Origin of the sequence: Metabacillus fastidiosus NBRC 101226, from assembly GCF_001591625.1 — a bacterium.
GTDB classification, from domain to species: domain Bacteria; phylum Bacillota; class Bacilli; order Bacillales; family Bacillaceae; genus Metabacillus; species Metabacillus fastidiosus.
Genome location: NZ_BCVG01000015.1, coordinates 1 through 56,243, shown reverse-complemented (window position 1 = coordinate 56,243; position 56,243 = coordinate 1). Strand labels below are relative to the sequence as shown.

Annotated in this window: 70 protein-coding genes and 2 other annotated features (1 of these 72 running past the window's edge); all 70 genes read left to right on the top strand. The window is 37.9% G+C overall.

Annotated elements, in window-relative coordinates; translation table 11 throughout:
- Positions 1-426: the 3' portion of a protein-arginine kinase activator protein McsA gene (gene mcsA / locus BFA01S_RS06350; protein ID WP_066227155.1), read on the top strand. The gene continues 129 nt to the left of window position 1, outside the view; 426 of the gene's 555 nt are visible here — the last part of the coding sequence; the start codon falls outside the window, past its left edge; it ends in the stop codon at positions 424-426.
- Positions 427-430: 4 nt separating this feature from the next.
- Positions 431-1,528, top strand: coding sequence for a protein-arginine kinase McsB (gene mcsB / locus BFA01S_RS06345; RefSeq protein ID WP_066227145.1), 1,098 nt, complete (start codon positions 431-433; stop codon positions 1,526-1,528).
- Positions 1,525-3,966 (top strand): ATP-dependent protease ATP-binding subunit ClpC, encoded by a 2,442-nt coding sequence (gene clpC, locus BFA01S_RS06340; protein ID WP_066227141.1) that lies wholly within the window; start codon positions 1,525-1,527, stop codon positions 3,964-3,966. The genes mcsB and clpC overlap by 4 nt, the downstream gene beginning before the upstream one ends.
- Before the next feature lie 149 nt (positions 3,967-4,115).
- Positions 4,116-5,489, top strand: coding sequence for a DNA repair protein RadA (gene radA, locus BFA01S_RS06335; RefSeq protein WP_066227139.1), 1,374 nt, complete (start codon positions 4,116-4,118; stop codon positions 5,487-5,489).
- Positions 5,490-5,810: 321 nt separating this feature from the next.
- Positions 5,811-6,899 (top strand): PIN/TRAM domain-containing protein, encoded by a 1,089-nt coding sequence (locus BFA01S_RS06330; protein ID WP_066227134.1) that lies wholly within the window; start codon positions 5,811-5,813, stop codon positions 6,897-6,899.
- 131 nt (positions 6,900-7,030) lie between these two features.
- A complete protein-coding gene (ispD, locus tag BFA01S_RS06325) occupies positions 7,031-7,711 on the top strand; it encodes a 2-C-methyl-D-erythritol 4-phosphate cytidylyltransferase (RefSeq protein WP_066227132.1) in 681 nt (226 codons plus the stop codon).
- 2 nt (positions 7,712-7,713) lie between these two features.
- A complete protein-coding gene (ispF, locus tag BFA01S_RS06320) occupies positions 7,714-8,190 on the top strand; it encodes a 2-C-methyl-D-erythritol 2,4-cyclodiphosphate synthase (protein WP_066227129.1) in 477 nt (158 codons plus the stop codon).
- 99 nt (positions 8,191-8,289) lie between these two features.
- Entirely contained in the window at positions 8,290-9,747 is a 1,458-nt protein-coding gene (gene gltX / locus BFA01S_RS06315; RefSeq protein WP_066227149.1) for a glutamate--tRNA ligase, read from the top strand.
- Between the two features lie 37 nt (positions 9,748-9,784).
- Positions 9,785-10,023, top strand: a binding site (T-box leader).
- A gap of 236 nt (positions 10,024-10,259) precedes the next feature.
- Positions 10,260-10,958, top strand: coding sequence for a serine O-acetyltransferase (cysE, locus tag BFA01S_RS06310; RefSeq protein WP_156483546.1), 699 nt, complete (start codon positions 10,260-10,262; stop codon positions 10,956-10,958).
- Positions 10,909-12,306 carry a cysteine--tRNA ligase gene (gene cysS, locus BFA01S_RS06305; protein WP_066227124.1) on the top strand — a complete coding sequence of 466 codons (1,398 nt, stop codon included), beginning with the start codon at positions 10,909-10,911 and terminating at the stop codon, positions 12,304-12,306. Before cysE ends, cysS begins: the two co-directional genes overlap by 50 nt.
- 3 nt (positions 12,307-12,309) lie before the next feature.
- On the top strand, positions 12,310-12,723 hold the full coding sequence (locus tag BFA01S_RS06300) for a Mini-ribonuclease 3 (RefSeq protein ID WP_066227121.1): 414 nt from the start codon (positions 12,310-12,312) through the stop codon (positions 12,721-12,723).
- A 207-nt stretch (positions 12,724-12,930) separates the two neighbouring features.
- Positions 12,931-13,674 carry a 23S rRNA (guanosine(2251)-2'-O)-methyltransferase RlmB gene (gene rlmB / locus BFA01S_RS06295; RefSeq protein WP_066227120.1) on the top strand — a complete coding sequence of 248 codons (744 nt, stop codon included), beginning with the start codon at positions 12,931-12,933 and terminating at the stop codon, positions 13,672-13,674.
- A 6-nt stretch (positions 13,675-13,680) separates the two neighbouring features.
- Positions 13,681-14,190, top strand: a complete 510-nt coding sequence (locus BFA01S_RS06290; RefSeq protein ID WP_066227119.1) for an NYN domain-containing protein — start codon at positions 13,681-13,683, stop codon at positions 14,188-14,190.
- Positions 14,191-14,257: 67 nt separating this feature from the next.
- A complete protein-coding gene (sigH, locus tag BFA01S_RS06285) occupies positions 14,258-14,914 on the top strand; it encodes an RNA polymerase sporulation sigma factor SigH (protein ID WP_066227116.1) in 657 nt (218 codons plus the stop codon).
- A gap of 143 nt (positions 14,915-15,057) precedes the next feature.
- A complete protein-coding gene (gene rpmG / locus BFA01S_RS21775) occupies positions 15,058-15,207 on the top strand; it encodes a 50S ribosomal protein L33 (protein ID WP_082799878.1) in 150 nt (49 codons plus the stop codon).
- Between the two features lie 79 nt (positions 15,208-15,286).
- Complete coding sequence (gene secE / locus BFA01S_RS06280; protein ID WP_066227114.1) at positions 15,287-15,469, top strand: preprotein translocase subunit SecE; 183 nt, start codon at positions 15,287-15,289, stop codon at positions 15,467-15,469.
- A 164-nt stretch (positions 15,470-15,633) separates the two neighbouring features.
- Entirely contained in the window at positions 15,634-16,167 is a 534-nt protein-coding gene (gene nusG / locus BFA01S_RS06275; RefSeq protein WP_066227111.1) for a transcription termination/antitermination protein NusG, read from the top strand.
- A 172-nt stretch (positions 16,168-16,339) separates the two neighbouring features.
- Positions 16,340-16,765: a 50S ribosomal protein L11 gene (rplK, locus tag BFA01S_RS06270; protein WP_066227109.1), complete on the top strand. Its 426-nt coding sequence runs from the start codon at positions 16,340-16,342 to the stop codon at positions 16,763-16,765.
- Between the two features lie 105 nt (positions 16,766-16,870).
- Positions 16,871-17,560 (top strand): 50S ribosomal protein L1, encoded by a 690-nt coding sequence (rplA, locus tag BFA01S_RS06265; protein ID WP_066227107.1) that lies wholly within the window; start codon positions 16,871-16,873, stop codon positions 17,558-17,560.
- 54 nt (positions 17,561-17,614) lie between these two features.
- Positions 17,615-17,754 (top strand) — a sequence feature (ribosomal protein L10 leader region).
- Between the two features lie 55 nt (positions 17,755-17,809).
- Entirely contained in the window at positions 17,810-18,313 is a 504-nt protein-coding gene (gene rplJ / locus BFA01S_RS06260) for a 50S ribosomal protein L10 (protein ID WP_066227105.1), read from the top strand.
- 66 nt (positions 18,314-18,379) lie between these two features.
- A complete protein-coding gene (gene rplL / locus BFA01S_RS06255; protein WP_066227102.1) occupies positions 18,380-18,742 on the top strand; it encodes a 50S ribosomal protein L7/L12 in 363 nt (120 codons plus the stop codon).
- A gap of 85 nt (positions 18,743-18,827) precedes the next feature.
- Positions 18,828-19,424: a class I SAM-dependent methyltransferase gene (locus BFA01S_RS06250; RefSeq protein ID WP_066227099.1), complete on the top strand. Its 597-nt coding sequence runs from the start codon at positions 18,828-18,830 to the stop codon at positions 19,422-19,424.
- A gap of 330 nt (positions 19,425-19,754) precedes the next feature.
- Positions 19,755-23,333, top strand: a complete 3,579-nt coding sequence (rpoB, locus tag BFA01S_RS06245; protein ID WP_066227096.1) for a DNA-directed RNA polymerase subunit beta — start codon at positions 19,755-19,757, stop codon at positions 23,331-23,333.
- A 64-nt stretch (positions 23,334-23,397) separates the two neighbouring features.
- Positions 23,398-26,997: a DNA-directed RNA polymerase subunit beta' gene (gene rpoC, locus BFA01S_RS06240; RefSeq protein WP_066227093.1), complete on the top strand. Its 3,600-nt coding sequence runs from the start codon at positions 23,398-23,400 to the stop codon at positions 26,995-26,997.
- A gap of 123 nt (positions 26,998-27,120) precedes the next feature.
- Positions 27,121-27,369 (top strand): 50S ribosomal protein L7ae-like protein, encoded by a 249-nt coding sequence (locus tag BFA01S_RS06235; RefSeq protein WP_066227090.1) that lies wholly within the window; start codon positions 27,121-27,123, stop codon positions 27,367-27,369.
- A gap of 109 nt (positions 27,370-27,478) precedes the next feature.
- On the top strand, positions 27,479-27,901 hold the full coding sequence (rpsL, locus tag BFA01S_RS06230) for a 30S ribosomal protein S12 (RefSeq protein ID WP_066227088.1): 423 nt from the start codon (positions 27,479-27,481) through the stop codon (positions 27,899-27,901).
- A 50-nt stretch (positions 27,902-27,951) separates the two neighbouring features.
- Entirely contained in the window at positions 27,952-28,422 is a 471-nt protein-coding gene (gene rpsG / locus BFA01S_RS06225; RefSeq protein WP_026561216.1) for a 30S ribosomal protein S7, read from the top strand.
- Positions 28,423-28,474: 52 nt separating this feature from the next.
- A complete protein-coding gene (gene fusA, locus BFA01S_RS06220; protein WP_066227085.1) occupies positions 28,475-30,553 on the top strand; it encodes an elongation factor G in 2,079 nt (692 codons plus the stop codon).
- 128 nt (positions 30,554-30,681) lie between these two features.
- Positions 30,682-31,869 carry an elongation factor Tu gene (tuf, locus tag BFA01S_RS06215; protein ID WP_066227083.1) on the top strand — a complete coding sequence of 396 codons (1,188 nt, stop codon included), beginning with the start codon at positions 30,682-30,684 and terminating at the stop codon, positions 31,867-31,869.
- A 388-nt stretch (positions 31,870-32,257) separates the two neighbouring features.
- Positions 32,258-32,566, top strand: a complete 309-nt coding sequence (rpsJ, locus tag BFA01S_RS06210) for a 30S ribosomal protein S10 (RefSeq protein WP_053605171.1) — start codon at positions 32,258-32,260, stop codon at positions 32,564-32,566.
- Between the two features lie 43 nt (positions 32,567-32,609).
- A complete protein-coding gene (gene rplC, locus BFA01S_RS06205) occupies positions 32,610-33,239 on the top strand; it encodes a 50S ribosomal protein L3 (protein WP_066227080.1) in 630 nt (209 codons plus the stop codon).
- 27 nt (positions 33,240-33,266) lie between these two features.
- On the top strand, positions 33,267-33,890 hold the full coding sequence (gene rplD, locus BFA01S_RS06200) for a 50S ribosomal protein L4 (RefSeq protein WP_066227077.1): 624 nt from the start codon (positions 33,267-33,269) through the stop codon (positions 33,888-33,890).
- The gene (rplW, locus tag BFA01S_RS06195; protein ID WP_066227074.1) at positions 33,890-34,177 is read left to right on the top strand and encodes a 50S ribosomal protein L23; all 288 of its coding nucleotides are present in this window, start codon (positions 33,890-33,892) and stop codon (positions 34,175-34,177) included. The genes rplD and rplW overlap by 1 nt, the downstream gene beginning before the upstream one ends.
- Positions 34,178-34,204: 27 nt before the next feature.
- Complete coding sequence (gene rplB, locus BFA01S_RS06190) at positions 34,205-35,035, top strand: 50S ribosomal protein L2 (protein ID WP_066227072.1); 831 nt, start codon at positions 34,205-34,207, stop codon at positions 35,033-35,035.
- 57 nt (positions 35,036-35,092) lie between these two features.
- Positions 35,093-35,371 carry a 30S ribosomal protein S19 gene (rpsS, locus tag BFA01S_RS06185; RefSeq protein ID WP_066227069.1) on the top strand — a complete coding sequence of 93 codons (279 nt, stop codon included), beginning with the start codon at positions 35,093-35,095 and terminating at the stop codon, positions 35,369-35,371.
- A gap of 17 nt (positions 35,372-35,388) precedes the next feature.
- Positions 35,389-35,733, top strand: a complete 345-nt coding sequence (gene rplV, locus BFA01S_RS06180; protein WP_066227066.1) for a 50S ribosomal protein L22 — start codon at positions 35,389-35,391, stop codon at positions 35,731-35,733.
- A 3-nt stretch (positions 35,734-35,736) separates the two neighbouring features.
- A complete protein-coding gene (rpsC, locus tag BFA01S_RS06175; RefSeq protein WP_066227064.1) occupies positions 35,737-36,393 on the top strand; it encodes a 30S ribosomal protein S3 in 657 nt (218 codons plus the stop codon).
- Position 36,394: 1 nt separating this feature from the next.
- Positions 36,395-36,829: a 50S ribosomal protein L16 gene (gene rplP, locus BFA01S_RS06170; protein ID WP_066227061.1), complete on the top strand. Its 435-nt coding sequence runs from the start codon at positions 36,395-36,397 to the stop codon at positions 36,827-36,829.
- Positions 36,819-37,022 (top strand): 50S ribosomal protein L29, encoded by a 204-nt coding sequence (gene rpmC / locus BFA01S_RS06165; protein ID WP_066227058.1) that lies wholly within the window; start codon positions 36,819-36,821, stop codon positions 37,020-37,022. Before rplP ends, rpmC begins: the two co-directional genes overlap by 11 nt.
- 20 nt (positions 37,023-37,042) lie before the next feature.
- Positions 37,043-37,306 carry a 30S ribosomal protein S17 gene (gene rpsQ / locus BFA01S_RS06160; protein WP_066227055.1) on the top strand — a complete coding sequence of 88 codons (264 nt, stop codon included), beginning with the start codon at positions 37,043-37,045 and terminating at the stop codon, positions 37,304-37,306.
- 39 nt (positions 37,307-37,345) lie between these two features.
- Positions 37,346-37,714, top strand: coding sequence for a 50S ribosomal protein L14 (gene rplN / locus BFA01S_RS06155; RefSeq protein ID WP_066227052.1), 369 nt, complete (start codon positions 37,346-37,348; stop codon positions 37,712-37,714).
- 38 nt (positions 37,715-37,752) lie between these two features.
- Positions 37,753-38,064: a 50S ribosomal protein L24 gene (gene rplX / locus BFA01S_RS06150; protein WP_066227049.1), complete on the top strand. Its 312-nt coding sequence runs from the start codon at positions 37,753-37,755 to the stop codon at positions 38,062-38,064.
- A gap of 24 nt (positions 38,065-38,088) precedes the next feature.
- Positions 38,089-38,628 (top strand): 50S ribosomal protein L5, encoded by a 540-nt coding sequence (rplE, locus tag BFA01S_RS06145; protein WP_066227046.1) that lies wholly within the window; start codon positions 38,089-38,091, stop codon positions 38,626-38,628.
- Between the two features lie 25 nt (positions 38,629-38,653).
- Positions 38,654-38,839 (top strand): 30S ribosomal protein S14, encoded by a 186-nt coding sequence (gene rpsN, locus BFA01S_RS06140; protein WP_010285078.1) that lies wholly within the window; start codon positions 38,654-38,656, stop codon positions 38,837-38,839.
- Positions 38,840-38,870: 31 nt separating this feature from the next.
- On the top strand, positions 38,871-39,269 hold the full coding sequence (rpsH, locus tag BFA01S_RS06135) for a 30S ribosomal protein S8 (protein ID WP_066227044.1): 399 nt from the start codon (positions 38,871-38,873) through the stop codon (positions 39,267-39,269).
- A gap of 29 nt (positions 39,270-39,298) precedes the next feature.
- Positions 39,299-39,838, top strand: a complete 540-nt coding sequence (gene rplF / locus BFA01S_RS06130) for a 50S ribosomal protein L6 (RefSeq protein ID WP_066227041.1) — start codon at positions 39,299-39,301, stop codon at positions 39,836-39,838.
- A 33-nt stretch (positions 39,839-39,871) separates the two neighbouring features.
- A complete protein-coding gene (gene rplR / locus BFA01S_RS06125) occupies positions 39,872-40,234 on the top strand; it encodes a 50S ribosomal protein L18 (RefSeq protein ID WP_066227038.1) in 363 nt (120 codons plus the stop codon).
- Between the two features lie 23 nt (positions 40,235-40,257).
- A complete protein-coding gene (rpsE, locus tag BFA01S_RS06120) occupies positions 40,258-40,758 on the top strand; it encodes a 30S ribosomal protein S5 (protein WP_066227035.1) in 501 nt (166 codons plus the stop codon).
- 13 nt (positions 40,759-40,771) lie between these two features.
- Positions 40,772-40,954 carry a 50S ribosomal protein L30 gene (rpmD, locus tag BFA01S_RS06115; RefSeq protein WP_066227032.1) on the top strand — a complete coding sequence of 61 codons (183 nt, stop codon included), beginning with the start codon at positions 40,772-40,774 and terminating at the stop codon, positions 40,952-40,954.
- Positions 40,955-40,984: 30 nt separating this feature from the next.
- Positions 40,985-41,425: a 50S ribosomal protein L15 gene (gene rplO / locus BFA01S_RS06110; RefSeq protein WP_066227029.1), complete on the top strand. Its 441-nt coding sequence runs from the start codon at positions 40,985-40,987 to the stop codon at positions 41,423-41,425.
- On the top strand, positions 41,425-42,723 hold the full coding sequence (gene secY / locus BFA01S_RS06105; RefSeq protein ID WP_066227027.1) for a preprotein translocase subunit SecY: 1,299 nt from the start codon (positions 41,425-41,427) through the stop codon (positions 42,721-42,723). The genes rplO and secY overlap by 1 nt, the downstream gene beginning before the upstream one ends.
- 60 nt (positions 42,724-42,783) lie before the next feature.
- Entirely contained in the window at positions 42,784-43,437 is a 654-nt protein-coding gene (locus BFA01S_RS06100) for an adenylate kinase (protein ID WP_066227025.1), read from the top strand.
- The gene (gene map / locus BFA01S_RS06095) at positions 43,434-44,180 is read left to right on the top strand and encodes a type I methionyl aminopeptidase (protein ID WP_066227021.1); all 747 of its coding nucleotides are present in this window, start codon (positions 43,434-43,436) and stop codon (positions 44,178-44,180) included. Before BFA01S_RS06100 ends, map begins: the two co-directional genes overlap by 4 nt.
- A gap of 112 nt (positions 44,181-44,292) precedes the next feature.
- A complete protein-coding gene (gene infA / locus BFA01S_RS06090; RefSeq protein WP_003348578.1) occupies positions 44,293-44,511 on the top strand; it encodes a translation initiation factor IF-1 in 219 nt (72 codons plus the stop codon).
- A 34-nt stretch (positions 44,512-44,545) separates the two neighbouring features.
- Entirely contained in the window at positions 44,546-44,659 is a 114-nt protein-coding gene (rpmJ, locus tag BFA01S_RS06085) for a 50S ribosomal protein L36 (protein ID WP_003156543.1), read from the top strand.
- A gap of 21 nt (positions 44,660-44,680) precedes the next feature.
- Complete coding sequence (rpsM, locus tag BFA01S_RS06080; protein WP_066227018.1) at positions 44,681-45,046, top strand: 30S ribosomal protein S13; 366 nt, start codon at positions 44,681-44,683, stop codon at positions 45,044-45,046.
- 19 nt (positions 45,047-45,065) lie between these two features.
- Positions 45,066-45,455, top strand: a complete 390-nt coding sequence (gene rpsK, locus BFA01S_RS06075) for a 30S ribosomal protein S11 (protein WP_066227016.1) — start codon at positions 45,066-45,068, stop codon at positions 45,453-45,455.
- Between the two features lie 181 nt (positions 45,456-45,636).
- Complete coding sequence (locus tag BFA01S_RS06070) at positions 45,637-46,581, top strand: DNA-directed RNA polymerase subunit alpha (protein WP_066227014.1); 945 nt, start codon at positions 45,637-45,639, stop codon at positions 46,579-46,581.
- 85 nt (positions 46,582-46,666) lie between these two features.
- Positions 46,667-47,062, top strand: a complete 396-nt coding sequence (gene rplQ, locus BFA01S_RS06065; protein WP_066227009.1) for a 50S ribosomal protein L17 — start codon at positions 46,667-46,669, stop codon at positions 47,060-47,062.
- 91 nt (positions 47,063-47,153) lie between these two features.
- Positions 47,154-47,996, top strand: coding sequence for an energy-coupling factor ABC transporter ATP-binding protein (locus BFA01S_RS06060; protein ID WP_066227006.1), 843 nt, complete (start codon positions 47,154-47,156; stop codon positions 47,994-47,996).
- Positions 47,972-48,841: an energy-coupling factor ABC transporter ATP-binding protein gene (locus BFA01S_RS06055; RefSeq protein WP_066227004.1), complete on the top strand. Its 870-nt coding sequence runs from the start codon at positions 47,972-47,974 to the stop codon at positions 48,839-48,841. The genes BFA01S_RS06060 and BFA01S_RS06055 overlap by 25 nt, the downstream gene beginning before the upstream one ends.
- On the top strand, positions 48,838-49,635 hold the full coding sequence (locus BFA01S_RS06050) for an energy-coupling factor transporter transmembrane component T family protein (protein ID WP_066227003.1): 798 nt from the start codon (positions 48,838-48,840) through the stop codon (positions 49,633-49,635). Before BFA01S_RS06055 ends, BFA01S_RS06050 begins: the two co-directional genes overlap by 4 nt.
- A gap of 9 nt (positions 49,636-49,644) precedes the next feature.
- Positions 49,645-50,382: a tRNA pseudouridine(38-40) synthase TruA gene (gene truA, locus BFA01S_RS06045; protein ID WP_066226999.1), complete on the top strand. Its 738-nt coding sequence runs from the start codon at positions 49,645-49,647 to the stop codon at positions 50,380-50,382.
- Positions 50,383-50,540: 158 nt separating this feature from the next.
- On the top strand, positions 50,541-50,978 hold the full coding sequence (rplM, locus tag BFA01S_RS06040) for a 50S ribosomal protein L13 (RefSeq protein ID WP_066226996.1): 438 nt from the start codon (positions 50,541-50,543) through the stop codon (positions 50,976-50,978).
- A gap of 21 nt (positions 50,979-50,999) precedes the next feature.
- Positions 51,000-51,392 (top strand): 30S ribosomal protein S9, encoded by a 393-nt coding sequence (rpsI, locus tag BFA01S_RS06035; protein WP_066226993.1) that lies wholly within the window; start codon positions 51,000-51,002, stop codon positions 51,390-51,392.
- Positions 51,393-51,669: 277 nt separating this feature from the next.
- Entirely contained in the window at positions 51,670-52,242 is a 573-nt protein-coding gene (locus BFA01S_RS06030) for a cupin domain-containing protein (protein WP_066226991.1), read from the top strand.
- Positions 52,243-52,689: 447 nt separating this feature from the next.
- Positions 52,690-53,427: an RDD family protein gene (locus BFA01S_RS06025; protein ID WP_235842974.1), complete on the top strand. Its 738-nt coding sequence runs from the start codon at positions 52,690-52,692 to the stop codon at positions 53,425-53,427.
- Positions 53,428-53,661: 234 nt separating this feature from the next.
- Positions 53,662-54,636 carry a LacI family DNA-binding transcriptional regulator gene (locus BFA01S_RS06020; protein ID WP_066226985.1) on the top strand — a complete coding sequence of 325 codons (975 nt, stop codon included), beginning with the start codon at positions 53,662-53,664 and terminating at the stop codon, positions 54,634-54,636.
- Positions 54,637-54,650: 14 nt separating this feature from the next.
- Complete coding sequence (gene rbsK, locus BFA01S_RS06015) at positions 54,651-55,556, top strand: ribokinase (protein ID WP_066226982.1); 906 nt, start codon at positions 54,651-54,653, stop codon at positions 55,554-55,556.
- Positions 55,557-55,727: 171 nt separating this feature from the next.
- Complete coding sequence (locus BFA01S_RS06010; protein WP_066226980.1) at positions 55,728-56,153, top strand: DUF2521 family protein; 426 nt, start codon at positions 55,728-55,730, stop codon at positions 56,151-56,153.
- The last annotated feature ends 90 nt before the right edge of the window (positions 56,154-56,243 follow it).

Sequence of the window (56,243 nt, the reverse complement as noted above, 5' to 3'; positions counted from 1 at the left end):
GGCGGCGGTTTTTCTTTTAATAGTCTGTTAGCTGGTTTGCTGAATATGGAGCCTGCACTCACAAAGTCTGGAGAACAACAAAATCAATTATTTAAAACAAATGACGTACTTCAATGCAAAAGATGCAGAATGACCTTTCAGCAATTTTCTAAAGTTGGCAGGTTCGGTTGCTCTAATTGTTATAAAGCTTTTGAAGATCAAATAATTCCAATTTTAAAACGTGTTCATGGTGGTAATACAGAGCACTCTGGTAAGATCCCAAAACGCATTGGTGGAGATATTCATATTAGGAAGCAAATTGAACAATTAAAGAGCAAAATTCACGAGCTCATTGTTCAAGAAGAATTTGAGCAGGCAGCAAATGTAAGAGATGAGATTCGCACTTTAGAGAAAGAATTACATAATGTTAGAGAGGAGGGATTGTAAATTCATGTCACTCCAACATTTTATTAATAATGCAATGAGCGCTTGGATGAATCAAGATGGTCCTGATTCAGATATTGTTCTAAGCAGCCGCATTCGATTAGCCCGTAATATTGAAAAATTTGAATTTCCAACTATCGCAACGAATGAAGAAGCACAAGAAGTAGTAAAGATCTTTGAGGATGCATTTGCTGATAAAGTATGTGAGCCGGTTGGAAAGTTAGAATTATTAAAAATAAATGATCTTCAGTCTATTCAAAAAAGAGTGCTTGTTGAAAAACATTTAATTAGTCATCATTTAGCTGAAAATTCGGCTTTTGGAGGATGCTTATTATCTGAGAATGAAGAAGTTAGCATTATGGTAAATGAAGAGGATCATATACGAATTCAATGTTTATTACCTGGATTCCAATTGAAAAAAACTTTAGATATTGCAGGAAAATTGGATGATTGGATCGAAAAGGAAATAGACTATGCTTTTGACGAGCATAGGGGTTATTTAACTAGCTGCCCGACAAATGTAGGTACAGGGTTAAGAGCTTCTGTCATGATGCATTTACCAGCTCTTGTTCTTACACAAAAAATAACTAGAATTATCCCAGCTATTAACCAGTTAGGTCTAGTTGCAAGAGGGATCTATGGAGAAGGCAGCGAAGCTTTAGGAAATATCTTTCAAATTTCAAACCAAATTACACTTGGTAAATCAGAGGAAGATATTGTTGATGATTTAATAAGTGTCGTTCAGCAATTGATTTCACAAGAAAGATCTGCTAGGGAAGCACTTTATAACACCTCCCAAATTCAATTGGAGGATCGGGTTTACCGTTCATTTGGAACACTTGTCTACAGCAGAGTTATTGAGTCAAAGGAAACAGCAAGATGTTTATCAGATGTCAGGTTGGGAATTGATTTAGGCATTATAAAAGATATTTCAAAAACAATTTTAAATGAATTGATGATTCTTACCCAACCTGGCTTTTTACAGCAATATTTTGGTGGACCGTTAAGACCTGATGAGAGAGACGTTCGAAGAGCGTTGTTAATAAGAGAAAGATTAGAGCTGGAAATGGAAAGTAATAAACGGATGGAGGATGATGGAATATGATGTTTGGAAGATTTACTGAGCGTGCACAAAAGGTACTTGCTTTAGCACAAGAAGAAGCAGTTAGATTAGGACATAATAATATTGGAACAGAGCATATTCTTCTCGGACTCATTAAGGAGGGGGAAGGAATTGCTGCAAAGGCACTTTCAGCTTTAGGACTTGTCCCTGAGAAAATTCAAAAGGAAGTAGAAGGACTAATTGGGAGAGGCCAAGAAGCTTTAGAATCTCCTCATTATACACCAAGAGCGAAAAAAGTGATTGAGTTATCAATGGATGAAGCAAGAAAGCTTGGACATTCTTACGTAGGTACAGAGCATATTTTATTAGGATTGATTCGTGAAGGAGAAGGTGTTGCTGCACGAGTTCTTAATAACTTAGGTGTTAGTTTAAATAAAGCGCGTCAACAAGTACTTCAATTATTAGGAAGCAATGAATCATCAGCAAATCATCAAGGTGGAGGTATGGCAAATGCAAATACACCAACTCTTGATAGCTTAGCCCGTGATTTAACTGTCATTGCTCGTGAAGGAAGTCTCGACCCTGTTATCGGAAGAGGAAAAGAGATTCAGCGCGTAATTGAGGTGCTTAGCCGAAGAACAAAAAATAACCCTGTTTTAATCGGTGAACCTGGTGTCGGTAAAACGGCAATTGCTGAAGGACTGGCACAGCAGATCGTACAAAATGAAGTTCCGGAAATATTACGTGATAAACGTGTTATGACACTTGATATGGGTACTGTTGTTGCAGGTACAAAATATCGTGGTGAATTTGAAGACCGCTTGAAGAAAGTAATGGATGAAATTCGCCAAGCAGGCAATATTATTTTATTTATTGATGAACTTCATACATTAATCGGTGCAGGTGGTGCTGAAGGTGCAATTGATGCATCAAATATTTTAAAGCCATCATTAGCCCGTGGAGAATTACAATGTATAGGTGCAACGACATTAGATGAGTACAGAAAATACATTGAAAAGGATGCAGCACTTGAACGCAGATTCCAGCCGATTCAAGTTGATGAGCCGACAGTAGAAGAAAGTATTCAAATTTTAAAGGGTCTCCGTGACCGCTATGAAGCGCATCACCGCGTCTCGATAACTGATGATGCAATTGATGCAGCTGTTAAATTTTCTGACCGCTATATTTCTGACCGTTTCTTACCAGATAAAGCAATTGATTTAATTGATGAAGCTGGTTCGAAAGTTCGACTTCGTTCTTTTACAACACCACCTAATTTGAAAGAATTAGAACAGAAATTAGAAGAAATCCGTAAAGAAAAGGATGCATCTGTTCAAAGTCAGGAATTTGAAAAGGCAGCATCATTACGTGATACAGAACAAAGATTAAGAGAACAGCTTGAGGAAACGAAGAAAACATGGAAAGAAAAGCAAGGTCAGGAAAATACAGAGGTAACAGTGGAAGATATCGCTTTAGTCGTATCAAGTTGGACTGGTGTACCTGTATCGAGATTAGCCCAAACAGAGACAGATAAGCTGCTCAATATGGAAAATATCCTTCATTCACGAGTAATTGGCCAAGAAGAAGCAGTTACCGCTGTTGCAAAGGCTGTCAGAAGAGCAAGAGCAGGTTTAAAAGATCCAAAACGCCCAATTGGTTCATTCGTCTTCTTAGGACCGACTGGTGTAGGTAAGACAGAATTAGCAAGAGCACTTGCTGAATCGATTTTTGGTGATGAGGATGCAATGATTCGTATTGATATGTCTGAATATATGGAAAAACACTCTACTTCCCGATTAGTAGGTTCACCTCCAGGATATGTCGGCTACGAGGAAGGCGGACAGTTGACTGAGAAAGTTAGAAGAAAGCCGTACTCAGTCGTGTTACTAGATGAAATCGAAAAAGCTCATCCGGATGTATTTAATATTTTACTGCAAGTATTAGAGGATGGACGTCTTACTGATTCAAAAGGACGTACAGTTGATTTTAGAAATACGATTTTAATTATGACTTCAAATGTTGGAGCAAGTGAATTAAAACGAAATAAATACGTTGGTTTCAATGTTCAAGATGAGAATCAAAACTATAAAGATATGAAAGGTAAAGTAATGGGCGAACTTAAAAAAGCATTCCGTCCAGAATTCATTAACCGAATTGATGAAATTATTGTCTTCCATTCTTTAGAGAAGAAGCATATCAAAGAAATCGTTTCTCTTATGTCAGATCAGTTAACGAAACGTCTGCTTGAACAGGAATTAACATTAGAATTAACAGAAGCAGCGAAGGATAAAATAAGTGATGAAGGCTTTGATCCTGAATATGGAGCTCGTCCGCTGCGCCGCGCAATTCAAAAGCATGTTGAAGACCGTCTTTCTGAAGAGCTTTTAAAAGGAACAATTGAAAAGGGCAAGAAAATTATTTTAGATGTAGAAAATAATGAATTTGTTGTAAAAACTGTTGAAGAAGAGACAGTTAAATAAAACGCCAGTTTAAGAGAGTTAAATAAAACATTTTATAGTGGAGGCATAGTTGCAAAGCGTGTGCCTCTCTTTTTTCCTTTATTTAATTCTGTCGTAAATATTATGAAAATGATACTATTTACGTATTCTACTAGAGAAAGGATCCAAGTATGGCAAAAACAAAGGTGAAATTTATATGCCAGTCCTGTGGCTATGAATCCCCAAAATGGATGGGGAAATGTCCTGGATGTGGCGAATGGAATAAGATGACAGAAGAAATACTAAAAGCAGCATCTCCCCGTAAAGCAACTTTTGCGCATTCTAATCAAACTGTTCAAAAACCTTCTCCGATTACTAGTATTGAAACAATGAATGAACCAAGAATTCATACAAATTTAAAAGAGTTTAACCGTGTATTAGGAAGCGGTATCGTTAAAGGCTCTCTTGTTCTTATTGGTGGAGATCCTGGTATTGGAAAGTCCACTTTATTATTGCAGGTCTCTTCTCAGTTAGCTGATGGAGGAAATGATGTTCTTTATATTTCAGGTGAAGAATCAGTTAGTCAAACAAAGCTTAGAGCTGATCGCCTTGGAGTAAAATCAGAAAAGTTATTTGTCCTCTCTGAAACGGACTTAAGCTTTATTTCTAAAGCAATAGAAGAAACAAATCCTGCTTTTGTTGTCGTTGACTCTATTCAAACTGTTTATCATAATGAAATAACATCAGCTCCAGGAAGTGTCTCACAAGTAAGGGAATGTACTGCTGAATTAATGAGAATTGCTAAAACGAAAGGTATTGCGATTTTTATTGTTGGACATGTAACGAAAGAAGGCTCAATAGCCGGTCCTAGATTATTAGAGCATATGGTTGATACTGTCCTTTATTTCGAAGGGGAGCGTCATCATACGTATAGAATATTAAGAGCTGTAAAAAACCGCTTTGGTTCTACAAATGAAATGGGTATTTTTGAAATGAAGGAAAGTGGTTTAGAGGAAGTATTAAACCCTTCTGAAATCTTCCTTGAGGAACGTTCAAAAGGAGCTGCAGGCTCGACTGTTGTTGCCTCTATGGAAGGGACAAGACCTGTTCTAGTTGAAATTCAAGCTCTTATCTCTCCAACAAGTTTCGGAAACCCGAGAAGGATGGCTACAGGAATTGATCATAACCGGGTACCTTTGCTTATGGCAGTACTTGAAAAAAGAGTAGGATTATTACTGCAGAATCAAGATGCTTATTTAAAAGTTGCTGGCGGTGTGAAGCTTGATGAACCTGCAATCGACTTAGCTGTAGCTGTTAGCATTGCTTCAAGCTTTAGAGATGTTCCTTCCAATCCAACTGATGTTATTATTGGCGAAGTTGGTTTAACTGGAGAAGTAAGAAGAGTATCCAGAATCGAACAAAGAGTGATGGAAGCGGCTAAGCTTGGCTTTAAGCGTGCTATTTTACCGGAAGCGAATCTGGAAGGATGGACTGCTCCTAAAGGGATTAAACTTATCGGAGTGAAAACGGTTGCAGAGGCATTGAAGGCTACACTGGAAGGGTAATCTGAGACCTCAATTTTCATTCGTGTGGAAATAAATACCTGAAACTTATTCTATTCCTTTTTCGTAATAAAATAAGTATGGGAAACAGTAACTTTTTTAATATAGATATCGACTAACAGATGTAGCAATAATTTAATGGAAAAAGTTAATGAAAACGTTTAATTTTTAAAAAATTAGGCTATATTAAACTTGTTTTTACTTTCATTTCATACTTGTTTCTTTTTTACAGTATGATTTCAATCTAATTACAATTTTAAGTATCTCTTTATAAAGTGTTTTAGTTAGGATAAAGTGTTTATAATCTATAAGGGAGGTGAAGGTATGTTAAAGCGAATTATACAACTGTTTTTTCTAAGTGTTGGAGGAATGCTAGGTGTTTTCTTTATGCCAAAGCTGCTTCAGCTTCTTCAAATGCAGGACATACCTTTTATTAGTGCGCCATATACTTTAGCGGTATTAGGGGCTGTTATATTCTTTTGTATTACTTTTTGGTTAGTAGACTATGTAGTGAACTGGATAAAGCTGTTGGAAGAATCATTAGTTAAAGCACCGGTTACTGATGTATTATTCGGTAGTCTCGGGTTAATATTTGGACTTATTATTGCATTTTTAATTATTATTCCTCTGCCAGATATTCAATATTTGGACACTTATCTCCCTATTTTTATAACAGTTTTATTGGGTTATCTAGGGTTCCAAGTCGGTTTTAAGAAGAGGGACGAACTTGTTAATGTCTTCTCTGTTCCAAGTCGTATCGGTAAGAAGAAGGGGACTGGAGAGGAAGAAACTGATTACGAGGATAAAAAATTAAAAATTTTAGATACGAGTGTTATTATTGACGGCAGGGTTGCTGACATTTGTCAGACTGGTTTCTTAGAAGGAACAATCGTTATTCCGCAATTTGTGCTCGAAGAATTGCAGCATATTGCAGATTCATCAGATGTGTTAAAAAGAAACAGGGGCCGAAGAGGATTAGATATTCTCAATCGTATTCAAAAAGAATTAGCAATTAAAGTAGAGATCTATGAAGGTGATTTTGAGGATATACAAGAGGTAGACAGTAAGCTTGTCAAACTTGCGAAATTAACATCAGGTGTTGTTGTGACAAATGACTTTAATTTAAATAAAGTTTGTGAACTCCAAAAAGTACATGTTTTAAACATAAATGATCTTGCAAATGCAGTGAAACCTGTCGTCCTCCCAGGTGAAGAATTGAATGTTCAAGTGATTAAGGACGGCAAGGAGCATAATCAAGGTATTGCTTATCTAGATGACGGTACAATGATCGTTGTAGAAGAAGGCCGCAATTATATCGGTAAGCAAATAGATGTTCTCGTTACGAGCGTATTGCAAACATCTGCAGGCCGAATGATTTTCGCTAAACCGAAATTACTTGAAAAAGCACTATAGTCGTGATGAAAAATATGGTATGTTTATAGTCATAAAGGTTTTGAATATGAAATAGAAAAAGCCCTGTGGAATCCTTGTTTGAATAAACATGGTTTTCCTAGGGCTGTTTCATTGCTTAAAGGAGAAATAATATGAACTATGAGGTTATTATTCCTGCGGCTGGCCAAGGAAAAAGAATGAATGCAGGAAAGAATAAGCAGTTTATCGAGCTGGACAGTATACCAGTCATCGTACATACATTGCTCGTTTTTCAAAATCATTTGTATTGCTCTAACATTATTCTCGTTATAAATGAGCGTGAACGTTCTATTTTTATGGACTTAATTGAGAAATATCATTTAAACAAAGTGACAAAGTTAGTTGCTGGCGGGAGCGAAAGGCAAGAAAGTGTGTATAATGGTTTAAAAGCTGTTAAAAATGAGCTTATCCTCATTCACGATGGAGCAAGACCATTTATTAAACCATCTAAAATTGAGGAACTTGTAAAGGCAGCGAAAGAGAAAGGGGCCGCATTAGCAGCTGTCCCGGTAAAAGATACCATTAAACGGGTAGAAAACAATACCGTCATTGAAACTGTTGAAAGATCAACACTTTGGTCAGTGCAGACTCCCCAGGCCTTTCAGCTTCCTCTTATTATGAATGCTCATAAGGATGCAGAGGAAAATAATTTTTTTGGAACAGATGATGCCAGTCTTGTTGAAAGAATGGGACAATCTGTTGCAGTTATTTTTGGGGATTACACGAATATTAAGCTGACAACTCCTGATGATTTAATTGTTGCAAAAGCTATTTTAGAGGGAAAAGAGGAATGAATGTGATAAGAATTGGTCAAGGTTATGATGTACACCAGCTTGTAGAGGGGAGACCGCTTATTATTGGCGGGATTGAAATTCCTTTTGAAAAAGGGTTACTCGGACATTCTGATGCAGACGTTTTATTGCATACAGTAGCTGATGCCTGTTTAGGAGCTATTGCAGAAGGAGATATTGGAAAACACTTTCCTGATACTGATCCTGCATTTAAAGATGCAGACTCTGCTAAGCTGTTAACACATGTATGGGGAATTGTAAAAGAGCATGGATACAAGCTTGGAAATATAGATTGTACGATTATCGCTCAAAAGCCGAAAATGGCTCCGCATATTGAAGAAATAAGAGCGAGAATTGCACAATTATTAGAAGCAGCTGTCTCACAGGTGAATGTGAAGGCTACGACTACTGAAAAACTCGGATTTGTAGGCAGAGAAGAAGGCATTGCTGCACAGGCAACTGTTTTATTATTAAAAAAGTGATAATGCGTTTTGAATGAAGAAGCTTTAGGTGGTACAATAAAATGGTTATTTTACTGCTTATTTGCTAAAGATTGTTTTAGTGGAGGTTTTGATGAAAAGATGACAAACGAAGTGAGAGTGCGCTATGCACCAAGTCCAACAGGTCATTTACATATAGGAAATGCAAGAACAGCTTTATTTAATTATTTATTTGCTAGAACTCAGAATGGGAAATTTATTATTCGTATTGAAGATACAGATAAAAAGCGGAATATTGAAGGCGGAGAAGAAAGCCAGTTAAAATATTTAAAATGGCTTGGCATCGATTGGGACGAAAGCGTCGATACAGGCGGTGAGTATGGTCCATACCGTCAATCCGAACGTAATGATATTTATAAGAAGCTTTACGAAGAATTGCTCGATAAAAACTTAGCATATAAGTGTTACTGTACGGAAGAAGAGATTGAGAAGGAAAGAGAAGAACAGATGGCTCGCGGCGAAAATCCGCAGTACTCTGGGAAACATGCAAATTTAACGGTTGAAGAACAAGAGCAGTTTGAGAAAGAAGGCCGCCAGCCAAGTATTCGTTTCCGCGTTCCAAAGGGGAAAATCTATCAGTTTAATGATATCGTAAAAGGCGATATTTCATTTGAATCTGATGGCATTGGTGATTTTGTTATCGTTAAAAAAGATGGCACACCGACATATAACTTTGCTGTTGCTGCTGATGATCATTTAATGAAAATCTCTCATGTCTTAAGAGGGGAAGATCATATTTCCAATACGCCGAAGCAATTAATGATTTACGAAGCATTCGGCTGGGATATCCCGGTTTTTGGACATATGACACTTATTGTAAACGAAAGTCGTAAAAAGTTAAGTAAGCGAGATGAATCAATTATTCAATTTATTGAACAATATGAAGAGCTTGGTTACTTAAATGAAGCATTGTTTAACTTTATTGCGCTTCTTGGCTGGTCACCAGGTGGAGAAGAAGAAATTTATAATAAAGAGCAGCTTATTGAGATTTTTGATGCTTCAAGATTATCAAAATCACCAGCTGTATTTGATTCACAAAAACTGGCATGGATGAATAATCAATATATGAAGAAAGCTGATCCGGATCGTGTTGTGGACCTAGCTTTACCTCATTTAATAAAAGCTGGTAAAATTCCTAGTGATATGACGGAAGAACAGTCACAATGGGTTCGTAAATTAATCCATTTATATCAGGATCAAATGAGCTTCGGAGCAGAGATTGTTTCTTTAAGTGAACTGTTCTTTAGAGAAGAGATAACATATGATGACGAAGCGAAGACAGTGCTTGAGGAAGAACAAGTAAATGAGGTATTAACAGTATTTGCATCAGAAATTGAGGCAATGGATGAATTTAATGCTGATAATATTAAAGCGACAATTAAGGCTGTTCAAAAAGCAACAGGTCAAAAAGGGAAAAAATTATTTATGCCAATCCGTGTGGCGACTACAGGTCAAACACATGGTCCTGACCTGCCGAAAGCAATTGAGCTTGTTGGCAAAGAAACTGTTTTAAGTCAATTAGCGAAAGTTACTAGTTAACTTTTTAATAAAAATGTAATATAGTAAAATAAATAATGACACTGCATTGATAAGGAGAGTAAAGTTTTGCTTCCTTCTTAGAGAGAACCTTCAATGGCTGAAAAAGGTTCATGAGAGGCATTACTTGAAGTGCACCTTGGAGCCCCTTCGCTAAAAATCAAGTGGATGAGTAAGTGAAGGCGTCCTGCCCTACGTTATCAGGGTTAAAGTTGAGGCGATTTAGAAATTCTAAGTTGCTTAAACAGAGTGGAACCGCGCTATTTAAGCGTCTCTGTATATTTTGCAGAGGCGCTTTTTTGTATTTATTATAAAGTGAAACTTCCATCAGTGGGGGGGTTCTTTATCCCTCGCTGATGGTTAGTTGAAACAATTGGACCTTTATGGGACAGTTGATCCCTGCTTAATTTCCTCGAATTCTCAGAATTTTGAACTGAGGATTTTACTGTCCATTAAGGCTGGGATAAAAAGTTAACGTTCATTTTTATATATTTTGAAAGAAGATAGGAGGGGAAATAATGTTTCGAATGATGAAAGAAGATATTGACGTTGTATTTGAGCAAGATCCAGCTGCAAGAAGCCATTTTGAAGTCATTCTGACGTATGCTGGATTACATGCTATTTGGGCACATCGAATTGCACATGCTTTTTATAAAAGAAAATTCTTTTTCTTAGCGAGAAGTGTCTCCCAAGTCAGCAGATTTTTTACAGGGATTGAGATACATCCTGGTGCGAAAATAGGAAGAAGGCTTTTTATTGACCACGGTATGGGTGTTGTAATTGGAGAAACTTGTGAAATCGGAAATGATGTAACTATTTTCCAAGGTGTAACTCTTGGGGGAACTGGTAAGGAAAAAGGAAAGCGACATCCGACTGTTAAGGATAATGCGCTAATCGCAACCGGAGCAAAAGTACTTGGATCAATAACAATTGGTGAATACTCTAAAATAGGTGCCGGCTCTGTCGTACTAAAAGACGTTCCGGAGCATTCGACGGTTGTAGGAATACCGGGAAGAGTCGTAATTCGAAATGGAAAAAGAGTAAATCAGGATTTAGATCACCGTAATTTACCTGATCCAGATGCAGATCGTTTTAAAAAGTTAGAACAAGAAATAAATCGTTTAAGAGACGAATTGGAGCAAGCGAAGAAAGGAAGGCATGAAGATGGCAATAAAGTTGTACAATACGCTAACGAGACAGAAAGAAACATTTGAACCTTTAGAAGAAGGTAAAGTGAAAATGTATGTTTGTGGTCCAACAGTGTATAACTATATTCATATTGGGAATGCGAGACCTGCAATTGTATATGATACTGTGAGACGGTATTTAGAATTTAGCGGGTATGATGTGAAGTATGTATCAAACTTTACGGATGTTGACGACAAGCTGATTAAGGCAGCAAATGATCTCGGTGAAACAGTGCCGGTTATTGCCGACCGTTTTATTGAAGCATATTTTGAAGATGTCGCTGCTCTTGGTTGTAAGCGTGCAGATGTGCATCCGCGTGTAACAGAGAACATTGATCTTATTATTGATTTCATTCAAGCATTAATCGATAAAGGATACGCATATGAGGCATCTGGGGATGTTTATTATAAGACACGCGCATTTAAAGATTACGGTAAGTTATCACATCAGTCTATTGACGAACTTCGTGTAGGAGCTCGAATTGAGGTAGGAGATAAAAAACAGGACTCCCTTGACTTTGTTTTATGGAAAGCGGCAAAAGAAGGTGAAATCGCCTGGACTAGTCCTTGGGGTGAAGGGCGACCAGGATGGCATATAGAGTGCTCGGCAATGGCAAAAAAATATTTAGGTGATTCAATCGATATTCATGCGGGTGGGCAAGATTTAACATTCCCACATCATGAAAATGAAATCGCTCAAACAGAAGCACTAACAGAAAAGCAATTTGCGAAGTATTGGCTTCATAATGGATATATTAATATTAATAACGAAAAGATGTCTAAATCATTAGGAAACTTTGTGCTCGTTAACGATATTATTAAAAAGCATGATCCACAGGTTGTCCGCTTTTTCATGCTTTCTGTTCACTATCGTCATCCAATTAATTTTTCTGATGAGTTATTAGAAAATACGAAAAATGCTTTTGAAAGATTAAAAACTTCTTATACAAATTTACAGCATCGAATCGAAAGCAGTACGAACTTAACTGAAAATGACGGTACTTGGATTGATCAGATTAAAAGCTTACGTGAGCAGTTTAGACATGAAATGGACGATGATTTTAATACAGCTAATGCTATTACGATTTTATTTGAACTAGCAAAGCTGGCAAATTACTATCTTCAGGAGAAAAATACTGCTGTTGAAGTTGTTCAAGCATTTTTAAATGAATTTGATCAGCTTGGAAATGTACTCGGTATTACTTTTGCAGAGAATGAATTGTTAGATGAGGAAATTGATGATCTTATTGCACAGCGTATTCAGGCAAGAAAAGATAGAGATTTTGCGTTAGCTGATGAAATTCGTGATAAATTAAAAGAGATGAATATTATTTTAGAAGATACGCCTCAAGGGACAAGATGGAAAAGAGGATAAAGGATGTTTTTTGATTTACCAGATAATATAGAATTTAGACAATTAAATAGCTTAGCACTTGCATATGTTGGTGATGCTGTATATGAGGTTTATGTACGGCATTTTTTACTAACTAAAGGAAGCGTGAGACCTAATCAATTACATAATTTATCGAAGAGATATGTCTCTGCAAAAGCTCAATCAAAAATTCTCCATTCTTTATTGGATGAGGAAGGCTTCTTTACAGAAGAGGAATTAGCCGTTATTAGAAGAGGCCGCAATGCGAAATCAGGAACAATACCGAAAAATACAGATGTACAAACATATCGTTACAGCACCGCGTTCGAAGCGTTAATCGGCTATCATTATTTAGCGAAGGCTGAAGAGAGATTGCAGCAAATATTCGTACGCTCAGTCGGTTTCATGGAGGATAAATAGAAGTAAACCTCAGCTTCAGAAAAATTCGAATCTTAATTTCACTTTATCCCACTCTTAACAGGCAGTAAGATTCCTGCCTCCGTATTCCGAAAAAACAAGGAAGAACGGTGGGGGATCAACTGTCCGTAAAGGTGTGATAAGTTCATCCAGCAATCAGTAGCTGATTGAAGATTCATTTTATAGAAATGGAAGAAGGAAGGTACACATATGTCTCAAGATTATATTATTGGGCGAAATCCAGTAATCGAAGTGTTGAAATCAGAAAGAGATATTAATAAGATTTGGATTGCTGAAAATTCCTTAAAAGGACAGGCTCAGCAAATAACTGCGTTAGCGAAGGATAAAGGGGTTACGGTACAGTTTGTACCTAAAAGAAAGATTGATCAAATGGTGGAGGGTAATCACCAGGGTGTCATTGCACAAGTGGCTGCTTATGAATATGTACATGAAGATGATTTGCTTCATATTGCAAAAAAGCGTAATGAAGAGCCATTTATTTTAATTTTAGATGAGATTGAAGACCCTCATAATTTAGGTTCTATTATGAGAACTGCTGACGCTGTAGGTGCTCATGGGATTATTATACCGAAGAGAAGAGCGGTAGGTTTAACGAGTTCGGTTGCAAAAGCTTCCACAGGTGCGATTGAATATATTCCAGTAGCAAGGGTAACGAATTTAGCAAGAACAATTGATGATTTAAAAGAAAAAGGTGTCTGGATCGTTGGTACAGATGCAAAAGGAGCGGATGATTATCGAAATCTAGATGGTAAGATGCCGTTAGCTTTAGTCATTGGCAGTGAGGGGAAAGGAATAGGTCGTCTTATTAAAGAAAAATGTGATTTCCTCGTTAAAATGCCAATGGTTGGACATGTGACGTCTTTAAATGCATCAGTAGCTAGCAGTCTCCTTATGTATGAGGTTTACAGGAAGAGACACCCATTAGGAGAGTAGGAGAAAATGGATATCCTATTAGTAGATGGATATAACATTATAGGGGCATGGCCAGAGCTTCAGAGATTAAAAAATACTAATTTATCTGAGGCTCGTGATTTACTTATAGAGAAAATGGCAGAGTATCAAGCATATACAGGCTTCAGAGTGATTATTGTTTTTGATGCACATCTTGTTAAGGGCATTGAGTCCAAGCAGAAAAATTATAGGGTAGAAGTTATTTATACGAGAGAAAATGAAACGGCTGATGAACGTATTGAAAAGCTGGCAATATCATTAAATAATATTAAAACACAAGTGTATGTAGCCACATCAGATTTTACGGAACAATGGGCCATTTTTGGACAAGGTGCTTTGAGAAAATCAGCAAGAGAGCTATTTAACGAAATGAATGCAATTGAAGGAAGAATTCAAATAAATGTAAGAGAAATTGAAGAAACTCGTCCATCATCCAAAATACAAATTCCAAAAGACGTAATGGAGAAATTGGAGCGGTGGAGACGAGGAAATTTATAACTGGTTGACGATTTGGAAAATAATGCTGTATACTGTTCTTATCTAACGTTCAGTCGGGGGGATCGGCTTGAATTTACAGTTCAACAAGGGGAAGATCAACAAGGAAAATTTAAGTTCATTAGAAGATGAACAGATTATTGACCTTGTTCATCGGGGAGATAGTGAAGCACTTGATTATTTAATTACAAAATACCGAAATTTTGTTCGTGCAAAGGCTAGATCATATTTTCTTATCGGTGCTGATCGTGAGGACATTGTTCAAGAGGGAATGATTGGCCTTTATAAGGCAATCCGTGATTTTAAAGAAGACAAGCTTTCATCTTTTAAAGCATTTGCAGAATTATGTATTACCCGCCAAATTATTACTGCTATCAAAACTGCAACTCGTCAAAAGCATATTCCGCTTAATTCCTATGTTTCTTTGGACAAGCCAATATATGATGAAGAGTCGGATCGAACGTTAATGGATGTTATTTCTGGAGCGAAAGTTACTGACCCGGAGGAACTCATTATTAATCAGGAAGAGTTCGATGATATTGAAGTGAAGATGGGCGAGCTATTAAGTGATCTTGAAAGAAAAGTTCTTGTACTTTATTTGGACGGTCGCTCTTATCAAGAAATTTCAGAAGAGTTAAACAGGCATGTGAAATCGATTGATAATGCTTTACAACGTGTTAAAAGGAAATTAGAACGTTATCTTGAACTTAGAGAAATTAGTTTATAATTAGTTGAAATTTATAAAGTGAGTTTTAACCTCTAGTTAAGATGTTTGGTTGAATTCCTTGCGCTTTTTTAGTTTTATTGACGAAAAAACATCGCTGTGATAAAGTTTTAAAAGAATAAAATCGTTTCGGCAGGTGAGGAAAAATGCGCAAAAAGGTTACTTTATCTTGTGCAGATTGTGGAAGTCGCAATTATACAACAATGAAAAATACAACAGATCATACAGAAAGACTTATCATTAAAAAATTCTGTAAAGTATGTAACTCTCACACTGATCACTGTGAAACGAAGTAATTATTTATGTTCTGACTATTTGAATCTATTTTACTTTAAATTTTGCAAGGTTTCCAAATTCTCTTGGGGGTAAGCATAGATGCAACGTATATTTAATTTTTTCCGAGATGTAGCTCGTGAAATGAAAAAGGTTAGTTGGCCAAAAGGAAAGGAATTATCCCGTTATACAATCACAGTAATTACAACTGTTGTATTCGCAGGAATCTTTTTTGCGGTCGTTGATTTAGGAATTTCTTCATTAATTCGTTTAATTCTTGAATAATCCGAACTAATCCGTGCTATAATAGTAGATATATTTTCTGTCTGCAAAACCCGTTTAGCGGGTTTTTTCATTGTTTAAAAAAGTTCAAACGTTCTGTCGAAAATGAGATTGTAAGTTTCGAAAGTGATGATTGGTGGGGAGGGAAGGACAAACTGTCCTGACATATGGAAAAGAACTGGTATGTTGTACACACATATTCTGGCTATGAGAATAAAGTGAAGGCGAATCTTGAAAAACGTGTTGAGTCAATGGGAATGCAAGATAAGATCTTCCGAGTTGTTGTGCCTGAAGAGGAAGAAACAGAGATTAAGAATGGTAAAAAGAAAGTTACGAAGAAGAAAGTTTTCCCGGGTTATGTATTAGTTGAAATTGTTATGACAGATGATTCATGGTATGTTGTACGTAATACACCTGGTGTGACGGGATTCGTAGGTTCTGCTGGTCATGGTTCAAAACCAACTCCATTACTCCAAGAAGAAGTAGAGTTTCTGCTAAAACGCATGGGTATGGAAGAAGGCAAGATTGAATTTGATTTCGAATTGAATGAAACTGTTCAAGTGGCAGAAGGACCGTTTGCTAATTTTACAGGCACGATTGAAGAGATTGATTATGATAAGAGCAAAATTAAAGTTCTTGTTAATATGTTCGGTCGTGAAACGCCAGTAGAATTGGATTTTACACAAGTTACTAAATTATAATTGAAAAAAACTTGAAATAGAACTTGAATAGTGGTAATATTTCTAAAGTCAGTACGTCTCAAATATTGAGGCGAAAAACTTGATTTATTTTTGTCATTCATATAAAGAATGAGTTGATGAGTGGGAGGGTATATCCCAATTACCACATCACGGACTTAAGGAGGTGTGTCTCGTGGCTAAAAAAGTAATTAAAATTGTTAAATTACAAATCCCTGCTGGGAAAGCAAACCCTGCTCCACCTGTAGGTCCTGCATTAGGTCAAGCTGGTGTAAACATCATGGGATTCTGTAAAGAATTTAATGCTCGTACAGCTGATCAAGCTGGATTAATTATTCCTGTTGAAATCACGGTATTCGAGGACCGTTCATTTACATTTATTACGAAAACTCCTCCTGCTGCAGTTTTACTTAAAAAGGCAGCTGGTATTGAGTCTGGTTCTGGTGAACCAAACCGTAATAAAGTTGCGACAGTTAAGCGTGACAAAGTACGTGAAATCGCTGAAACAAAAATGCCTGACTTAAATGCGGCAAATGTTGAATCAGCTATGCGTATGGTTGAAGGTACTGCGCGCAGTATGGGTATCGTTATCGAAGACTAATTTTAATTAGTTAGGAATGTGTAGGTTGCGGGTTTGGTGTTCTCCAGTTCGCAACCTTTATTCGTGGGAGGTTATTCCGCTAAAACCACTAAGGAGGAAAATATAATGGCTAAAAAAGGTAAAAAGTACGTAGAAGCTGCGAAGCTTGTAGACCGTACAAAAGTATATTCAGTTGCTGAAGCAGTTGATTTAGTTAAAAAAACAAGTGTTGTTAAATTTGATGCAACAGTTGAAGTAGCATTCCGTTTAGGCGTTGACCCTAAGAAAGCTGACCAACAAATCCGTGGTGCAGTTGTACTTCCAAACGGAACTGGTAAAACTCAACGTGTATTAGTTTTTGCTAAAGGTGAAAAAGCGAAAGAAGCAGAAGCTGCTGGTGCAGACTATGTAGGTGATGCAGACTATATCGCTAAAATCCAACAAGGCTGGTTCGAGTTCGATGTAATCGTTGCTACACCTGATATGATGGGTGAAGTTGGTAAAATCGGTCGTGTATTAGGACCAAAAGGTTTAATGCCAAACCCTAAAACAGGAACTGTTACATTTGACGTTGAAAAAGCGATCAATGAAATCAAAGCAGGTAAAGTTGAATACCGTTTAGATAAAGCTGGAATCATTCATGTTCCAATCGGTAAAGTATCTTTCGAAGATAATAAATTAGTTGAGAACTTCACAACTGTTTATGAGACTTTATTAAAAGCGAAACCGGCTGCTGCTAAAGGTACTTTCATGAAGAGCGTTGCTGCAACTTCAACAATGGGACCTGGTGTTAAAGTAGACGTTTCTACTTTTTAATTAATTTTTATTGACTTCATGAGAATTTTTTAATATAATAATCCATGTTGTTTAACTAAATAAATCGCTATACCGTAGACAGTAGGTGCTAGCTTAGCTTAATTTCCTACCGAGGTGTATTATGTAAATAAGAATTTCTTATTATACAAGTATATACAACCTCCATGTCTTCATGGAGGTTTTAATATTGAATACACAGTCACACCAAACGGTTTAGTATTTCGCGATGAAACTACAGGAGGTGTAACGATGAGCAGTACTATCATTGAAACAAAGAAACAGATCGTAGATGAAATTGCTGAGAAATTAACTGCAAGTAAATCTACAGTTATCGTAGATTACCGTGGTCTTAACGTTTCTGAAGTAACGGAATTACGTAAGCAATTACGTGAAGCTGGCATTGATTTTAAAGTATACAAAAATACAATGACACGCCGTGCTTTCGAAAAAGCTGGTCTTACTGGTATCGAAGATGCATTAACTGGACCGAATGCTATCGCTTTCGGCAGTGAAGATGTAGTTGCTCCAGCAAAAATTCTTAATGACTTCGCTAAAAAACACGAAGCATTAGAAATTAAAGCTGGTGTTATTGAAGGAAATGTTGCAACTGTTGAAGAAGTTAAAGCTCTTGCTGAACTTCCATCAAGAGAAGGTTTACTTTCTATGTTGCTTAGCGTTCTTCAAGCTCCGATCCGCAACTTCGCTCTTGCTACAAAAGCTGTTGCAGATCAAAAAGAAGAACAAGGTGCATAATAATTCACTTTGTCCATTAATCGAATTTTAATAAATTATTAAGGAATAATAAGGAGGAAATTAACAATGACTCAAGAACAAATCATTGAAGCAGTTAAAAGCATGACTGTTTTAGAATTAAATGACTTAGTTAAAGCAATCGAAGAAGAATTTGGTGTAACTGCTGCAGCTCCTGTAGCTGTTGTTGGTGCTGCTGGTGGAGAAGCTGCTGCTGAGCAAACTGAATTTGATCTTGTACTTACTGGTGCAGGCGCTCAAAAAATCAAAGTTATCAAAGTTGTACGTGAAATCACTGGTCTTGGCTTAAAAGAAGCTAAAGAACTAGTAGATAACACTCCAAAAGCACTTAAAGAAGGCATCACTAAAGAAGAAGCTGAAGAAGCAAAAGCTAAACTTGAAGAAGTTGGCGCTGACGTAGAAGTTAAGTAATTAATTTCTATTAATATGAAAAGCTCGCTATATATGTGGCGAGCTTTTTTACACGCTAAAAATCTCATGATAGGATGTGTTCATAATGAGTGAACATTACTATTCTGAAAAGCCGACGGTTGAAAGTGATCGCAAAACTTGGAAGTATGTTCTGTGTAATCATTCATTTACATTTCAAAGTGACCGTGGAGTTTTTTCGAAAAATGAAGTTGATTTCGGCTCGAAATTATTAATTGAAACATTTGTAATGCCAGAGGTGTCTGGAGCTGTTCTTGATGTAGGTTGCGGATATGGACCTATTGGTTTAGCGATTGCTAAACAATATGAAAGAGAAGTGCAGATGATTGATATTAATGAAAGAGCTGTTGAATTGGCTAAGGATAATGCTAAGCTAAACAGTATTTCGAATGTTAATATTTATCAGAGTAATCTTTTCGAACGAGTGCAAGATCAAAAATTTGCAGCTATTTTAACAAACCCCCCGATTCGTGCTGGGAAAAAGGTAGTTCATGAAATTTTTGAGAAAAGTTATCGTTGTTTAGTGGAGGACGGAGAGTTGTGGGTCGTTATTCAGAAAAAACAAGGTGCTCCATCGGCGATCGAGAAGATGAAGGAATTATTTGCTGAAGTAGAAGTTGTTGAGAAGAAAAAAGGCTATTATATTATAATGGCTCGAAAATAATTGACTCGGTATTCGAGTTGTGATAACATTGTAAAATGCCAATATATAATTTCCATAAGTATCTATTTTTTTAAGTATGAAATAATGATACATTGGAAAAGCTAATAAAATCAATAGTTCGTTTGTAAAATGTGGTTTTCTATGAAGAAGCCCTTTTTCTTTTTGTTTTTTCCTTGCATATATTTTTTTTCTAGCTTTCTATATGGTATTGTATACATGATATTGGAAATTGAGAGAATTGTCTATTGATTCTCTTATCTGTTTTTATAGAAAGTTTTGGAACGAGAATGTAAAGCAAGAATAATACGCTTGATTTGAGGGGTGAATCAGTTGATAGGTCAACTAGTTCAGTATGGACGACACCGCCAACGTAGGAGTTATGCACGCATTAGTGAAGTATTAGAATTACCAAATCTTATTGAAATTCAAACCTCTTCCTACCAGTGGTTTCTTGATGAGGGTCTGAGAGAGATGTTTCAGGATATTTCTCCAATTGAGGATTTTACTGGTAACCTCTCGCTGGAATTTATCGATTATAGCTTGGGTGATCCTAAGTATTCTGTTGAAGAATCAAAAGAGCGCGATGTTACCTATTCAGCACCACTACGTGTGAAGGTGCGTTTGATCAACAAAGAAACCGGTGAAGTAAAAGATCAAGATGTCTTTATGGGAGATTTCCCACTTATGACTGAGACAGGTACATTTGTAATTAATGGTGCTGAACGTGTTATTGTTTCCCAATTAGTGCGTTCACCAAGTGTTTATTACAGTGGTAAAGTTGATAAAAACGGTAAAAGAGGCTTTACTGCAACTGTCATACCAAACCGTGGAGCTTGGTTAGAATATGAAACAGATGCAAAAGATGTTGTATATGTTCGTATTGACCGTACGAGAAAGCTGCCTGTTACAGTGCTTTTACGTGCTCTTGGGTTTGGCTCTGATCAAGAAATCACCGAATTATTAGGTGAGAATGAGTACTTAAGAAATACGTTAGATAAAGATAACACAGAAAGTACTGAAAAAGCTTTATTAGAAATCTACGAGCGTCTGCGCCCTGGTGAGCCGCCGACAGTAGATAATGCAAAAAGCTTATTAGAATCTAGATTTTTCGATCCAAAACGCTATGATCTAGCAAGCGTTGGACGATATAAAATAAACAAAAAGCTTCATATTAAAAATCGTTTATTTAATCAGCGTTTAGCTGAGACGCTTGTTGATCCTGAAACAGGAGAAATTATTGCGGAAAAAGGAACGTTAATTGATAGAAGAACATTAGATCGTATTATTCCAAACCTTGAAAACGGGGTAGGGTTTAAAACACAATTGCCATCCGGCGGAGTAATTGAAGATGAGGTTGTACTGCAATCTATTAAAATCTATGCTCCAAACGATCCAGATGGAGAAAAAGTTATTAATGTTTTAGGAAATGCCTATGTAGAAGAAGCAGTTAAAAATATAACTGCAGCTGATATTTTAGCATCTATCAGTTACTTCTTTAACCTTTTATATGGTGTTGGTGACACAGACGATATCGACCACTTAGGTAACCGTAGACTTCGTTCAGTTGGGGAGCTCCTGCAGAACCAATTCAGAATTGGTCTATCAAGAATGGAACGTGTCGTTCGTGAAAGAATGTCAATTCAAGATACTGCTACAATTACACCGCAGCAATTAATTAATATTCGACCTGTCATTGCATCAATTAAAGAGTTCTTCGGTAGCTCTCAGTTATCACAGTTTATGGATCAAACGAATCCATTAGCTGAATTAACACATAAGCGTCGTTTATCAGCATTAGGACCAGGTGGTTTAACACGTGAACGTGCGGGATTCGAAGTTCGTGATGTTCACTACTCTCACTATGGTCGTATGTGTCCGATTGAAACACCGGAGGGTCCTAACATTGGACTTATTAACTCGCTTTCATCTTATGCAAAAGTGAACCGTTTTGGTTTCATCGAAACTCCTTACAGAAGAGTTGACCCTGAAACTGGAAAGGTGACACAGCGAATCGATTATTTAACTGCTGATGAAGAAGATAACTATGTAGTTGCACAGGCGAATGTTATCTTAGGCGATGATGGTTCATTCGTTGAGGAAGATATCGTTGCTCGTTTCCGTGGGGAAAACACTGTTGTTCATCGCGACAGAGTGGACTATATGGATGTATCACCGAAGCAAGTTGTTTCTGCCGCAACAGCATGTATCCCATTCTTAGAAAACGATGACTCTAACCGTGCGTTAATGGGTGCGAACATGCAAAGGCAAGCTGTACCTCTTATGCAGCCGGAAGCACCGATTGTTGGTACTGGTATGGAATATGTTTCTGGTAAAGACTCAGGTGCTGCAGTTATTTGTAAATACCCGGGTGTTGTAGAGAAAGTAGAAGCCAAAAATGTTTTGGTGCGTCGTTACGAAGAAGTGAATGGTCAAAAAGTTAAAGGTAATTTAGATAAATATAGAATGCTTAAATTTATCCGTTCTAACCAAGGAACATGTTACAACCAGCGTCCAATCGTAAGCGTTGGCGATGAAGTTGTAAAAGGTGAAATTTTAGCAGATGGTCCATCAATGGAAAAAGGTGAACTTGCATTAGGTCGAAACGTAATGGTTGCCTTTATGACATGGGATGGATACAACTATGAGGATGCTATCATCATGAGTGAGCGCCTCGTAAAAGATGACGTATATACATCTATTCATATTGAAGAGTATGAATCAGAATCAAGGGATACGAAACTCGGGCCTGAAGAAATTACACGTGATATTCCTAACGTTGGGGAAGATGCACTTCGTAATTTAGATGACCGTGGTATTGTACGAATTGGTGCAGAAGTAAAAGATGGTGATCTTCTTGTTGGTAAAGTAACTCCTAAAGGTGTAACTGAGCTTACAGCTGAAGAGCGCTTATTACATGCAATATTCGGTGAAAAGGCTCGTGAAGTCCGTGATACATCGCTTCGTGTTCCACATGGCGGCGGCGGTATCGTTCTTGATGTGAAAGTTTTCAACCGTGAAGACGGTGATGAGTTACCACCAGGTGTAAACCAGCTTGTTCGTGTTTATATCGTTCAGAAGCGTAAAATTTCTGAAGGGGATAAAATGGCCGGACGTCACGGTAATAAAGGTGTTATCTCACGTATTTTACCTGAAGAAGATATGCCGTATTTACCAGATGGCACACCAGTTGATATCATGTTAAACCCATTAGGGGTACCATCTCGTATGAATATCGGTCAAGTGTTAGAGCTGCACTTAGGTATGGCTGCAAGAAAATTAGGTCTGCATGTAGCATCACCGGTATTTGACGGTGCTACTGAGGAAGATGTATGGTCAACGCTTGAAGAAGCTGGTATGGCAAGAGATGCGAAAACAGTTCTTTATGATGGCCGTACAGGTGAACCATTTGATAACCGTGTATCAGTAGGAATCATGTATATGATCAAGCTTGCTCATATGGTTGATGACAAGCTGCACGCACGTTCTACAGGACCATACTCACTCGTTACGCAGCAGCCGCTTGGAGGTAAAGCTCAATTCGGTGGTCAGCGTTTTGGAGAGATGGAAGTATGGGCACTTGAGGCTTATGGTGCTGCATATACTCTTCAAGAAATTTTAACAGTTAAATCTGATGACGTTGTCGGTCGTGTGAAAACATATGAGGCAATTGTTAAAGGTGAAAACGTCCCTGAACCTGGGGTTCCTGAATCATTCAAAGTATTAATTAAAGAGCTTCAAAGTTTAGGTATGGACGTTAAAATTTTATCTAGTGATGAACAAGAAATTGAGATGAGAGACCTTGAAGATGATGAAGAAACAGGCGAAGCTGAAGGTCTGGCAGTCAATAATCAACTAGAAGAAGAGACTGAAAGTGCGGAAAAGGAAAAAGACGCAGTCATTAAAGAATAAACTTAATTAATATGTAGTTGTGCAATAAGGGTAGAACCTGAAGATGAAAAGGGAGGTAGGCCCCTTGTTAGATGTAAATAACTTTGAATATATGAACATTGGTCTTGCTTCACCCGATAAGATTCGTTCGTGGTCATTTGGGGAAGTTAAGAAGCCTGAAACTATAAATTATCGAACGTTAAAGCCTGAAAAAGACGGTCTATTCTGTGAGCGTATTTTCGGACCACAAAAGGACTGGGAATGTCATTGTGGAAAATATAAACGTGTACGTTATAAAGGTGTCGTTTGTGACAGATGTGGTGTTGAAGTAACACGTGCAAAAGTCCGTCGTGAGCGTATGGGGCATATTGAGCTTGCTGCCCCTGTTTCTCACATCTGGTACTTTAAAGGGATCCCGAGTCGAATGGGATTAGTGCTAGACATGTCACCGCGTGCTTTAGAGGAAGTTATCTATTTTGCTTCTTATGTAACTACTGAGACTGGTGATACTCCTCTTGAAAAGAAACAGCTCCTGTCTGAAAAGGAATATCGAGCATACCGTGAGAAATACGGTAATACATTCCAAGCTGCGATGGGTGCAGAGGCAATTAAAAAGCTTCTTTCTGATATCGACTTAGATAAAGAAGTTGATATGTTAAAAGAAGAATTAAAGACAGCACAAGGGCAAAGAAGAACTCGTGCGATCAAACGTTTAGAAGTGTTAGAAGCATTCCGTAACTCTGGAAATGAGCCATCTTGGATGATTTTAGATGTGCTTCCTGTTATTCCGCCAGAATTACGTCCAATGGTTCAGTTAGATGGAGGACGTTTTGCAACATCTGACTTAAATGATTTATATCGTCGTGTTATTAACCGTAATAACCGTTTAAAACGTCTTTTAGACCTAGGTGCTCCAAGCATTATCGTGCAAAATGAGAAACGTATGCTACAAGAGGCTGTTGATGCATTAATCGATAATGGACGTCGTGGACGCCCTGTTACAGGTCCAGGAAATAGACCGTTAAAATCCCTTTCACATATGTTAAAAGGAAAACAAGGTCGTTTCCGTCAAAACTTATTAGGTAAACGTGTTGACTATTCAGGTCGTTCTGTTATCGTCGTAGGTCCGAACTTGAAAATGTATCAATGTGGTTTACCAAAAGAAATGGCACTTGAGCTGTTTAAGCCATTCGTTATGAAAGAGCTTGTTGAAAAAGGCTTAGCTCATAATATAAAAAGTGCAAAACGTAAAATCGAGCGTGTACAACCTGAAGTTTGGGATGTTTTAGAATCTGTTATTAAAGAACACCCAGTACTTTTAAACCGTGCCCCGACTTTACACAGATTAGGTATTCAAGCATTTGAACCGACTTTAGTAGAAGGTCGTGCAATTCGCCTTCACCCACTCGTATGTACAGCATATAATGCTGACTTTGATGGTGACCAAATGGCTGTACACGTACCTTTATCATCTGAAGCACAAGCTGAGGCGCGTATTTTAATGCTTGCAGCACAAAACATTCTTAACCCGAAAGATGGTAAGCCGGTTGTAACACCTTCACAAGATATGGTTTTAGGTAACTACTACTTAACATTAGAGCGTGAAGAAGTAATCGGAGAAGGAATGATCTTCAATGATACAAATGAGGCATTGCTTGCGTATCAAAATGGCTATGTTCATTTGCATACTAGAATTGCCGTACTTGCAGGTTCTTTAAATAACCAGACATTTACGGAAGAACAAAATAAAATGTTGCTTATTACAACGATAGGTAAGCTGATCTTTAATGAGATTATGCCTCCATCGTTCCCATATATAAATGAGCCGACAAGACAGAATATTGAAGAGAAAACACCTGAGCGATTCTTTATCTCTCCAACAGAAAATGTAAAAGAGTATATCGAAAAGCAAGAGGTTGTGGATCCGTTTAAAAAAGGTATTCTTGGTAGAATTATTGCGGAAATCTTCAAGAAATTCCATATTACAGAAACATCTAAGATGCTGGACAGACTTAAAAACTTAGGTTTCAGATACTCAACAAAAGCTGGAATCACAGTTGGTGTTGCTGATATCATCGTTTTAAAAGAGAAGGAAGAAATCATTAGTGAGGCACAAACTGAAGTAGATAATGTTTTAAAACAATTCAGACGTGGTTTAATCACTGAAGATGAACGTTATGAACGTGTTATTTCTATTTGGAGTAAGGCGAAAGATAACATTCAAAGTAAGTTAATGGCTTCCCTTGATAAACGAAATCCAATCTTTATGATGAGTGATTCAGGTGCCCGTGGTAACGCATCTAACTTTACACAGTTAGCTGGTATGCGTGGTCTGATGGCCAACCCGGCTGGTCGTATTATCGAATTACCGATCAAATCAAGTTTCCGAGAAGGTTTAACAGTATTAGAGTACTTCATTTCAACTCATGGTGCGCGTAAAGGTCTTGCCGATACAGCACTGAAAACTGCTGACTCTGGTTACTTAACTCGTCGTCTCGTTGACGTAGCACAAGATGTTATTATCCGCGAAGAGGACTGCGGTACAGACCGAGGAATTCTGGCAGAAGCAATTAAAGAAGACAATGAAGTTATTGAAAGATTAGATGAACGTCTAATTGGAAGATATGCTCGTAAAGCTGTTAAGCATCCTGAGACAGGTGCAATTTTAGTTGAGGAAAATGCACTTATTACTGAAGATCTTGCAGAAGAAATTGTGAATGCGGGTATTGAGGAAGTTTGGATTCGTTCTGCATTCGCATGTAATACAAGACACGGTGTATGTAAGAAATGTTACGGTCGTAACTTAGCAACAGGAACAGAGGTTGAAGTTGGAGAAGCTGTAGGTATTATTGCTGCTCAATCAATCGGTGAGCCTGGAACACAGTTAACGATGCGTACTTTCCATACAGGTGGGGTTGCAGGAGACGATATTACTCAAGGTTTACCTCGTATTCAAGAGCTATTTGAGGCTAGAAATCCGAAAGGTCAAGCGATCATTTCTGAGATTGATGGTGTTATAGTAGAAATTAATGAAGTACGGGATAAACAGCAGGAAGTCGTAATTAAAGGTGAGGTAGAGACTCGTTCATATACTGCGCCTTACAATGCGCGTTTGAAAGTTGCTGAAGGCGATAAGATTGAAAGTGGTCAAGTGTTAACGGAAGGTTCTATTGATCCAAAAGAACTGATAAAAGTTAAAGGCTTAGCTGCTGTACAAGATTATTTACTTCGTGAAGTTCAAAAGGTATACCGTATGCAAGGGGTAGAAATTGGTGATAAGCACGTTGAGGTAATGGTTCGTCAAATGCTGCGTAAAGTAAGAGTAGCAGATGCGGGAGATACAGATGTATTACCGGGTACATTACTCGATGTTCATCAATTTACAGACGCAAATGAAAAAGTTCTTCTTAAAGGTGGCCGTCCAGCTACTGGCCGTCCAGTATTGCTTGGAATTACGAAAGCATCTCTTGAGACTGATTCATTCCTATCTGCTGCATCCTTCCAAGAAACGACTCGTGTCTTAACAGATGCTGCTATTAAAGGTAAGCGCGATGAGTTACTAGGACTGAAAGAAAATGTTATTATTGGTAAACTTGTTCCAGCTGGTACTGGTATGCCACGCTACCGTCAAGTTAACCCAATTTCTAAAATAGAATCAACTGAACAAACAGTAACTGTAGAATAAAAATAATATAGAGATAGATGTTAAGATTTTTTTTCGAAGGAATTATTGACATCTATCTCTACCAATGATAATATATTCAAGGTGCTGAAATCTTAAACCTGTTACTTTGGAGGATATAGTTTTATGTCTTATGAAAAAGTATCACAGGCACAAATTATTACTGTTGGTGCTAAGCAAACAGTTAAAGCTCTGTTAAACAATGAAGTTAGGGAAATTGTTATTGCAGAAGATGCAGATACAGAAATAACATCTATTGTTATTCAAACTGCAGAGGAAAAGCAGGTTCCTATAACAATCGTATCTTCTATGAAAGAACTGGGTAAGATCAGTGGAATAGAAGTTGGAGCAGCGGCTGTAGCTATAATTAAGTGAAAAAACTGTTTTTGCATAAAGATGATCTTTGTTGCAAAAACTTTGTTTTTGCTAAAATATGAACCACCTGGATGTGTGGTATTAAAAAATGAGAGGGGAGGACAATAAAATGCCTACTATTAACCAATTAGTACGTAAAGGTCGTGTGAGCAAAGTTGAAAACTCTGACTCACCAGCTTTAAATAAAGGTTATAACAGCTTTAAGAAAGAGCAAACTAACGTGTCATCACCACAAAAACGCGGTGTATGTACTCGTGTAGGTACGATGACGCCTAAGAAACCAAACTCAGCGCTTCGTAAATATGCTCGTGTTCGTTTAACTAATGGAATTGAGGTAACAGCTTACATTCCTGGTATCGGACATAACTTACAAGAACACAGTGTAGTACTTATCCGTGGCGGTCGTGTAAAAGACTTACCGGGGGTACGTTATCACATCGTTCGTGGTGCGCTTGACACAGCTGGTGTTGAGAACCGTAAACAAAGCCGTTCTAAATACGGAACTAAAAAGCCTAAAGCTGCTGCTAAATAATTAAAAAAATATAATCATTCTATGAAAAAAGGATGAAGGGAGGAAATAACATGCCACGTAAAGGTCCTGTAACAAAAAGAGACGTGTTACCAGATCCACTTTACAATTCAAAGCTTGTTACACGTTTAGTTAACAGAATTATGATCGACGGAAAAAGAGGTAAAGCACAATCTGTTCTTTACAACGCTTTTGACCTAATCAAAGAACGTTCTGGCAATGATGCAATGGAAGTGTTTGAACAAGCACTTAAAAATATTATGCCAGTTCTTGAAGTTAAAGCTCGTCGTGTTGGTGGTGCTAACTACCAAGTACCTGTAGAAGTACGTCCAGACCGTCGTACAACTTTAGGTCTTCGCTGGTTAGTTAACTACGCTCGTCTTCGCGGAGAGAAAACAATGGAAGAACGTTTAGCTAACGAAATTCTTGATGCAGCTAACAACACTGGTGCTGCTGTTAAGAAACGTGAAGATACACATAAAATGGCTGAAGCAAATAAAGCATTTGCTCACTATCGCTGGTAATCTATACACTATTAAATAAACTAATTCCTAAAAAGGAAGGAGAAATTACCAAATGGCAAGAGAGTTCTCCTTAGAAAATACCCGTAATATTGGTATTATGGCTCATATCGACGCTGGTAAAACAACAACTACTGAGCGTATTCTTTACTACACTGGTAAAATCCATAAAATTGGTGAAACTCACGAAGGTGGGGCACAAATGGACTGGATGGAGCAGGAACAAGAGCGTGGTATCACGATCACTTCTGCTGCAACAACTGCACAGTGGAAAGGTAACCGCGTTAACATTATCGATACACCAGGACACGTAGACTTCACTGTTGAAGTTGAGCGTTCTTTACGTGTACTTGATGGTGCTGTAGCTGTTCTTGATGCTCAATCAGGTGTTGAGCCACAAACTGAAACAGTTTGGCGTCAAGCAACAACTTATGGAGTTCCACGTGTTGTTTTCGTTAACAAAATGGATAAAATCGGTGCGGATTTCTTATATTCTATCGGCACACTTCATGATCGTCTTCAAGCAAATGCACATCCGATTCAATTACCAATCGGTGCAGAGGATCAATTCGAAGGAATTATCGATTTAGTTGAAATGAAAGCAACATTCTACGGCAATGATTTAGGTACTGATATCGAGGAAAGAGAAATTCCTGAAGAATATCTAGATCAAGCGAATGAATACCGTGAAAAATTAGTTGAAGCAGTAGCAGAACTTGATGAAGACTTAATGGAAAAATATCTTGGTGGAGAAGAGCTTACTAATGAAGAGGTTAGAGCAGCTATCCGTAAAGGTACATTAAACGTTGAGTTCTTCCCAGTAGTATGTGGATCTGCTTTCAAAAATAAAGGTGTTCAAAAAATGCTAGATGCAGTGATCGACTATCTTCCAGCGCCAACAGACGTACCAGCTATTAAGGGTACTGTTCCTGGAACTGAAGAAGAAGTTGTTCGTGAGTCTGATGATGAAGGCCCATTCTCTGCATTAGCATTCAAAGTAATGACAGATCCTTTCGTTGGTAAATTGACATTCTTCCGTGTGTACTCTGGTACATTAAATTCTGGATCATATATTCAAAACTCAACAAAAGGTAAACGTGAACGTGTAGGTCGTATTCTACAAATGCACGCAAACAGCCGTGAAGAGATTTCGGTAGTTCACTCTGGTGACATTGCAGCAGCAGTAGGTCTTAAAGATACTACTACTGGTGATACTTTATGTGATGACAAAAACCCTGTTATCTTAGAGTCTATGCAATTCCCAGAACCTGTTATTCAACTTTCTGTTGAACCAAAATCTAAAGCAGACCAAGATAAAATGTCTACTGCTTTACAAAAACTTCAAGAAGAAGACCCGACATTCCGTGCGCATACAGATCCAGAAACTGGTCAAACGATTATCGCTGGTATGGGTGAGTTACACTTAGATGTTCTTGTAGACCGTATGAAACGTGAATTCAAGGTAGAAGCAAATGTTGGTGCGCCACAAGTTGCTTACCGTGAAACATTCCGTGGATCTGCAAGAGTTGAAGGTAAATTTGCTCGTCAATCTGGTGGACGTGGACAGTTTGGACATGTATGGATCGAGTTTGAGCCTAACGAAGAAGGTAAAGGTTTCGAATTTGAAAACAAAATCGTCGGTGGGGTTGTACCTCGTGAGTATATACCTGCTGTTGGGGCTGGTCTTGAAGACTCAATGCAAAACGGTGTATTAGCAGGCTATCCATTAGTGGATATTAAAGCTGCATTAGTAGACGGTTCATACCATGATGTTGACTCAAGTGAAATGGCGTTCAAAATTGCTGCATCACTAGCACTTAAAAGCGCTGCTTCTAAATGTAAGCCTGTAATTCTTGAACCTGTTATGAAGGTTGAAGTTGTAATTCCAGAGGAGTACATGGGTGACACAATGGGTGGAATCACTGCTCGCCGTGGCCGTGTAGAAGGTATGGAAGCTCGTGGTAATGCACAAGTAGTACGTGCGATGGTTCCACTTTCTGAAATGTTTGGATATGCAACTTCATTACGTTCTAACACACAAGGTCGTGGTGTATTCACAATGACTTTTGACCACTATGAAGAAGTACCAAAATCAGTTTCAGAAGAGATTATTAAAAAAAATAAAGGTGAGTAATTGATTTTCCACTTTTATTGAAGTATAACTACTTATATGAGAACAGAAAGTGATGAATATTTCTCCACTTTCTGTTACATAAAACCTTAAAATTAAAAATTAATTCAACTCTAAGGAGGAATTTTAGAATGGGTAAAGAAAAATTCGACCGTTCGAAAACGCATGCTAATATTGGTACAATCGGACACGTTGACCATGGTAAAACAACTTTAACTGCAGCAATCACAACTGTTCTTGCGAAAGCAGGCGGCGGTGAAGCAAAAGGTTATGATCAAATCGATGCTGCTCCAGAAGAACGTGAGCGTGGTATTACAATCAATACTTCACACGTTGAGTATGAAACAGCTAACCGTCACTATGCACACGTTGACTGCCCAGGACATGCTGACTACGTTAAAAACATGATCACTGGTGCTGCTCAAATGGACGGCGGGATCTTAGTAGTATCTGCTGCTGACGGCCCAATGCCACAAACTCGTGAGCACATTCTTTTATCACGTAACGTAGGTGTACCTTACCTTGTTGTATTCTTAAACAAATGTGACATGGTAGACGATGAAGAATTATTAGAATTAGTAGAAATGGAAGTTCGTGACTTACTTTCTGAATATGACTTCCCTGGTGATGATGTACCAGTAATCAAAGGTTCTGCACTTAAAGCTCTTGAAGGTGAGCCTGAGTGGGAAGAGAAAATCATCGAGCTTATGGCTGCAGTTGATGAGTATGTTCCAACTCCAGAACGTGATACTGACAAACCATTCATGATGCCAATAGAGGATGTATTCTCTATCACAGGTCGTGGAACAGTTGCTACAGGTCGTGTTGAGCGTGGACAAGTTAAAGTTGGTGACGTAGTAGACATCATCGGTTTAACTGATGAAGCTAAAAACACAACTGTAACAGGTGTTGAAATGTTCCGTAAGCTTCTTGATTATGCTGAAGCTGGTGACAACATCGGTGCTCTTCTTCGTGGTGTATCACGTGAAGATATCCAACGTGGACAAGTTCTTGCTAAACCAGGTACTATCACTCCACACACTAACTTCAAAGCTGAAGTTTACGTTTTATCAAAAGAAGAGGGTGGACGTCATACTCCATTCTTCACAAACTACCGTCCTCAGTTCTACTTCCGTACAACTGACGTAACTGGTATTTGTCAACTTCCTGAAGGCGTAGAAATGGTTATGCCTGGGGATAACGTTGAATTAACTGTTGAGCTTATCGCTCCAATCGCGATTGAAGAAGGAACTCGTTTCTCAATCCGTGAAGGTGGACGTACAGTTGGTTCTGGTGTTGTAACTGGAATCGATAAATAATAGAAGATAAAGTAGGAAACGAGCGAATCTTCGCTCGTTTTTTATTTTAATAGAATACATAAGCATTTCTTTAAGAAAGTATAAAGATATTTATAGAGGAAAGAAGATTTCTATAAATAGACAAAGATTCTTCAAAAATTAGCAGATTAAACGTTCTTGAATTTAAGGATTTATACGTGTATAATAAAAAAAGTTCATAAACCTAGAATAAATTAATATTTCTTCTTGATTTTCAGTTTGGGTTTTTGTATAATATTAAATGTTGGTCTTTGACTGCGATGAAGCAGGAGGTTGCCGATACACCCGGCCGCTTTGCCATGGCGAGTGTAGGGAAATTCCTGCGGAGAAAATGTCTAACTTATAAAGTTGGCGAAAAGGAGGGAAAATAATGGCAAAACAAAAAATTCGTATTCGTTTAAAAGCTTATGATCACAGAATTCTTGATCAATCTGCAGAGAAGATTGTTGAAACGGCTAAACGTTCTGGTGCAAATGTATCTGGTCCGATTCCGTTACCAACAGAAAAATCTGTTTACACGATCCTTCGTGCGGTGCATAAATACAAAGATTCTCGTGAGCAATTTGAAATGCGTACTCATAAGCGTCTAATTGATATCGTTAATCCAACACCACAAACTGTTGATGCGTTAATGCGTTTAGACTTACCATCAGGTGTTGACATTGAAATCAAACTTTAATATATAAAAATAAATTACTTAAAAAATATAGGAGGTGTGACTAATGACCAAAGGAATCTTAGGAAGAAAGATTGGTATGACTCAAGTATTTGCTGAAAACGGTGATTTAATTCCGGTAACTGTAATTGAAGCTTCTCCAAACGTAGTTCTTCAAAAGAAATCTGTTGAAACTGATGGTTATGAAGCAATTCAAGTAGGTTTCGCTGATAAACGTGAAAAGTTATCAAACAAACCAGAAAAAGGTCACGTTGCAAAAGCTAATACTGCTCCTAAGCGCTTCGTTAGGGAATTCCGTGGAGCTGACTTAGAGCAATATGAAGTTGGTCAAGAAGTCAAAGTTGATATTTTCACAGCAGGTGAAATAGTAGATGTAACAGGAGTATCGAAAGGTAAAGGTTTCCAAGGTGCTATTAAACGCCACGGACAATCTCGCGGACCTATGTCTCACGGTTCACGTTACCATCGTCGCCCTGGTTCAATGGGACCAGTTGCTCCAAACCGTGTATTCAAAAACAAATTACTACCTGGACGTATGGGTGGAGAACGTGTTACTGTTCAAAACTTAGAAATCGTTAAAGTAGATGCTGAACGCAACCTACTATTAATTAAAGGTAATGTTCCAGGACCTAAAAAAGCTCTTATTACTGTAAAAAATGCAGTAAAATCTAAATAATTTCTTTAGGAAAGGAGGAATTGGGTAATGCCAAAATTAGCATTATTAAACCAAAGCGGACAAAACGTTGGAGAAATCGAACTTAATGACTCTGTATTTGGTATCGAACCTAATGAGCACGTATTATTTGAAGCTGTTATCATGCAAAGAGCTTCCTTACGTCAAGGAACTCACAAAGTAAAAAATCGTTCTGAAGTAGCTGGCGGAGGACGTAAACCTTGGCGCCAAAAAGGTACTGGTCGTGCACGTCAAGGATCTATCCGTTCACCACAATGGCGTGGCGGTGGTATCGTATTCGGACCAACACCTCGTAGCTATTCTTATAAATTACCTAAAAAAGTTCGCCGTTTAGCGATCAAATCTGCTTTATCATCAAAAGTACAAGATAACGATATCGTTGTTTTAGAGGATTTAACACTTAATGCTCCAAAAACAAAAGACATGACTTCTGTATTAAAAGGTCTTTCTGTTGAGAAAAAAGCATTAATCGTTACTGCTGATACAAACGAAAACGTTGCATTATCTGCACGTAATATCCCTGGTGTAAAAGTTGTTACAGCTGGTGGAGTTAGCGTATTAGATGTACTCAGCCATGATAAACTTATTATTACGAAAGCTGCGGTGCAAAAAGTAGAGGAGGTACTTGCATAATGAAAGATCCTCGTGATATTATTAAGCGCCCTGTAATTACTGAACGTTCTACAGACTTAATGGCTGAAAAGAAATACACTTTTGAAGTTGATGTTAAAGCTAATAAAACAGAAGTCAAAGATGCGATTGAATCTATCTTTGGTGTAAAAGTTGAAAAAGTAAACATCATGAACTATAAAGGTAAATTCAAACGTGTTGGAAAATACACTGGATTAACAAACCGTCGCCGTAAAGCAATTATTAAATTAACTGCTGAAAGCAACGAAATCGAATTATTCGAAGTTTAAAATTAAAAGAAAAGGAGGGAAACCGATATGGCAATCAAAAAATACAAACCGACCTCAAATGGTCGCCGTGGTATGACAGTTTCTGATTTCGCTGAAATCACAACTGATCAACCGGAAAAATCATTACTTGCTCCACTTTTTAAGAAGGCTGGACGTAATAATCAAGGTAAAATTACTGTACGCCATCGTGGTGGTGGACATAAGCGCCAATATCGTGTCATCGATTTCAAACGTAACAAAGATGGTATACCAGGACGCGTTGCTACAATCGAGTATGATCCAAACCGTTCTGCTAACATCGCTTTAATCAACTATGCTGATGGTGAGAAAAGATATATTCTTGCTCCGAAAAACCTTCAAGTAGGTTTAGAAGTTATGTCAGGACCTGAAGCAGATATTAAAGTAGGTAACGCACTTCCGTTACAAAATATCCCGGTTGGTACTGTTATTCATAATATCGAATTAAAACCTGGAAGAGGCGGACAGTTAGTTCGTTCTGCTGGTACATCTGCACAAGTTCTAGGTAAAGAAGGTAAATACGTATTAGTACGTTTAAATTCTGGTGAAGTTCGTATGATTCTTGCTACTTGCCGTGCAACTGTAGGTCAAGTTGGTAATGAGCAGCATGAACTTATCAACATCGGTAAAGCAGGTCGTTCACGCTGGTTAGGTAAACGCCCAACAGTTCGTGGATCTGTAATGAACCCTAATGACCATCCACACGGTGGTGGTGAAGGACGTACTCCAATTGGACGTAAATCACCAATGTCTCCATGGGGTAAACCAACTCTTGGTGCGAAAACTCGTAAGAAAAAGAACAAGTCTGACAAGTTTATCGTACGTCGTCGTAAAAAATAACCGTGTTGTACTACGGTTCCTTAGAACCGTAGCGCAATTGCGAAGGGAGGTACAATTATGGGCCGCAGTTTGAAAAAAGGACCATTCGTTGATGATCATTTAATTAGTAAAGTAGAGAAAATGAACGAAAGTGAGAAAAAACAAGTAATTAAAACTTGGTCTCGCCGTTCTACTATTTTCCCACAATTCATCGGTCACACTATCGCAGTTTATGATGGACGTAAACACGTTCCAGTATATGTTAGTGAAGATATGGTAGGTCATAAACTAGGTGAATTTGCACCTACACGTACGTATAAAGGTCATGCTAGTGATGACAAAAAAACAAGACGTTAATGAGAGGAGGCTTTTAAATGCAACAATCAAAAGCTGTCGCAAAAACAGTTCGTATTGCTCCTCGTAAAGCTCGTTTAGTATTAGATCTTATTCGAGGCAAGCAAGTGGGTGAAGCGGTTGCGATTTTAAATCACACACCGAAAGCTGCTTCTCCAATTATTGAGAAAGTTTTAAAATCTGCAGTGGCAAACGCTGAACATAACTATGAAATGGACATCAATAGCTTAGTTGTAACTGAAGCTTATGCAAACGAAGGTCCAACTCTTAAACGTTTCCGTCCACGTGCAATGGGTCGTGCAAGTGCTATCAACAAACGCACTAGCCATATTACTATTATCGTATCAGAAAAGAAGGAGGGATAATTCGTGGGTCAAAAGGTACATCCAATAGGTCTTCGTATTGGGGTTATTCGTGACTGGGAATCAAAATGGTTCGCTGGTAAAGACTACGCAACTCTTTTACATGAAGACATCAAAATTCGTGAATATATTTCAAAACGTTTAAATGATGCTTCTGTTTCAAAAATTGAAATCGAACGTGCTGCAAACCGTGTTAATATCACGATCCACACAGCGAAACCAGGTATGGTTATCGGCAAGGGTGGTACTGAAGTTGAAGCACTTCGTAAAGCACTTAACCAGTTAACTGGCAAACGTGTACACATCAATATCTTAGAAATCAAACGTGCTGATTTAGATGCTAAATTAGTTGCTGACAATATCGCGCGTCAATTAGAGAACCGTGTTTCATTCCGTCGTGCACAAAAACAATCAATCCAACGTACTATGCGTGCTGGAGCACAAGGTATTAAAACACAAGTATCTGGTCGTTTAGGCGGGGCAGATATCGCTCGTGCAGAACACTATAGTGAAGGTACTGTTCCACTTCATACACTTCGTGCTGATATCGATTACGGAACAGCTGAAGCTGATACAACTTACGGAAAACTTGGAGTTAAAGTTTGGATCTATCGTGGAGAGGTTCTTCCTACAAAGAAGAAAACTGAGGAAGGAGGCAAATAATATGTTATTACCTAAACGCGTTAAATATCGTAGAGAACATCGTGGAAAAATGCGTGGTCGTGCAAAAGGCGGTACTGAAGTACATTTCGGTGAATTCGGTATCCAAGCTACAGAAGCTTCTTGGATCACGAACCGTCAAATCGAGGCTGCTCGTATTGCGATGACACGTTACATGAAACGTGGCGGTAAAGTTTGGATTAAAATCTTTCCTTCAAAACCATATACTGCGAAACCTCTAGAAGTTCGTATGGGTTCCGGTAAAGGTGCTCCTGAAGGTTGGGTAGCTGTTGTTAAACCTGGTAAAGTTTTATTTGAGATTGCAGGTGTTTCTGAAGAAATCGCACGTGAGGCACTTCGCTTAGCATCTCATAAATTACCGGTGAAAACTAAGTTTGTAAAACGCGAAGAAATTGGTGGTGAATCAAATGAAAGCTAATGAAATTCGTGACCTTACCACTGCTGAAATTGAACAAAAAGTAAAGTCTCTTAAAGAAGAGTTATTTAACCTTCGCTTTCAATTAGCGACAGGACAATTAGAAAATACTGCTCGCATTCGTGAAGTTCGTAAATCGATCGCTCGTATGAAAACAGTTATCCGCCAAAGGGAAATCGCGGCTACTAATCGCTAAGCAAAAAGGAGGTTAAAGGAATGAGTGAACGCAATCAACGTAAAGTTTACACTGGTCGTGTTGTATCTGATAAAATGGATAAGACGATCACAGTTCTTGTTGAAACTTACAAGAAACATACACTTTACGGTAAACGTGTAAAGTACTCTAAAAAGTTCAAAGCTCATGATGAAAATAACCAAGCTAAAATTGGTGACGTCGTGAGAATTATGGAAACTCGTCCATTATCAGCTACTAAGCGTTTTCGTCTAGTAGAAATCGTTGAAGAAGCTGTTATTATCTAATATTGTTCGGAAATCAAGTTCCGAAGGGAGGTAACGTGAATGATTCAACAAGAATCTCGTTTGAAAGTTGCTGACAACTCTGGTGCACGTGAAGTACTTACTATTAAAGTATTAGGTGGTTCCGGACGTAAAACTGCTAACATTGGTGATGTAATTGTTTGTACGGTTAAACAAGCAACACCAGGAGGCGTTGTTAAAAAAGGTGACGTTGTAAAAGCTGTTATCGTTCGTACTAAGAGCGGTGCTCGCCGTACTGATGGTTCTTACATCAAATTTGATGAAAATGCTTGTGTTATTATCCGTGATGACAAAAGTCCACGTGGAACACGTATTTTCGGACCAGTTGCACGTGAATTACGTGACAGCAACTTCATGAAAATTGTTTCTTTAGCTCCAGAAGTTCTATAAATTGAAAAAGATTGCCTTACTAAGGAGGTGCAACTAGGATGCATGTTAAAAAAGGTGATAAAGTAATGGTTATCTCTGGTAAGGATAAAGGTAAACAAGGCGTAATCCTTGCAGCTTTTCCTAAACAAGACAGAGTACTCGTTGAAGGTGTAAACATTGTGAAAAAACACTCTAAACCTTCTCAAGTAAATCCTCAAGGCGGGATCGTAAGCCAAGAGGCACCTATCCATGTATCAAATGTTATGCCACTTGATCCGAAATCAGGCGAGCCGACTCGCATTGGTTACAAAGTGGTTGATGGCAAAAAGGTACGTGTAGCAAAAAAATCTGGTGAAACTTTAGATAAATAGTAAATAAGGAAGGGAGGTATTTACATGAACCGCCTTAAAGAAAAATTCCAAAAAGAAATTACACCTGCTTTAGTGAGCAAGTTTAACTATAAATCTGTTATGCAAACTCCAAAGCTTGAAAAAATCGTAATCAACATGGGTGTGGGTGATGCTGTAGCTAACTCTAAAGCCCTTGATAGTGCTGTTGAAGAGCTAGGCCGAATTACTGGCCAAAAGCCAATCATTACGAGAGCAAAAAAATCAATCGCTGGATTCCGTTTACGTGAAGGTATGCCTATCGGTGCGAAAGTAACTCTTCGTGGTGAACGCATGTATGAATTCTTTGATAAGTTGATTTCTGTTTCTTTACCACGTGTACGTGACTTCCGTGGAATTTCAAAAAAATCTTTCGATGGTCGCGGTAACTACACATTAGGTGTGAAAGAGCAATTAATCTTCCCTGAGATTGATTATGATAAAGTATCAAAAGTTCGTGGTATGGATATCGTTATTGTAACGACTGCTAATACTGATGAAGAATCTCGTGAACTATTAACTCAATTTGGTATGCCATTCCAAAAATAATCGCTAAGTAGAGGGAGGCGAAATTGTGGCTAAAAAATCAATGATTGCGAAGCAAAAACGTACGCAAAAATTTAAAGTACAAGAGTACACTCGTTGTGAGCGTTGTGGCCGTCCACACTCAGTACTTCGTAAATTTAAGCTTTGCCGTATTTGTTTCCGTGAACTTGCTTACAAAGGTCAAATTCCAGGCGTTAAAAAAGCTAGTTGGTAATACCCCATAATGGGAAGGAGGTAATTAAGATATGGTTATGACAGATCCTATTGCAGATATGCTTACTCGTATTCGTAATGCGAATATGGTGCGTCACGAGAAATTAGAATTTCCTGCATCTAAAGTTAAAAAAGAGATCGCAGAAATTTTAAAACGTGAAGGTTTCGTTCGTGATGTTGAATATGTTGAAGATAACAAACAAGGTATCATTCGTATTTTCCTTAAATACGGTTCAAACAACGAGCGCGTAATCACTGGTCTTAAAAGAATTTCTAAACCAGGTCTACGTGTTTATGCAAAAGCTGATGAAGTACCGCGTGTACTTAACGGATTAGGTATTGCGATCGTTTCAACTTCTCAAGGTGTTTTAACGGATAAAGAAGCTCGTGCAAAACAAGCTGGCGGAGAAGTTTTAGCATACGTTTGGTAATAAGCTTAAGATGAATGGAGGTGCAGGGAATGTCACGTATTGGTAAAAAACCAATTGAAATTCCTTCTGGAGTTACAATTACAATCAGTGATGACAATCATGTATCAGTAAAAGGACCTAAAGGTGAACTTACTCGTTCTTTTAATCCTGATATGAAAATTGTTGTAGAAGATAATGTATTAACTGTGAGCCGTCCTTCTGAGACGAAGGAGCACCGTGCTCTACATGGTACAACTCGTAGCCTTTTAGGCAACATGGTTGAAGGTGTATCTAAAGGCTTTGAAAGAGGTCTTGAATTAATCGGGGTCGGTTACCGTGCTTCTAAATCTGGAAACAAACTAGTGCTTAACGTTGGTTATTCACATCCAGTTGAAATCGTTCCAGAAGATGGCGTTGAAATCGAAGTACCATCACAAACGAAAATCGTTGTAAAAGGTACTGATAAAGAACGTGTTGGAGCAATCGCTTCTAACATTCGCCAAGTACGTCCGCCAGAGCCTTACAAAGGTAAAGGTATCCGTTACGAAGGTGAACATGTACGTCGTAAAGAAGGTAAAACTGCGAAGTAATGCCGCTTAGAAGATAAGAAAGGAGTGACTTAGATGATTACGAAAGCTGACAAAAATGCGACTCGTAAAAAAAGACATGCGCGTGTCCGTGCTAAATTATCTGGTACAACTGCTCGTCCACGTTTAAACGTATTCCGTTCAAACCAGCACATTTATGCACAAGTAATTGATGATACGAATTCAGTTACAATCGCAAGCGCTTCTTCTTTAGATAAAGATCTAAACTTAACATCTACTAACAACGTTGAAGCTGCACAAAAAGTTGGAGAACTTGTTGCAAAACGTGCTGTAGAGAAGGGTATTGAATCTGTGGTATTTGACCGCGGAGGATACTTATATCATGGTCGTGTAAAAGCTTTAGCTGAAGCTGCTCGCGAAGCTGGGCTACAATTTTAATCGTAAAAGGAGGGACATATACAATGAGTCGTATTGATGCAAACAAATTAGAGCTTGAAGAACGCGTAGTTACCGTTAACCGCGTAGCGAAAGTTGTTAAGGGTGGTCGTCGTTTCCGCTTTGCAGCATTAGTTGTTGTTGGTGACAAGAACGGTCATGTAGGCTTCGGTACTGGTAAAGCACAAGAGGTTCCTGATGCGATCCGTAAGGCAATTGAGGATGCTAAGAAAAATCTTATTGAAGTACCGCGTGTAGGTACATCAATCCCGCACCAAATCATCGGACAATTTGGAGCAGGTAACGTCCTTCTAAAACCAGCAGGAGAAGGTACAGGAGTTATCGCAGGTGGTCCTGTTCGTGCCGTTTTAGAATTAGCAGGAATTAGTGATATCCTTTCTAAATCATTAGGTTCTAACACACCGATCAACATGATCCGTGCTACACTTAATGGATTAGAAGAACTAAAAAGTGCTGAAGCAGTTGCTAAGTTACGTGGAAAAACAGTGGAAGAACTGTTAGGATAAGGAGGGGAAAACAATGGCGAAAAAGTTAGAAATTACCCTCACTCGCAGTGTTATTGGTCGTACTCAAGATCAACGTGCTACTGTTAAAACACTTGGATTAAAAAAGTTACATCAAACTGTGGTACATGATGACAATGCTGCGATTCGCGGTATGGTTAATAAAGTTGCACATTTAGTAACAGTTAAAGAACAATAATCAAAAAACAATTATTAAGGAGGTGTCCCGATGAAACTTCATGAGTTAAAACCAGCAGAAGGATCTCGTAAAACACGTAACCGTGTAGGTCGTGGTATCGGTTCTGGTAACGGTAAAACAGCTGGTAAAGGTCATAAAGGACAAAACGCTCGTTCTGGTGGTGGAGTTCGTCTTGGATTCGAAGGTGGTCAAACTCCTTTATTCCAACGCTTACCTAAACGCGGTTTCACGAACATCAATCGTAAAGATTATGCTGTTGTGAACCTTGACAAACTTAACCGTTTTGAAGAAGGTACTGAAGTAACTCCAGAATTATTGCTTGAAACAGGTGTTGTAAGCAATACAAAATCTGGAATCAAGATCCTTGGAAACGGCAAATTAGAGAAAAAACTTACTGTTAAAGCTAACAAATTCTCTGCTACTGCTAAAGAAGCTATTGAATCTGCTGGTGGTACAGTTGAGGTGATCTAATGTTAAAAACAATCTCCAATTTTATGCGCGTTGGTGATATCCGAAATAAGATCATTTTCACCCTTTTAATGTTAATTGTATTTAGAATCGGTACATTTATCCCTGTTCCGAACGTAAATGCCGACGTTCTTCGTCAACAGGATGCTGCAAGTGTATTCGGACTTATAAATACATTTGGTGGAGGAGCTTTATATAATTTCTCCATCTTAGCAATGGGAATTATGCCTTATATTACAGCGTCAATTATTATGCAATTATTGCAAATGGATGTTGTACCGAAGTTCACCGAGTGGTCTAAGCAAGGTGAAGTAGGCCGACGTAAAATAGCTCAATTTACGAGATATTTTACGATTGTATTGGGTTTCATCCAAGCGTTAGGTATGTCCTATGGATTTAATAATATGGCTGGTGGTAGGCTTATAAATAATCCGGGTATTAGCACATACCTTCTAATTGCGATTGTATTAACAGCAGGAACTGCATTCTTAATGTGGTTGGGGGAGCAAATTACTTCAAAAGGTGTAGGAAATGGTATTTCTATCATCATTTTTGCAGGTATTGTCGCGGGTATGCCTTCAACTCTTAATCAAATATATGCACAGCAATTTGAAGATGTAGGTGACCAGCTATTCTTAAGAATAGTAACGGTTGTAATTCTATTATTAGCAATCTTAGCTGTTATTGTCGGTGTTATTTTCATGCAGCAGGCGCTTCGCAAGATCCCGATCCAGTATGCGAAACGTGCCAACGGTGCAAATGGAATGACAGGCGGACAATCGACACACTTGCCATTAAAGGTTAACCCAGCTGGTGTTATCCCTGTTATCTTTGCCGTGTCGTTCGTTGTAACACCGCCAACTATTGCGGCGTTCTTCGGTCCAAATGATGTAACAGACTGGATTAGTAAAAACTTAGATTATACACAACCTATTGGTATGATCATCTATGTCGCATTAATTATTGCTTTCACATATTTTTATACATTTGTTCAAGTTAATCCTGAACAAATGGCAGATAATTTGAAGAAACAAGGTGGCTACATTCCTGGTATTCGTCCAGGTAAGAGCACACAAGAATATGTTACGAAAGTGCTATATCGTTTAACATTTGTTGGTTCTCTTTACTTAGCAGCTATAGCTGTTCTCCCTGTTTTCTTCATAAAATTTGCCGATCTTCCCCAATCAGCTCAGATTGGCGGAACGAGTTTACTAATCATCGTAGGGGTTGCTCTTGAGACGATGAAGCAACTCGAAAGTCAGTTAGTTAAACGCCATTATCGTGGTTTTATAAAAGAGTGAGGTTATGGGAGTTTATCCCATTCCCTCTGTAATTAGAGATTCTAGGGGGAAACAAATACAATGAATCTAGTACTAATGGGCCTACCTGGCGCAGGGAAGGGTACTCAGGCTGAACGTATTGTGGAAAGTTACGAGATCCCTCATATCTCAACAGGAGATATGTTTAGAGCTGCTATTAAAGAAGAAACCGAATTAGGCTTACAAGCTAAATCGTTTATGGATAAAGGTGAACTTGTTCCAGATGAAGTAACAATTGGTATTGTTAGAGAACGTTTGGGTAAGAATGATTGTGAAAAAGGTTTCCTATTAGACGGTTTCCCGAGAACTGTTGCACAGGCTGATGCTCTTGAAGGCATTTTAGAGGATCTTGATAAAAAAATCGATTACGTCATTAATATTGATGTTAATAAAGATATTTTAATGGATCGCCTTACAGGTAGACGTATTTGTAAGCAATGTGGTTCCACATATCATCTAGTATTTAATCCTCCAGCAGTTGATGGAGTATGTGATAAATGTGGCGGAGAGTTATATCAACGTGCAGATGATAATGAGGAAACAGTTGCAAACAGATTAGAAGTTAATCTTAAGCAAACAGAACCATTACTATCTTTTTACCGTGAAAAAGGTTATTTAAAAAATATTAATGGTGAACAAGACATCCATAAAGTGTTTGAAGATGTAAAGAAACTGCTCGAAGGTTTAAGTGAATGATCATATGCAAGACAGAGCGTGAGCTTGACATTATGCGTGAGGCTGGTCGCATCGTTGCATTGACACATGAACACTTAAACAAATATATTGAACCAGGCATCTCTACGAAAGAATTGGATGCAATTGCCGAAAAGTTTATAATAAGTTGTGATGCATTTCCTTCTTTTAAAGGGTATAATGGTTTTCGCGGAAGTATCTGTGCTTCTGTAAATGAAGAGCTCGTTCACGGCATACCTGGAGATCGTGTATTACGTGAAGGAGATATAATTAGTATTGATATCGGTGCAAAATATAATGGTTATCATGGTGATTCTGCTTGGACATATCCTGTCGGAAAGATTGATTCTGAGACTCGAGAATTGCTTAAAGTAACAGAAGAATCTTTATATAAAGGTCTTAATGAGGCTAAACCAGGCGTGCGATTGTCGAATATATCTCATGCAATTCAAACTTATGTTGAACAGCATTCTTTTTCTATCGTTAGAGAATATGTTGGTCATGGAGTAGGGGCAGATTTACATGAGGATCCGCAAATTCCCCATTATGGTCCTCCTAACAAAGGACCAAGGCTTAAACCAGGTATGGTTCTAGCAATAGAACCAATGGTTAATGCAGGTAGCCGCTATGTAAGAACTTTGGCTGATAATTGGACTGTCGTAACAGTTGACGGTAAAATGTGTGCTCATTTTGAACATACAGTTGCAATTACAGAAACTGGTTATGAGATTCTAACAAAGGCTTAAGGATTGATGATTTCTAAGATTGCTAATCTCCGGATGATCAGAACAGTATAGACGAATTAGTCGTAAGAATCGATGTTTGAAACTTACTGATTTGAAGAAGGGAGAAAGTTCGATGGCGAAAGATGATGTGATTGAAGTAGAAGGAACTGTCGTTGAAACGTTGCCTAACGCAATGTTCAAGGTAGAACTTGAAAACGGTCATACAGTTTTAGCGCATGTTTCTGGAAAAATCCGCATGCATTTCATTCGTATTTTACCTGGAGACAAAGTTACGGTAGAATTATCTCCATATGATTTAACTCGTGGAAGAATTACGTACCGTTTTAAATAATAGCACTCCGTACTATTAAGGAGGTAAGAAAATAATGAAAGTTAGACCATCTGTTAAACCTATTTGTGAAAAATGTAAAGTTATTCGCAGAAAAGGCAAAGTAATGGTTATTTGTGAAAATCCTAAACATAAGCAAAAACAAGGTTAATTTTAAGGAGGTGCAGGCTTAATGGCTCGTATTGCTGGTGTTGATATTCCGCGTGACAAACGTGTAGTAATTTCGTTAACATATATTTTTGGTATCGGTCGTTCTACAGCTGAAAAAGTATTATCTGAAGCTGGTGTTTCAGCAGATACTCGTGTACGTGATTTAACAGAAGATGAGTTAGGTAAAATCCGTGATGTAATCGATAAGTTAAAAGTTGAAGGGGATCTTCGTCGTGAAGTTTCTTTAAACATTAAACGTCTTATCGAGATTGGTTCTTTCCGTGGAATCCGTCATCGTCGTGGTTTACCAGTTCGTGGTCAAAATACTAAAAACAATGCTCGTACTCGCAAAGGTCCACGTCGTACTGTTGCGAATAAGAAAAAATAAGCAAGGAGGTTAACGATCAATGGCACGTAAAACAAACACTCGTAAACGTCGTGTGAAAAAGAATATTGAGAGCGGAGTCGCTCATATTCGTTCAACGTTTAACAACACGATTGTTACTATTACAGATGTACATGGTAATGCAATTTCATGGTCAAGTGCAGGCGCATTAGGATTCAGAGGTTCACGTAAATCTACTCCTTTCGCTGCGCAAATGGCTGCTGAGACAGCTGCAAAAACATCTATGGATCATGGTATGAAAACATTAGAAGTAACAGTTAAAGGACCTGGTGCAGGACGTGAAGCTGCAATTCGTGCTCTTCAAGCTGCTGGTCTTGAAGTAACTGCTATTAGAGATGTTACACCAGTTCCGCATAATGGATGCCGTCCGCCAAAACGTCGTCGTGTATAAGTTTTCTGTATAGATTTTGTATACATGTCAATAATGGGTTATGATACAGTATATAAGTTCTAGCAGAATCACTCCGTTGTTGTGCACATTCGGGAACTTTTAAATGGGGAATTTCGGTTAGACGACCGAAATGGTAATGTAGTCTAGCCGGGGTTTCGACGTTTTGAAGGAGGGTTTATAGATGATAGAAATTGAAAAACCAAAAATCGAAACGGTTGAAATCAGCGAGGATACCAAATACGGTAAATTCGTTGTCGAACCACTTGAGCGTGGATATGGAACAACTTTGGGTAACTCCTTACGTCGTATTCTTTTATCTTCACTCCCTGGTGCCGCTGTAACATCGATCCAAATAGATGGAGTTTTACATGAATTTTCAACAATTGAGGGTGTTGTTGAAGATGTTACTACAATCATCCTGAACATTAAAAAGCTGGCTCTTAAAATCTATTCAGATGAAGAAAAGACGTTAGAACTTGATGTTCAAGGAGAAGGTGTTGTAACAGCTTCAGATATTACTCATGATAGTGATGTAGAAATACTTAACCCAGATCTTCATATCGCAACGCTTGCAAAAAATGCTAGCTTTAGAATGAGATTAACTGCTAGACGCGGTCGCGGTTATACTCCTGCTGATTCTAACAAACGAGAGGATCAGCCAATAGGTGTTATTCCGATAGACTCGATTTACACACCTGTTGCAAGAGTTTCCTATCAAGTTGAAAACACTCGTGTAGGTCAAGTAGCTAACTATGATAAACTTACACTAGATGTTTGGACAGATGGCAGCACTGGACCTAAAGAGGCGATCGCTCTTGGTTCTAAGATTCTAACTGAACATCTTAATATTTTTGTAGGGCTGACTGATGAAGCTCAGCATGCAGAAATTATGGTGGAAAAAGAAGAGGATCAAAAAGAAAAAGTTCTTGAGATGACTATTGAAGAACTAGATTTATCGGTTCGTTCTTATAACTGTTTAAAACGTGCTGGCATTAATACAGTACAAGAGCTTGCTCATAAAACAGAAGAAGATATGATGAAAGTTCGTAATCTAGGTCGTAAATCTCTTGAAGAAGTAAAAGCGAAACTAGAAGAACTCGGCTTAGGTCTCAGGAAAGACGACTGACGACTAGTTATATGGTTAACTAGCGTTTTCGTATGTTTCAATTGGAGACTAAATATATATTATTCAACAAAGGAGGGGACATCTCATGTCATACAGAAAATTAGGACGTACTAGTTCACAACGTAAAGCAATGTTACGTGACTTAGCTACAGATTTAATCATTTCAGAACGTATTGAAACAACTGAAGCACGCGCAAAGGAGCTTCGTTCAGTCGTTGAAAAGATGATTACTTTAGGAAAACGTGGTGATCTTCACGCTCGCCGTCAAGCAGCTGCGTTTATTCGTAATGAAGTTGCTGAAGTAGTTACAGTTACTTCTGAAGAAGGTAAAGATAAAGAAAAACCGAAATATGCTTTAGAAAAACTATTTGCTGACGTTGCACCACGTTACACTGAGCGCCAAGGTGGATACACTCGTATTATGAAACTTGGACCTCGCCGCGGTGATGGAGCACCAATGGTTATCATTGAATTAGTTTAACTATATATTTCTACTAACAAGGGCGGGGACAGTTGTAAAACTGAATCTATGCCCTTTTTTCATGCACACATATTTAAAGGGAGGGAGAACGATGATAGAGCAACCAATTATTGATGTTCAAAATGTAACATTTCATTACCATTCAGATTCCCAGCCTGCTTTAAATAATGTTTCCCTCTCTGTTAACAAGGGCGAATGGCTTTCTATTGTTGGCCATAATGGTTCAGGAAAATCAACACTTGCAAGAATACTAAATGGCTTAATTATTCCTGAGAGCGGATTTGTAAATGTTTGTGGTATTAATTTATCAGAGGAAACGGTTTGGGATATTAGAAGGCATGTTGGAATGGTTTTTCAAAATCCAGATAATCAGTTTGTAGGTACCACTGTTCGAGATGATGTGGCTTTTGGTTTGGAAAACAACGGCATACCGAGGGATGAAATGGTGCGTAGAATTGAATGGGCCACGGAAAAGGTAAAGATGGATCAATTTCTCGATCAAGAACCACACCATCTTTCAGGAGGTCAGAAACAGCGTGTTGCAATTGCAGGGGTAATTGCTGTCCAGCCTGCGATTATTATTTTGGACGAAGCAACTTCTATGCTTGACCCAATAGGGAGAAATGAAGTGCTTGAAACGATCAAGCTGTTAAAAGACCAAGGGATCATTACAGTTATCTCCATTACTCATGACTTGGAGGAAGCATCACATGCAGATCGTATTATCGTAATGAATGACGGTAGGAAATTTGCTGAAGGTACGCCAGCTGAAATATTTGCTCTTGATGAGAAATTAATAGAGATTGGGCTTGATTTACCTTTTCCTTATCTTTTAAGTAAAAAATTAAGAGCAGCTGGAATTCCTATTACAAAAAATCATCTGACAGAAGGAAGTTTGGTGAATGAGCTGTGGACATTGAAATTAAAGAGTTAGAACATCGTTATCAAGTTCATTCCCCTTTTGAGAGGCTGGCGCTGTATGATGTGAATATAACGGTGAAGGAAGGTACCTATCTAGCTATTATTGGGCATACAGGTTCGGGAAAATCAACGCTCCTTCAACATTTAAATGGCTTATTAAAACCAACAAGAGGAACAGTTAAAATTGGAGACTATTTAATTAAAGCTGGAAAAAAACAAAAAGATTTAAAAGCGATTAGAAAACATGTCGGCATTGTCTTTCAATTTCCTGAACATCAGCTATTTGAAGAAACAGTTGAAAAAGATATTGCATTCGGTCCAATAAACTTCGGTGTAAGCCGTGAGGAAGCTAAACAAAAAGTGAGAGAAGCTTTAGCAAGTGTAGGGCTTTCCGAAAATATTTTAGAGAAGTCTCCATTTGAGCTAAGCGGAGGTCAAATGAGACGCGTAGCAATCGCTGGTGTTCTTGCAATGGAACCTGAAATATTAATTCTTGATGAACCAACCGCAGGGCTTGATCCAAAAGGAAGAAGCGAGATTATGGATTTATTTTATCAATTGCATAAAGAAAGAAATGGAACGACAATACTTGTTACTCATAGTATGGAAGATGCCGCAAAGTATGCCGATGAAATTGCTGTTATGCATGAGGGTACAATGAAATTAAGGGGAACACCTCAGGAGATTTTTCAGTCAGTGGAAGAGCTACATTCATTTGGTCTCGACTTACCGCAGACATTGAGATTTCAACATGAGCTAGAGAGGACATTACAAGTAAAGCTAGAAAAATTATCGTTAACAGCTGACGATATAGTCGAACAGATGAAAAAGCTTATGTACGTTGGTGAGAAATCATGATGAACAGTATGATTATTGGAAAATATGTGCCAGGCACATCACTCATTCATCGTATGGACCCCCGATCAAAGATATTGTTCGTTTTTCTTTTTGTTTTTGTCGTCTTTTTTGCAAATAATATAATCACATATTCTCTGTTAGGTATTTTCACATTTTCAGTTGTTTTATTAACAAAGCTTCCTCCAAGATTTTTGATTAATGGATTAAAGCCGATTCTCTTTCTTATTTTATTCACCTTTGTGCTTCACATTATTATGACAAAGGAAGGGGCAGTTGTTTTAAATTTAGGGTTTATGAAAGTATATGAAGAGGGGTTAAAGCAAGGTATATTTATTTCCTTCCGATTTTTATTCCTTATTTTAATGACAACAATATTGACGCTCACGACAACACCGATTGAAATTACAGATGGAATGGAGACATTATTAAATCCATTGAAGAAACTTCGTCTGCCTGTCCATGAACTGGCGCTTATGATGTCTATCTCGCTGCGTTTTATCCCAACATTGATGGAAGAGACGGATAAAATTTTAAAGGCACAAATGGCACGTGGAGTCGATTTTACGAGTGGGCCGTTAAAAGATAGATTAAAAGCTGTTGTACCTCTGTTAATACCTTTATTTATAAGTGCATTTAAACGTGCAGAGGAGCTTGCTACAGCGATGGAGGCAAGGGGATATAAAGGTGGAGAAGGGCGAACGAAACTGAGACAGTTAAAATGGGGAATGCTCGATACAATTACGATTATTACACTTCTATTATTAGCAATTGTTTTACTATATTTTCGGTTATAGGTGAAAGTAATGAAAATAAAGTGTACGATTTCATATGATGGCACACAATTTAGCGGCTACCAGGTACAGCCGAATAAGCGGACAGTACAAAGTGAACTGGAAGCAGTGCTTTCAAAGATTCATAAAAACCCTGTAAAGGTATATGCCTCAGGAAGAACAGATGCGTCGGTTCATGCTGTCGGTCAGGTTGTTCATTTTGATACTTCATTAACAATTCCTTTTGATCGTTGGAAAAAGGCTTTAAATGCAATGCTGCCGGATGATATTTCTGTAACTCTTATAGAGGAAGCAGGTGAAGGTTTTCATGCAAGATTTAGTGCAAAAGCAAAAGAATATCACTATATAATTGACCGCAGTGAGCAGCCGGATATTTTCAAGAGAAATTATCGTTATCATTTTCCATATAAGCTGGATGTTCATTCGATGAGAGAAGCATGTGAGCTTTTACAAGGGACACATGATTTTACAAGCTTCTGTGCTGCTAAATCAGCAGTAGAAGATAGAGTTAGAACAATTCATAAAATAGAAATTGAAGAAGTAGATAATGAGCTGGTTTTTAGTTTTATTGGGAATGGTTTTTTATATAATATGGTTCGAATTCTTGTTGGTACACTTCTTGATGTAGGCCAAGGAATAATAGTGCCGCAAGAGATTCCTAATATTATAGATGGAAAAGACCGTAATTTAAGCGGGAAGACAGTACCTGGACACGGCCTTTTTTTATGGAAGGTTTACTATGACAACTAAACCAGGTGTAACATTTTCTTGACATTGGTATTCGTACGTTATATTATATCTAATGGTATGAAATTTCAACTCCACGATTAAGCCCCGGAATCTTATCGTGTTATGAAATAGAAATCAATTGAATTTATTGTTTTAAATGAATTAGGAGGGAAATACAAATGCGTACAACATTTATGGCTAATGCAAGCACAATCGAACGTAAATGGTACGTAGTAGATGCTGAAGGCAAAACTTTAGGTCGTCTTGCTAGTGAAGTAGCATCTGTACTACGTGGTAAACATAAACCAACTTATACTCCACATGTTGACACTGGTGATAATGTAATCATCATCAACGCTGGAAAAATCGAATTAACTGGTAACAAACTTCAAGATAAAATTTACTACCGTCACAGTAACTACCCAGGTGGTTTAAAAACTAGAACAGCTAATGAAATGCGTACAAACTACCCTGAAAAAATGCTTGAATTAGCAATTAAAGGGATGTTACCAAAAGGCTCATTAGGAAGACAAATGGGTAAAAAATTACATGTATACGCTGGTAGTGAGCATCCACACCAAGCACAACAACCGGAAGTTTACGAACTTCGCGGATAATTATTAAAGGAGGTAATACATTTGGCACAAGTTCAATATTACGGTACAGGCCGTCGTAAAAGCTCAGTAGCTCGTGTTCGCTTAGTTCCTGGTGAAGGCCGTATCTTCGTTAACAAACGTGAAATTGAAAACTACATTCCATCAGCAGCTTTAATCGCTGATATTAAACAACCATTAACTTTAACTGAAACAGCAGGTAATTATGATGTTTTAGTTAACGTTTCAGGTGGTGGATATGCAGGTCAAGCAGGTGCGATCCGTCATGGTATCTCACGTGCATTACTTGAAGCAGATCCAGAATACCGCACAACTTTAAAACGCGCTGGTTTATTAACTCGTGACGCTCGTATGAAAGAGCGTAAAAAACCAGGTCTTAAAGGTGCTCGTCGTGCACCTCAGTTCTCAAAACGTTAATTTTTATTACCGTTTCAAAAGACTCTCAGCCAATTTGGCTGTGGGTCTTTTTTTTATGTCTGGAAAGGGTTCTGAATTACTTAACATAACTCAATGTACCTTATACTTTTCCCTTTTGGTGTAACAGTTATATGTATATAGATGTTCATCGTGCTCTGTATATCAGAATGACCTCACTGTTCTTGAACTTCTTTAATGAAGTAAACTTGAATCTAAGTACACTCCCTTAACATAGTGCATAGGATAATTTTATAAAGCTGTGAAAGGATTGAGTAAAGTGTACTATATTCCTAATATGTATCAATATCCACATACTTATTATGTTAATGTACCAATGAATAACTATGGAAGGCAGCCTTTTTATTGGGGCATTCCTGCTGAGGCAGATCATACAAACAGATTTGGTTCTTTCCGATCTTGCAATGAAGATTCTCGTATTTTGTTAAAAGATTATGGACCAAAACCGTTTGTTGTTAATATTGAGGATGCTACGGAGCAAAATAATAATTACCGTACCGCTTTATGGACAGGACAGCATTTGCAGGTTACTTTAATGAGTCTCAAGGCTGGAGAAGATATAGGTTTGGAAATGCATCCTAATGTTGATCAATTCCTGCGAGTTGAACAGGGAAGAGGGATTGTTCAAATGGGTAAGAGTAAAAATAAATTAAATTTTAAAAGAAATATTTATGATGATTTTGCAATAATGATACCTGCCGGAACATGGCATAATGTAACGAATACAGGCAATACTCCACTAAAGCTTTACTCGATATATGCTCCTCCTAACCATCCATTTGGTACTGTTCATGTAACGAAAGCAGATGCATTGGCTGGGGAAGAACACTAAGAGCATGATGATGGAAATACAGTTAATTTTGGCAGGACTTCAGATGAATAGATACAATACACAGAGTTTTTGATAAATGAAAGGTTAGAAGATGTTAAAAGAGGAATAAATTCTATATACATTCTTTAAGAATTTATTCTAATGGGAGTTCTTATAGGGAAAGGAATATTCCAAAAGAGGTTAAGAGTTTTGCCAGATTGGCTGTTTCTTTTTATATCTACATTATATACACACATAAAAGAATGTAAAAATACAGTTTTAAAGGGCTGCACGTGCACCTCAGTTTTCAAAACGTTAATTTTGCGTTTCAGAAGGCTCTTAACCAGCTTTTTTTATTGAAAAAAAGGACTCTTGATTATAAAGGCATGGTTCTTTATACCATTTCTCTCTTGAGTTGTTTTGTTTACACTTGTATTGTAATACAAGACAGGGGGGGTTATGATTTTGGTGGAAACAAATTTTGCTTCAAGAAAAAACAGAATACTAGCATTTCTTTTGGATTATCTTATATTAACAATTATTATCGTTCTTCCTATAATATTTTTTATGATGAATGAAAAAAATATGGAGAGTGCACTTTCTTTTTCATTTTTTGCAGTATGGCTAATGATTGGATTTATTCTTTATATTTTAAAAGATTCTATTAAAGGGGCAAGTATCGGAAAATGGGTTATTGGTATAGGTATTAGGGATGAGGAGAATCTGGAAAGGGTACCTTCTATACTTAGATTATTTTTGAGAAACTTGTTAATTATAATTTGGCCAATAGAATTTTTGATTTTAGCAGCGAATAAAGATAAACAAAGACTTGGCGATAGACTAGCTCATACAGTGGTTGTAAAGGTAACAGAGGTGAGTGTATGGAGGAAGATCTTTGCCATTGTTTCACTGACACTTATTTCAATCCTATTATTCATTTCAACGATATTGTTTACTATAAAAAATACTGACGCATATGAGACAGCTATTACTTATATTGAAGGCAGCGAGGAAATTATTCAGGAAGCTGGCGGAATAGAGGGATATGGTTTTATACCTAGCGGAAGTGTTCAAATCAATAATGGATATGGTGAATCACTGTTTACGATAAATATAAAAGGTAAAGAGAAAGATGTGAAAGTAAGGATTTATTTAACGAAAACACCAAAAAGTGATTGGAAAGTCCAAGAAGCTCATTATGAATAAAGGAAAACATCTATAGCCTATTAAAGGTGTTGGACATACATCCTAGTTCTTAAAACATTTTGTGAAGATTCCCAACTGATTTGTCCGGGAATCTTTTTTATATTATTTTTCAGACTGGATAAAATGAGATTGTGAAATTATTTTATTTTAATTCCTAACTCGTTTTATTGACTTCAAATATGATTGATATTAAACTCTATGTAACCGGTTACCTAATGGGTTGGAGTGAAGAAAATGGCTTCGATAAAAGACGTCGCAAAGCTTTCGGAAGTATCTGTTGCGACTGTGTCCCGAGTGTTAAATGATAAAGGATATGTAAGCGAGGATACGAGGAAAAAAGTGGAACAGGCTATTGCTGAATTGAATTATAGACCGAATGAAGTCGCAAGAAGCTTATTCAAGAAGCAATCTAAGACAATTGGTCTGATTGTGCCGGATATTACGAATCCCTATTTTCCAGAGTTAGCGAAAGCTGTGGAAGATACTGCTATGAAACTTGGCTATACTATGATCTTGTGTAATTCTGATGAAGATATAGAAAAAGAACAGCGTTATCTAGATATATTGCTTCAAAAATATGTCGATGGGATTATTGTTTTCTCCAATACTTTAAGTATGGATCAAATAAGGAAGCTCAATATCCCAATTGTCAGCATTGACAGGGAGATCAGTAAGGACCTTCCAACAATTGTAGTGAATAATAAAAAGGGAGCAAAACTTGCTTCTTCTTTCTTGAGGGAAAAAGGATGTAAGAGAATTGCTCATTTAAGGGGACCGTACGGAATAGTGAATGCAGATGAGCGCTATGCCGGATATATGGATGTCGTTGCTGAAGAAGAATGGTTTCATGAAGGCTATATTGTAAATGGAGATTATGATATGCACTCCTCTATTGAAGCAACTACTGAACTTCTGCGTTTGCATCCAGAGATTGACGGTATCTTTGCAGCAAGTGATACAATGGCTATCGGTGCAATAAAAGCAGTTCATAAGCTTGGGATGAAAGTACCTGAGGACATTTCAATTATTGGATTTAACGGTATTCGTTTATCAGAAGCGACAACGCCTGAGCTTACTACTATTGTACAGCCAATTTACGAATTGGGAGAAACGGCTTTAACGATGTTAGTTAAGCTGATTGAACAGCAGCCAATGGAAGAGATTTTTTATAAATTAGACGTTCACCTAGTGGAGCGGGAATCAACATGAGGAGGTTAATTAGTATGGAGAATCATCCGAAAATAACGGTTGTTGGAAGTATTAATATGGATTTAGTAACATTAACGGACAAGCTTCCGGAAATGGGAGAGACTATTACAGGGAAGCAGTTTAAAATGAACCCGGGAGGAAAAGGAGCAAATCAAGCGGTTGCGGCAGCGAGGCTCGGTGCACAAGTTAAAATAATTGGCTGTGTCGGCAGGGACAGCTTTGGTGAAAACCTTCTTCAGCATTTGCAGAGTGAAGGAATTGATGTAAGCAATGTAGAACCGGTTACCGATTCCACTGGTACTGCTCTTATTACCGTTTATAACAATGATAATAATATTATCGTCGTACCTGGTGCAAATAATCATGTAACAGCATCTTTTGTTGAAACAAAGAGAGATATTATTGCTGATAGTGATATTTTAATCCTTCAGCTTGAAATTCCACTCGAAGGTGTACAAAAAGCAGTAGAGGTTGCAAAAGAAAACAATGTGACTGTTATTTTAAATCCCGCTCCAATTACAGAACTTCCAGCCGGATTAATCGAACAAATTGACTATTTGACACCAAATGAACATGAACATTCACTCCTTATAAAGGGAATGAATGAACAACAGATAAAAGAAAAAGTCATTGTAACAAAAGGAAGCAGAGGAGTTTCACTGTATAAGGGAGACGAGGAAATAACGATTCCTTCATTTAGAGTAAATGCTATTGATACGACTGGAGCAGGTGATTCATTCAATGGTGGTCTTGCTGTTGCGCTAGGAAGAGGTCTCTCATTGCCGGATGCTTGTAAGTTTGGAAATGCGGCTGCTGCTTTATCAACATTGAAGCTTGGAGCGCAAACAGGCATGCCTGGGAAAGAAGAAGTAGAGACAATGATCAAGATAGCCGAAAAAATGAAGAAGCATATGAAATAAGTAATGTGATTGAAAATATGCTCAAACATGCAAAAGACAGTTTATAATCATATATCGAGGCTCTCAACTTCCATCGTTGAGGGCTTTTTCTTTTGAGGTGAAATTTGGCAGTAACTAAACGAATGAGACAAAACCCTAAGATAAACAATATGTTTTAAGGGGGGCTTTTAGATGGATAATGTCATCTCATTAAAAGTGAAGCGACATGAAAAAGAACTCAAATATGAGAAAAGGATGCTTAAAGAACTTTCATTAAACGAAATTAAACATAAAATTAGTCATAACTTTGATGAAATAATAAAGCCTAACTCAATAGAAGACGGCTGTGTTGATTTTGCAATTGAAGCATTTTTACTTGGGGCGAGGTATAGCCGCTTCGGATATTATGGAGAATCGATGCAAATTGCTAATGGACGATGTCAATATGAAGAGAAACAGCTCGTAAATGACTTATATGAATATGTCATCGAATGGGGGAAGTTTAAACATAATAATCTTGATTCTGCTGAAGTTTTTAATAAATGCCGCTATTATATTTCCTCATGGTGGAAGGAAGGTTTTCTTCGCGGAGAAAAACGTCATAAATTAAGGTTATAAAGTGAAACTTCTGTCAGTGGGATTTTTCCTCATCCCCCACTGATAGTTGTTGAGGCCCGCAGGATGTGTTTTATTGACAGGACCTTTACG

What these genes read in the sequence shown, in the direction of transcription:
- rplB (WP_066227072.1), top strand. Translation starts at nt 34,205, where the DNA reads ATGGCAATCAAAAAATACAAACCGACCTCAAATGGTCGCCGTGGTATG.
- nusG (WP_066227111.1), top strand. Translation starts at nt 15,634, where the DNA reads ATGGAAAAGAACTGGTATGTTGTACACACATATTCTGGCTATGAGAAT.
- rplP (WP_066227061.1), top strand. Translation starts at nt 36,395, where the DNA reads ATGTTATTACCTAAACGCGTTAAATATCGTAGAGAACATCGTGGAAAA.
- rplV (WP_066227066.1), top strand. Translation starts at nt 35,389, where the DNA reads ATGCAACAATCAAAAGCTGTCGCAAAAACAGTTCGTATTGCTCCTCGT.
- rplX (WP_066227049.1), top strand. Translation starts at nt 37,753, where the DNA reads ATGCATGTTAAAAAAGGTGATAAAGTAATGGTTATCTCTGGTAAGGAT.
- infA (WP_003348578.1), top strand. Translation starts at nt 44,293, where the DNA reads ATGGCGAAAGATGATGTGATTGAAGTAGAAGGAACTGTCGTTGAAACG.
- rplE (WP_066227046.1), top strand. Translation starts at nt 38,089, where the DNA reads ATGAACCGCCTTAAAGAAAAATTCCAAAAAGAAATTACACCTGCTTTA.
- rpsH (WP_066227044.1), top strand. Translation starts at nt 38,871, where the DNA reads ATGGTTATGACAGATCCTATTGCAGATATGCTTACTCGTATTCGTAAT.
- BFA01S_RS06050 (WP_066227003.1), top strand. Translation starts at nt 48,838, where the DNA reads ATGATGAACAGTATGATTATTGGAAAATATGTGCCAGGCACATCACTC.
- secY (WP_066227027.1), top strand. Translation starts at nt 41,425, where the DNA reads ATGTTAAAAACAATCTCCAATTTTATGCGCGTTGGTGATATCCGAAAT.
- rplA (WP_066227107.1), top strand. Translation starts at nt 16,871, where the DNA reads ATGGCTAAAAAAGGTAAAAAGTACGTAGAAGCTGCGAAGCTTGTAGAC.
- rplC (WP_066227080.1), top strand. Translation starts at nt 32,610, where the DNA reads ATGACCAAAGGAATCTTAGGAAGAAAGATTGGTATGACTCAAGTATTT.
- rplL (WP_066227102.1), top strand. Translation starts at nt 18,380, where the DNA reads ATGACTCAAGAACAAATCATTGAAGCAGTTAAAAGCATGACTGTTTTA.
- rpsK (WP_066227016.1), top strand. Translation starts at nt 45,066, where the DNA reads ATGGCACGTAAAACAAACACTCGTAAACGTCGTGTGAAAAAGAATATT.
- rpsL (WP_066227088.1), top strand. Translation starts at nt 27,479, where the DNA reads ATGCCTACTATTAACCAATTAGTACGTAAAGGTCGTGTGAGCAAAGTT.
- rbsK (WP_066226982.1), top strand. Translation starts at nt 54,651, where the DNA reads ATGGAGAATCATCCGAAAATAACGGTTGTTGGAAGTATTAATATGGAT.
- rpmG (WP_082799878.1), top strand. Translation starts at nt 15,058, where the DNA reads ATGCGCAAAAAGGTTACTTTATCTTGTGCAGATTGTGGAAGTCGCAAT.
- rplQ (WP_066227009.1), top strand. Translation starts at nt 46,667, where the DNA reads ATGTCATACAGAAAATTAGGACGTACTAGTTCACAACGTAAAGCAATG.
- rlmB (WP_066227120.1), top strand. Translation starts at nt 12,931, where the DNA reads ATGTCTCAAGATTATATTATTGGGCGAAATCCAGTAATCGAAGTGTTG.
- cysS (WP_066227124.1), top strand. Translation starts at nt 10,909, where the DNA reads ATGGCAATAAAGTTGTACAATACGCTAACGAGACAGAAAGAAACATTT.
- BFA01S_RS06020 (WP_066226985.1), top strand. Translation starts at nt 53,662, where the DNA reads ATGGCTTCGATAAAAGACGTCGCAAAGCTTTCGGAAGTATCTGTTGCG.
- secE (WP_066227114.1), top strand. Translation starts at nt 15,287, where the DNA reads ATGCAACGTATATTTAATTTTTTCCGAGATGTAGCTCGTGAAATGAAA.
- rpsS (WP_066227069.1), top strand. Translation starts at nt 35,093, where the DNA reads ATGGGCCGCAGTTTGAAAAAAGGACCATTCGTTGATGATCATTTAATT.
- ispD (WP_066227132.1), top strand. Translation starts at nt 7,031, where the DNA reads ATGAACTATGAGGTTATTATTCCTGCGGCTGGCCAAGGAAAAAGAATG.
- rpsE (WP_066227035.1), top strand. Translation starts at nt 40,258, where the DNA reads ATGAGTCGTATTGATGCAAACAAATTAGAGCTTGAAGAACGCGTAGTT.
- rpmD (WP_066227032.1), top strand. Translation starts at nt 40,772, where the DNA reads ATGGCGAAAAAGTTAGAAATTACCCTCACTCGCAGTGTTATTGGTCGT.
- rpmJ (WP_003156543.1), top strand. Translation starts at nt 44,546, where the DNA reads ATGAAAGTTAGACCATCTGTTAAACCTATTTGTGAAAAATGTAAAGTT.
- rpsQ (WP_066227055.1), top strand. Translation starts at nt 37,043, where the DNA reads ATGAGTGAACGCAATCAACGTAAAGTTTACACTGGTCGTGTTGTATCT.
- gltX (WP_066227149.1), top strand. Translation starts at nt 8,290, where the DNA reads ATGACAAACGAAGTGAGAGTGCGCTATGCACCAAGTCCAACAGGTCAT.
- rplF (WP_066227041.1), top strand. Translation starts at nt 39,299, where the DNA reads ATGTCACGTATTGGTAAAAAACCAATTGAAATTCCTTCTGGAGTTACA.
- radA (WP_066227139.1), top strand. Translation starts at nt 4,116, where the DNA reads ATGGCAAAAACAAAGGTGAAATTTATATGCCAGTCCTGTGGCTATGAA.
- rplD (WP_066227077.1), top strand. Translation starts at nt 33,267, where the DNA reads ATGCCAAAATTAGCATTATTAAACCAAAGCGGACAAAACGTTGGAGAA.
- BFA01S_RS06060 (WP_066227006.1), top strand. Translation starts at nt 47,154, where the DNA reads ATGATAGAGCAACCAATTATTGATGTTCAAAATGTAACATTTCATTAC.
- rplW (WP_066227074.1), top strand. Translation starts at nt 33,890, where the DNA reads ATGAAAGATCCTCGTGATATTATTAAGCGCCCTGTAATTACTGAACGT.
- mcsB (WP_066227145.1), top strand. Translation starts at nt 431, where the DNA reads ATGTCACTCCAACATTTTATTAATAATGCAATGAGCGCTTGGATGAAT.
- BFA01S_RS06300 (WP_066227121.1), top strand. Translation starts at nt 12,310, where the DNA reads ATGTTTTTTGATTTACCAGATAATATAGAATTTAGACAATTAAATAGC.
- rpmC (WP_066227058.1), top strand. Translation starts at nt 36,819, where the DNA reads ATGAAAGCTAATGAAATTCGTGACCTTACCACTGCTGAAATTGAACAA.
- rplR (WP_066227038.1), top strand. Translation starts at nt 39,872, where the DNA reads ATGATTACGAAAGCTGACAAAAATGCGACTCGTAAAAAAAGACATGCG.
- BFA01S_RS06290 (WP_066227119.1), top strand. Translation starts at nt 13,681, where the DNA reads ATGGATATCCTATTAGTAGATGGATATAACATTATAGGGGCATGGCCA.
- BFA01S_RS06250 (WP_066227099.1), top strand. Translation starts at nt 18,828, where the DNA reads ATGAGTGAACATTACTATTCTGAAAAGCCGACGGTTGAAAGTGATCGC.
- rpsM (WP_066227018.1), top strand. Translation starts at nt 44,681, where the DNA reads ATGGCTCGTATTGCTGGTGTTGATATTCCGCGTGACAAACGTGTAGTA.
- tuf (WP_066227083.1), top strand. Translation starts at nt 30,682, where the DNA reads ATGGGTAAAGAAAAATTCGACCGTTCGAAAACGCATGCTAATATTGGT.
- rplN (WP_066227052.1), top strand. Translation starts at nt 37,346, where the DNA reads ATGATTCAACAAGAATCTCGTTTGAAAGTTGCTGACAACTCTGGTGCA.
- rplM (WP_066226996.1), top strand. Translation starts at nt 50,541, where the DNA reads ATGCGTACAACATTTATGGCTAATGCAAGCACAATCGAACGTAAATGG.
- rpsG (WP_026561216.1), top strand. Translation starts at nt 27,952, where the DNA reads ATGCCACGTAAAGGTCCTGTAACAAAAAGAGACGTGTTACCAGATCCA.
- BFA01S_RS06235 (WP_066227090.1), top strand. Translation starts at nt 27,121, where the DNA reads ATGTCTTATGAAAAAGTATCACAGGCACAAATTATTACTGTTGGTGCT.
- rpsJ (WP_053605171.1), top strand. Translation starts at nt 32,258, where the DNA reads ATGGCAAAACAAAAAATTCGTATTCGTTTAAAAGCTTATGATCACAGA.
- rplJ (WP_066227105.1), top strand. Translation starts at nt 17,810, where the DNA reads ATGAGCAGTACTATCATTGAAACAAAGAAACAGATCGTAGATGAAATT.
- map (WP_066227021.1), top strand. Translation starts at nt 43,434, where the DNA reads ATGATCATATGCAAGACAGAGCGTGAGCTTGACATTATGCGTGAGGCT.
- truA (WP_066226999.1), top strand. Translation starts at nt 49,645, where the DNA reads ATGAAAATAAAGTGTACGATTTCATATGATGGCACACAATTTAGCGGC.
- BFA01S_RS06100 (WP_066227025.1), top strand. Translation starts at nt 42,784, where the DNA reads ATGAATCTAGTACTAATGGGCCTACCTGGCGCAGGGAAGGGTACTCAG.
- rplO (WP_066227029.1), top strand. Translation starts at nt 40,985, where the DNA reads ATGAAACTTCATGAGTTAAAACCAGCAGAAGGATCTCGTAAAACACGT.
- clpC (WP_066227141.1), top strand. Translation starts at nt 1,525, where the DNA reads ATGATGTTTGGAAGATTTACTGAGCGTGCACAAAAGGTACTTGCTTTA.
- fusA (WP_066227085.1), top strand. Translation starts at nt 28,475, where the DNA reads ATGGCAAGAGAGTTCTCCTTAGAAAATACCCGTAATATTGGTATTATG.
- BFA01S_RS06010 (WP_066226980.1), top strand. Translation starts at nt 55,728, where the DNA reads ATGGATAATGTCATCTCATTAAAAGTGAAGCGACATGAAAAAGAACTC.
- BFA01S_RS06070 (WP_066227014.1), top strand. Translation starts at nt 45,637, where the DNA reads ATGATAGAAATTGAAAAACCAAAAATCGAAACGGTTGAAATCAGCGAG.
- BFA01S_RS06330 (WP_066227134.1), top strand. Translation starts at nt 5,811, where the DNA reads ATGTTAAAGCGAATTATACAACTGTTTTTTCTAAGTGTTGGAGGAATG.